Source organism: Leucobacter faecis (assembly GCF_054456635.2).
Window position 1 is genome coordinate 1 of the sequence record NZ_JBTJEP020000006.1, and the last position, 56,905, is coordinate 56,905.

51 protein-coding genes and 3 tRNA genes are annotated in these 56,905 nt (G+C 63.9%); 18 read left to right on the plus strand and 36 right to left on the minus strand.

Translation table 11 applies throughout. The features are described 5' to 3' along the window. The coding region (locus ACXR2T_RS06470; RefSeq protein ID WP_489945501.1) for a choice-of-anchor G family protein at nt 1–2,192 on the minus strand (2,192 nt) is incomplete at its 3' end. A 369-nt stretch (nt 2,193–2,561) separates the two neighbouring features. On the opposite strand from ACXR2T_RS06470, the gene ACXR2T_RS06475 reads away from it, so the two are divergent. Further along, a complete protein-coding gene (locus ACXR2T_RS06475; RefSeq protein WP_458838554.1) occupies nt 2,562–5,018 on the plus strand; it encodes a helix-turn-helix transcriptional regulator in 2,457 nt (818 codons plus the stop codon). On the opposite strand, the gene ACXR2T_RS06480 is transcribed toward ACXR2T_RS06475, so the two are convergent. From ACXR2T_RS06480 to ACXR2T_RS06510, 7 genes are all read right to left on the minus strand, one after another. Then, complete coding sequence (locus ACXR2T_RS06480) at nt 5,008–6,375, minus strand: trimethylamine monooxygenase (protein ID WP_458838555.1); 1,368 nt, start codon at nt 6,373–6,375, stop codon at nt 5,008–5,010. The two genes, ACXR2T_RS06475 and ACXR2T_RS06480, sit on opposite strands and share 11 nt — an antisense overlap. A gap of 223 nt (nt 6,376–6,598) precedes the next feature. After that, a complete protein-coding gene (locus tag ACXR2T_RS06485) occupies nt 6,599–7,069 on the minus strand; it encodes an HD domain-containing protein (RefSeq protein ID WP_458838556.1) in 471 nt (156 codons plus the stop codon). A gap of 89 nt (nt 7,070–7,158) precedes the next feature. Beyond that, complete coding sequence (locus ACXR2T_RS06490) at nt 7,159–8,232, minus strand: 2,3-butanediol dehydrogenase (RefSeq protein ID WP_458838557.1); 1,074 nt, start codon at nt 8,230–8,232, stop codon at nt 7,159–7,161. Between the two features lie 160 nt (nt 8,233–8,392). Next, the gene (locus ACXR2T_RS06495; RefSeq protein ID WP_458838558.1) at nt 8,393–9,838 is read right to left on the minus strand and encodes a sodium:solute symporter family protein; all 1,446 of its coding nucleotides are present in this window, start codon (nt 9,836–9,838) and stop codon (nt 8,393–8,395) included. Next, nucleotides 9,835–10,143, minus strand: a complete 309-nt coding sequence (locus tag ACXR2T_RS06500; RefSeq protein ID WP_458838559.1) for a hypothetical protein — start codon at nt 10,141–10,143, stop codon at nt 9,835–9,837. Before ACXR2T_RS06500 ends, ACXR2T_RS06495 begins: the two co-directional genes overlap by 4 nt. A gap of 101 nt (nt 10,144–10,244) precedes the next feature. Then, a complete protein-coding gene (locus ACXR2T_RS06505; protein WP_458838560.1) occupies nt 10,245–11,639 on the minus strand; it encodes an amidase in 1,395 nt (464 codons plus the stop codon). Nucleotides 11,640–11,728: 89 nt separating this feature from the next. Then, nucleotides 11,729–12,676 (minus strand): Lrp/AsnC family transcriptional regulator, encoded by a 948-nt coding sequence (locus ACXR2T_RS06510; protein WP_458838561.1) that lies wholly within the window; start codon nt 12,674–12,676, stop codon nt 11,729–11,731. Between the two features lie 146 nt (nt 12,677–12,822). Between ACXR2T_RS06510 and ACXR2T_RS06515 the strand changes: the two genes are divergently transcribed. Beyond that, nucleotides 12,823–13,203, plus strand: coding sequence for an ankyrin repeat domain-containing protein (locus tag ACXR2T_RS06515; protein ID WP_458838562.1), 381 nt, complete (start codon nt 12,823–12,825; stop codon nt 13,201–13,203). 8 nt (nt 13,204–13,211) lie between these two features. Here the strand turns inward: ACXR2T_RS06515 and ACXR2T_RS06520 are convergent, their stop codons facing one another. From ACXR2T_RS06520 to ACXR2T_RS06530, 3 genes are read right to left on the minus strand one after another with little or no spacing between them, the layout of a single operon-like run. Then, a complete protein-coding gene (locus tag ACXR2T_RS06520) occupies nt 13,212–13,856 on the minus strand; it encodes an SDR family oxidoreductase (protein ID WP_458838563.1) in 645 nt (214 codons plus the stop codon). A gap of 31 nt (nt 13,857–13,887) precedes the next feature. Then, nucleotides 13,888–14,793, minus strand: a complete 906-nt coding sequence (gene mmsB / locus ACXR2T_RS06525; protein WP_458838564.1) for a 3-hydroxyisobutyrate dehydrogenase — start codon at nt 14,791–14,793, stop codon at nt 13,888–13,890. A gap of 18 nt (nt 14,794–14,811) precedes the next feature. Beyond that, complete coding sequence (locus tag ACXR2T_RS06530) at nt 14,812–15,957, minus strand: acyl-CoA dehydrogenase family protein (RefSeq protein ID WP_458838565.1); 1,146 nt, start codon at nt 15,955–15,957, stop codon at nt 14,812–14,814. A 173-nt stretch (nt 15,958–16,130) separates the two neighbouring features. Here ACXR2T_RS06530 and ACXR2T_RS06535 point away from each other — a divergent pair, with 173 nt between their 5' ends. Next, the gene (locus ACXR2T_RS06535; protein ID WP_458838566.1) at nt 16,131–17,000 is read left to right on the plus strand and encodes a GNAT family N-acetyltransferase; all 870 of its coding nucleotides are present in this window, start codon (nt 16,131–16,133) and stop codon (nt 16,998–17,000) included. Between the two features lie 24 nt (nt 17,001–17,024). Here ACXR2T_RS06535 and ACXR2T_RS06540 read toward each other — a convergent pair whose 3' ends face one another. Both ACXR2T_RS06540 and ACXR2T_RS06545 read right to left on the minus strand, forming a co-directional pair. Beyond that, complete coding sequence (locus tag ACXR2T_RS06540; protein ID WP_458838567.1) at nt 17,025–17,828, minus strand: hypothetical protein; 804 nt, start codon at nt 17,826–17,828, stop codon at nt 17,025–17,027. Between the two features lie 12 nt (nt 17,829–17,840). Then, nucleotides 17,841–18,398 (minus strand): HEAT repeat domain-containing protein, encoded by a 558-nt coding sequence (locus ACXR2T_RS06545; RefSeq protein ID WP_458838568.1) that lies wholly within the window; start codon nt 18,396–18,398, stop codon nt 17,841–17,843. Between the two features lie 56 nt (nt 18,399–18,454). Here ACXR2T_RS06545 and ACXR2T_RS06550 point away from each other — a divergent pair, with 56 nt between their 5' ends. Further along, complete coding sequence (locus tag ACXR2T_RS06550; RefSeq protein WP_458838569.1) at nt 18,455–19,171, plus strand: hypothetical protein; 717 nt, start codon at nt 18,455–18,457, stop codon at nt 19,169–19,171. Nucleotides 19,172–19,209: 38 nt separating this feature from the next. Further along, entirely contained in the window at nt 19,210–20,178 is a 969-nt protein-coding gene (locus ACXR2T_RS06555; protein ID WP_458838570.1) for a DMT family protein, read from the plus strand. 259 nt (nt 20,179–20,437) lie between these two features. On the opposite strand, the gene ACXR2T_RS06560 is transcribed toward ACXR2T_RS06555, so the two are convergent. The 6 genes from ACXR2T_RS06560 to ACXR2T_RS06585 form a co-directional block, all read right to left on the minus strand. After that, nucleotides 20,438–21,535: a linear amide C-N hydrolase gene (locus ACXR2T_RS06560; RefSeq protein WP_458838571.1), complete on the minus strand. Its 1,098-nt coding sequence runs from the start codon at nt 21,533–21,535 to the stop codon at nt 20,438–20,440. Between the two features lie 49 nt (nt 21,536–21,584). Beyond that, nucleotides 21,585–22,277, minus strand: a complete 693-nt coding sequence (locus ACXR2T_RS06565; RefSeq protein WP_458838572.1) for a hypothetical protein — start codon at nt 22,275–22,277, stop codon at nt 21,585–21,587. 48 nt (nt 22,278–22,325) lie between these two features. Then, on the minus strand, nt 22,326–23,732 hold the full coding sequence (gad, locus tag ACXR2T_RS06570) for a glutamate decarboxylase (protein ID WP_458816164.1): 1,407 nt from the start codon (nt 23,730–23,732) through the stop codon (nt 22,326–22,328). A gap of 91 nt (nt 23,733–23,823) precedes the next feature. Beyond that, a complete protein-coding gene (locus ACXR2T_RS06575; protein ID WP_458838573.1) occupies nt 23,824–25,107 on the minus strand; it encodes an alpha/beta fold hydrolase in 1,284 nt (427 codons plus the stop codon). A 16-nt stretch (nt 25,108–25,123) separates the two neighbouring features. Next, nucleotides 25,124–26,161: an FUSC family protein gene (locus ACXR2T_RS06580; RefSeq protein ID WP_489945502.1), complete on the minus strand. Its 1,038-nt coding sequence runs from the start codon at nt 26,159–26,161 to the stop codon at nt 25,124–25,126. Nucleotides 26,162–26,204: 43 nt separating this feature from the next. Further along, complete coding sequence (locus ACXR2T_RS06585; RefSeq protein WP_458838575.1) at nt 26,205–27,416, minus strand: ATP-grasp domain-containing protein; 1,212 nt, start codon at nt 27,414–27,416, stop codon at nt 26,205–26,207. Between the two features lie 132 nt (nt 27,417–27,548). Here ACXR2T_RS06585 and ACXR2T_RS06590 point away from each other — a divergent pair, with 132 nt between their 5' ends. The 4 genes from ACXR2T_RS06590 to ACXR2T_RS06605 all read left to right on the plus strand — a co-directional run bounded on the left by ACXR2T_RS06590 (nt 27,549) and on the right by ACXR2T_RS06605 (nt 30,588). Continuing rightward, complete coding sequence (locus ACXR2T_RS06590; protein WP_458838576.1) at nt 27,549–28,250, plus strand: hypothetical protein; 702 nt, start codon at nt 27,549–27,551, stop codon at nt 28,248–28,250. A gap of 231 nt (nt 28,251–28,481) precedes the next feature. Next, a complete protein-coding gene (locus ACXR2T_RS06595; protein ID WP_458838577.1) occupies nt 28,482–29,387 on the plus strand; it encodes a helix-turn-helix domain-containing protein in 906 nt (301 codons plus the stop codon). Beyond that, nucleotides 29,384–30,277 carry a hypothetical protein gene (locus tag ACXR2T_RS06600; protein WP_458838578.1) on the plus strand — a complete coding sequence of 298 codons (894 nt, stop codon included), beginning with the start codon at nt 29,384–29,386 and terminating at the stop codon, nt 30,275–30,277. Before ACXR2T_RS06595 ends, ACXR2T_RS06600 begins: the two co-directional genes overlap by 4 nt. Before the next feature lie 119 nt (nt 30,278–30,396). Then, nucleotides 30,397–30,588, plus strand: coding sequence for a hypothetical protein (locus ACXR2T_RS06605; RefSeq protein ID WP_458838579.1), 192 nt, complete (start codon nt 30,397–30,399; stop codon nt 30,586–30,588). 319 nt (nt 30,589–30,907) lie between these two features. Here the strand turns inward: ACXR2T_RS06605 and ACXR2T_RS06610 are convergent. Continuing rightward, nucleotides 30,908–30,990 (minus strand) — tRNA-Leu (locus tag ACXR2T_RS06610). Nucleotides 30,991–31,118: 128 nt separating this feature from the next. Between ACXR2T_RS06610 and ACXR2T_RS06615 the strand changes: the two genes are divergently transcribed. From ACXR2T_RS06615 to pknB, 7 genes are all read left to right on the plus strand, one after another. Then, a complete protein-coding gene (locus ACXR2T_RS06615; protein ID WP_458816196.1) occupies nt 31,119–31,949 on the plus strand; it encodes an FHA domain-containing protein in 831 nt (276 codons plus the stop codon). Further along, nucleotides 31,946–32,593 (plus strand): FHA domain-containing protein FhaB/FipA, encoded by a 648-nt coding sequence (locus ACXR2T_RS06620; protein WP_458838580.1) that lies wholly within the window; start codon nt 31,946–31,948, stop codon nt 32,591–32,593. Before ACXR2T_RS06615 ends, ACXR2T_RS06620 begins: the two co-directional genes overlap by 4 nt. Nucleotides 32,594–32,595: 2 nt before the next feature. Then, entirely contained in the window at nt 32,596–33,864 is a 1,269-nt protein-coding gene (locus ACXR2T_RS06625; RefSeq protein ID WP_458838581.1) for a PP2C family protein-serine/threonine phosphatase, read from the plus strand. Continuing rightward, nucleotides 33,857–35,251: an FtsW/RodA/SpoVE family cell cycle protein gene (locus ACXR2T_RS06630; protein WP_458816202.1), complete on the plus strand. Its 1,395-nt coding sequence runs from the start codon at nt 33,857–33,859 to the stop codon at nt 35,249–35,251. Before ACXR2T_RS06625 ends, ACXR2T_RS06630 begins: the two co-directional genes overlap by 8 nt. Then, nucleotides 35,248–36,735 (plus strand): peptidoglycan D,D-transpeptidase FtsI family protein, encoded by a 1,488-nt coding sequence (locus ACXR2T_RS06635; RefSeq protein WP_458838582.1) that lies wholly within the window; start codon nt 35,248–35,250, stop codon nt 36,733–36,735. Before ACXR2T_RS06630 ends, ACXR2T_RS06635 begins: the two co-directional genes overlap by 4 nt. Continuing rightward, on the plus strand, nt 36,732–38,546 hold the full coding sequence (locus ACXR2T_RS06640; RefSeq protein WP_458838583.1) for a protein kinase domain-containing protein: 1,815 nt from the start codon (nt 36,732–36,734) through the stop codon (nt 38,544–38,546). Before ACXR2T_RS06635 ends, ACXR2T_RS06640 begins: the two co-directional genes overlap by 4 nt. A 104-nt stretch (nt 38,547–38,650) precedes the next feature. Further along, nucleotides 38,651–40,339 (plus strand): Stk1 family PASTA domain-containing Ser/Thr kinase, encoded by a 1,689-nt coding sequence (gene pknB, locus ACXR2T_RS06645; RefSeq protein WP_458838584.1) that lies wholly within the window; start codon nt 38,651–38,653, stop codon nt 40,337–40,339. An 81-nt stretch (nt 40,340–40,420) separates the two neighbouring features. Here pknB and ACXR2T_RS06650 read toward each other — a convergent pair whose 3' ends face one another. From ACXR2T_RS06650 to ACXR2T_RS06660, 3 genes are read right to left on the minus strand one after another with little or no spacing between them, the layout of a single operon-like run. Next, nucleotides 40,421–41,059, minus strand: a complete 639-nt coding sequence (locus ACXR2T_RS06650; RefSeq protein WP_458816209.1) for an anthranilate synthase component II — start codon at nt 41,057–41,059, stop codon at nt 40,421–40,423. After that, the gene (locus ACXR2T_RS06655) at nt 41,056–41,214 is read right to left on the minus strand and encodes a hypothetical protein (protein ID WP_489945503.1); all 159 of its coding nucleotides are present in this window, start codon (nt 41,212–41,214) and stop codon (nt 41,056–41,058) included. The genes ACXR2T_RS06650 and ACXR2T_RS06655 overlap by 4 nt, the downstream gene beginning before the upstream one ends. After that, nucleotides 41,214–41,984: a class E sortase gene (locus tag ACXR2T_RS06660; RefSeq protein ID WP_458816212.1), complete on the minus strand. Its 771-nt coding sequence runs from the start codon at nt 41,982–41,984 to the stop codon at nt 41,214–41,216. Before ACXR2T_RS06660 ends, ACXR2T_RS06655 begins: the two co-directional genes overlap by 1 nt. 58 nt (nt 41,985–42,042) lie before the next feature. On the opposite strand from ACXR2T_RS06660, the gene ACXR2T_RS06665 reads away from it, so the two are divergent. Then, nucleotides 42,043–42,327, plus strand: a complete 285-nt coding sequence (locus ACXR2T_RS06665; protein ID WP_458816214.1) for a cell division protein CrgA — start codon at nt 42,043–42,045, stop codon at nt 42,325–42,327. Between the two features lie 147 nt (nt 42,328–42,474). Here ACXR2T_RS06665 and ACXR2T_RS06670 read toward each other — a convergent pair whose 3' ends face one another. Together ACXR2T_RS06670 and ACXR2T_RS06675 are read right to left on the minus strand one after the other, a co-directional pair. Continuing rightward, on the minus strand, nt 42,475–43,398 hold the full coding sequence (locus ACXR2T_RS06670) for a rhomboid family intramembrane serine protease (RefSeq protein ID WP_458838585.1): 924 nt from the start codon (nt 43,396–43,398) through the stop codon (nt 42,475–42,477). A gap of 9 nt (nt 43,399–43,407) precedes the next feature. Beyond that, the gene (locus tag ACXR2T_RS06675; protein ID WP_458816218.1) at nt 43,408–43,917 is read right to left on the minus strand and encodes a peptidylprolyl isomerase; all 510 of its coding nucleotides are present in this window, start codon (nt 43,915–43,917) and stop codon (nt 43,408–43,410) included. Between the two features lie 94 nt (nt 43,918–44,011). Here ACXR2T_RS06675 and ACXR2T_RS06680 point away from each other — a divergent pair, with 94 nt between their 5' ends. Then, the gene (locus tag ACXR2T_RS06680; RefSeq protein ID WP_458816220.1) at nt 44,012–44,512 is read left to right on the plus strand and encodes a DNA/RNA helicase; all 501 of its coding nucleotides are present in this window, start codon (nt 44,012–44,014) and stop codon (nt 44,510–44,512) included. A 156-nt stretch (nt 44,513–44,668) separates the two neighbouring features. On the opposite strand, the gene ACXR2T_RS06685 is transcribed toward ACXR2T_RS06680, so the two are convergent. From ACXR2T_RS06685 to ACXR2T_RS06735, 11 genes are all read right to left on the minus strand, one after another. Beyond that, nucleotides 44,669–45,463, minus strand: coding sequence for an NUDIX hydrolase (locus tag ACXR2T_RS06685; RefSeq protein ID WP_458816222.1), 795 nt, complete (start codon nt 45,461–45,463; stop codon nt 44,669–44,671). Between the two features lie 69 nt (nt 45,464–45,532). After that, nucleotides 45,533–46,567, minus strand: a complete 1,035-nt coding sequence (locus ACXR2T_RS06690) for an alpha/beta hydrolase (RefSeq protein ID WP_458838586.1) — start codon at nt 46,565–46,567, stop codon at nt 45,533–45,535. Between the two features lie 287 nt (nt 46,568–46,854). Next, a complete protein-coding gene (locus tag ACXR2T_RS06695; RefSeq protein ID WP_458838587.1) occupies nt 46,855–47,841 on the minus strand; it encodes a DUF4097 family beta strand repeat-containing protein in 987 nt (328 codons plus the stop codon). Beyond that, complete coding sequence (locus ACXR2T_RS06700; protein ID WP_458838588.1) at nt 47,838–48,557, minus strand: response regulator; 720 nt, start codon at nt 48,555–48,557, stop codon at nt 47,838–47,840. Before ACXR2T_RS06700 ends, ACXR2T_RS06695 begins: the two co-directional genes overlap by 4 nt. Beyond that, nucleotides 48,545–49,987 (minus strand): sensor histidine kinase, encoded by a 1,443-nt coding sequence (locus tag ACXR2T_RS06705; protein WP_458838589.1) that lies wholly within the window; start codon nt 49,985–49,987, stop codon nt 48,545–48,547. Before ACXR2T_RS06705 ends, ACXR2T_RS06700 begins: the two co-directional genes overlap by 13 nt. A 134-nt stretch (nt 49,988–50,121) precedes the next feature. Further along, nucleotides 50,122–50,197 (minus strand) — tRNA-Ala (locus ACXR2T_RS06710). A 51-nt stretch (nt 50,198–50,248) separates the two neighbouring features. Beyond that, nucleotides 50,249–50,322, minus strand: a tRNA-Ile gene (locus ACXR2T_RS06715). A gap of 96 nt (nt 50,323–50,418) precedes the next feature. Continuing rightward, a complete protein-coding gene (locus tag ACXR2T_RS06720; RefSeq protein ID WP_458817100.1) occupies nt 50,419–50,826 on the minus strand; it encodes a DUF3566 domain-containing protein in 408 nt (135 codons plus the stop codon). Then, nucleotides 50,819–53,395: a DNA gyrase subunit A gene (gene gyrA / locus ACXR2T_RS06725; protein ID WP_458817098.1), complete on the minus strand. Its 2,577-nt coding sequence runs from the start codon at nt 53,393–53,395 to the stop codon at nt 50,819–50,821. The genes ACXR2T_RS06720 and gyrA overlap by 8 nt, the downstream gene beginning before the upstream one ends. A 51-nt stretch (nt 53,396–53,446) precedes the next feature. After that, nucleotides 53,447–55,441, minus strand: coding sequence for a DNA topoisomerase (ATP-hydrolyzing) subunit B (gyrB, locus tag ACXR2T_RS06730; RefSeq protein WP_458838590.1), 1,995 nt, complete (start codon nt 55,439–55,441; stop codon nt 53,447–53,449). 945 nt (nt 55,442–56,386) lie between these two features. Next, a complete protein-coding gene (locus ACXR2T_RS06735; protein ID WP_458838591.1) occupies nt 56,387–56,806 on the minus strand; it encodes a DciA family protein in 420 nt (139 codons plus the stop codon). Between the last annotated feature and the right edge of the window lie 99 nt (nt 56,807–56,905).

A 56,905-nucleotide genomic window follows, 5' to 3' on the forward strand; every position in this document is an offset into this window, starting at 1 on the left:
GCAGCCTCAGCCTTCGACGAAGCATTCGTCGACGCGTTCTGGTTCGCCGCCGCCTTCGCCGCCGCCTGAGCGTTCGCCGACGCCTTCGCAGACGCCTTCGACGACGCATCAGCCTGAGCCGCCGCCTGAGCCGCCGCCGTCGCCTGCCCATCAGCAGCAGCCGAAGCCGACGCCGACGCATTCGCGTTCGCATCAGCCTTCGCACTCGCCCCCGCGTTGCTGTTCGCACCGGCGTTTGCGCCGGTGCCCGCTGCCTCAACCTTGACGGTTGCAGTAGCGGTGCGCTTGCTGGTCACGCCGGTAGCCGTGAACTTCACGGAGCCAACAGCCTGCTTCGCGGGCACAGCCCACTCAGCGGTGAATGCGCCGCTCGCGTTGGTCTTAATGGTCTTGTCTGCGCCAAGCGCCGACTTGAGCGTTACGTTTTCAGTCGCACCGTAGCCGTCACCCTTAACAGTGACCTTGCCACCCTGCTTTACAGGGTTGGGGCTCACCGTCAGCGAGGTCACAATGTCGGCTGCCTTCACGCTCGCGTTGCCGAGTTCGAGGGTGACCGCGTTCTTACCGAGAGCGGGAAGAACCTTCACAGCGAGTGCGTTCGTCGTGTGACTGCCAGCACCCAGATCTCCCTGTGCGGGCTGATCGTTAATCGTCACCGTGGCCACCTGGGTGAGCACGGGTTCGAGGGTCTGCAGCAGCGGCGTAGTAAGGCCTGACACGAGGCCTGACACGAGGGGCTGTACCTGACCGATGACATCCTTGGTCACGGTGGTGAGCAGCGGGCCTGCAAGGTTGTTCACGAGAGCTTCGAGCAGCCCACCTACGATCGGATCGACAAGCGCGCCGAGCTTAATGCCGAGCAGATCAGCACCAATCTCAATGTTCTCGTCCTTCAGCTTCTGGCCATCGTAGCCAGCGAACTCAGCAAGCGAACCGTTGATTCCAACGTCAGCCTTCACGACATTCAGCAAGCCAAACAGCAGCGATGCCTGAACATTGATGTTGATGTTGAGCGTCACCGAGTTCCACAGGTGATCAGTGAGGATCGCGGTGAGCTTGTTCACGAGCGAGTTTGCATTGCCGTCGCCCAGGAGCGCCTCGGTAACACCGTTGGTGATCGCCGTGACGGTCTTATCGTTGAGCAGGCTCGTGTTCGCGGGCAGGTCATTGAGGTTTTCGTAACCGTTGCCCGACATGGCAAGAGCCGCGAGGTCGAGCGAGACCGTGCCGGCCTGCAGGTCGACGTTTACCGACCCATCCTTGTTGCTCAGCGGTGTGCGAATCAGCTCATCGAGCACTTTCTCCACGAATGAGTTCTTATCCTGAATAGAACCCAGTCCATTGACCTGTGCCTCAATACCAGTCGACTTGAGCTTTGCAATGCCCAGAATGTTGATGCTGTTGATGACCTTCGTCAGCGAGCCAAGCACACCGTCAACGACGCCACCCTTGCCCACAAGACCGTTCAGCGTGCCACCGAGCGCGCTCACGACACCGTCGAGCCCGTCGGTCACGCCGCCCACGAGCGGTGCGCCCACATTGGCTTCAAGCCCCGCCACCGCGTACTGCGAGGAGAGCTTCTCGTCGGTCTTCTCGACGCGCGCACTCGCGGCACCAAGCTCAAGGCTCAGCTCATCAATGATCCCGTCGGTAATACCCGAAAGACCCAGCTGGTCGAGCAGCGCCGTCAGGTCAACGCGTGCAGCGTTCAGCTCGTCATTGGGGGCACCCGCAAGGTTCAGCGCACCCTCATCGGTGATCAAACCAGACGAAGCCACTGCGCTCGTCTTCTTGCTCGCAGCCGAATAGCCGCGCAACAGGCTCGCATCACCAAGCTCAAGGAGGCCATTGCTGTTGGGGTTGTTCGGGTCCTTCAGCAGCGGCAGCGTAATCGTGCCGAGCTCAATCTCTTGCCCGAGCACTGACAGGTCAAGACCAGAAAGGCCTCCCTGCTGGCCGCCAAACTCGCTTGTCGAGCCGGCTGCGCCCAGGAGCGGCAAGCCCAGCCCGTCAAGCGCGAGCGCCTGGCCGTGTGCCGCCGAGGGTGCCTTCGAGTTATCGAGCGTCACGTCTGCGGCGTTTGCCGCGGGCGCGAGCATGAGCGATGCAATTGCTGTCGCTGCGGCCGTGCCGAGGGTGAGCCCCTTCGTCACGCCGCGGCGTAGCCGCTTCGCCTGTGTTTCGGTATGCAATCTGATTCCCCCAGATTTCTAGGACGGGTGCACGGCCGCACTCATTGAAAATGAGTTGCCGCGAGGAACGGTCTGCGTAGCGCACCGCACGGGTGCGCGCTCGCCGTGTCGAAGAGTAGGGGAATATTTACACCCACTCCACCAATCTGCGTACCAACTGACATCTGTAGCTTCTCTACGTACAGGCGAAAGGACTACCACCCCACTACGCACACGTGAACCCAAAAGTGCGCGGGTGACTACGCACAACTACCGATCAAATACGCACACATCCCAAGCCGTCTTCGAGCAAAGCCCCAGATTCAACGCACGCACTCAGCTAAGCTGACCTCCGTACAAGACACGCGTAGCTAGTCAACAGGGGGCAGCATGCCAAACAAGAGCATCAAGACGCGCGCCGCGCTCGTCGCGTATCTCGGTATTCAGCTTGAGCAGCCCGGCGGGATCCTCGCCGCGGGCCCCAGCGCTTCGGGCCGCACACACGCGCTCGAAGAAGTGGCATCGACTCTCAGCGAGGCAGGCCGCGCACACGTCACGATCTTCTGCCGCGACGACGAGCCCCTACCAACAGGCATTCCAGCTGACACTGTTTTGCTTGTCGATGATTTCGAGGCTGCGAGCGACGAGGTACTACACCTTCTTGCACAGCACTGGGAGCACGGTGGCAGCTCGCTGTGCATGATCGCCGAGCAAACCACAGGCGACACCTACGACGCTGTACTTATGCGCGCGCTGCAGGCTGCCCCCGCGCTACGCCACTCGCTCGACACGGTACGACACGTGCAGCTGCCCGCACTCAGTGACAAAGAAATCGCACGTCTGCTGCACGACTCAAGCCCGCGCAGCCTCGACACAGCGACGATCACCGCGATTCAGTCGCTTGCGTGGGGTCGCCCAGGCTGGGCGCTCGACCTCCTGCAGATCTCGCTTTCTGAACGCATCACGCTCACTCCGTCACCCTCGATCTCGAGTGTGCGCCTCAGCGACTTCGCCCTCCCCCACCTGCGGGCCGCTGAATCGCTCACGAGCCCGCTCACACTGGAGGTCGCCGCCGCCGGGTGGATCCTCTCAGAGGTTGACCCACTCACTCTCACTGGCGCACGTGACCTCGTGGGTTCCGCCGCCGTCGACACCCTGCTGCAGCACGCCGTACTGATCCAAACGAAGTGCCGCACCGGACTCTACAGCGTACCCCGCATCTACTCGGCGGCGCTGCCCCGGGTATCAGCCGACATCATTGATCCGGTGCGTGAGCGTGCGGCCCGGCACTTACTTGCGCAGGAGGAACTGGGCCTGCCGCTGTCTCCGCACGACGCGTACTTTTGCGCGCGGGCGCTCAATCACACAGAAGACATGGAGCGCGACGATACGCGCGTCGCGCACGCCGAGGTGCTGCACCGCATCGCTGGTGACCTGATCGCTTTTGGGGAGGGCGGCGAGGCCCGCGCGCTGCTGCTGCGCGCGGGCACCGGCCCCGGATCGCTCAACCCCCTGTTGAAGGCGCGCACCGCCGCTGTCTTGAGCTCGCCCCTCGCAGGCCTGAACGTGCTCGCGAAGCACCGCAAGCCCGAGGCCGTCACGAGCGCAGAACGCAACCAACTGCTCGGCGAGCTGTATCTGCAGGCGCGTCTCGCCGCCGAGGTGGGTTTGAGCACCGACAACCCGCTGTATCCGTGCGCGAGCACGCTGAGCGACCCCGCCGCGCGCGCGGCCCTCGAGGTGTTCACGATGTGGAACGATACGCAGGCTACCGAGATTGATACCGAGCGCCTGCACGAAATTTCGGTCACTCATGAGGTGCCCGAGATCGCCCTGGCGGCCGAGCTGCTGCTCGAATTCGAGCTGGTGCGCCGCGGGTTTCTGCCGCGGCGCGACCTGACACTCGCCGAGCTCACGTCACGCATCGCGAACTCGACTATGCACTCGACGGTCGAGTTGCGTGACATCGTCGCGACCGTCGTACTCGCCGAGGGACTGATCGTGTTCTTCCTCGCGCAGCACGCCCGCCTCGCCGATCAGCTGCGCGAGATTATTTCGCGTATGCCTGCACCGCACCGCCAGATCATCTGGGCCAACCACATGCTGGCGGCGGCCGAGGCCCTGGCTTGCGGTGACACCGACCGTGCACTTACCGAGTGGGCTCATTTTGAACGTCGCGTACCCCGGTTCATCCCGGCCAGGTTACAGAAGACGATCGCTCAGGTAGGCGCTCGCCTTCGCGCACCTCACGCGCCCGTCGCCGGCTCACTGTCGATACACGAGCAGGTACTCGCGTACTTCGCGGGGCGCCACGACCTCGTTGCGCCAGCACCGCAGCAGATCGCGCCGCTCGGACGCCAAAGCCCAGGTGTCGCCACTAATCTCGACGCTGACTGGATCCCCATGCTCACACTCGTGCAGCGGCACCTGAAAGCCGAGGCCGACGAGAACCCCGCCGAGCTATTGCGCGTCGCTGAGTCACTCGAAAAGCGCGAGCTCTGGGGGCCCGCGCTCGCTGCCACGGCAAGCGCGCACGACATTTACGCGCGTAGACGCGCGAGCGCCAACATCACGCGCTGCGAAGAGCTGCAGCGCCGAATTACCTCTGCTGCGAAAAAGCGTCTGGCCTGGTTTACGCCGCCAAACACCGCAACGAGCCAGCGCGCAGAGCTTACGCCACGCGAGCTCGACGCCGCTCAGCTTGCGGCCGACGGACTCAGCAATAAAGACATCGCAGATCAGATGCAGTGCAGCGTGCGCACTGCCGAGTCGCACGTTGCGCGCGCACGAGCAAAGCTCGGCGCACGCAACCGGCACGACCTCGCGAGCCTGCTCGCTACTTCGTAACCCTCGTACGCGGGCCCTGAAGGTAGCGCTCGCGTGAGTCGTCGAACTCTTCGAGCCACGGGGTGTGGTGGAGCGCGGCCATTGTGCCCGTCATAACTGACGGGTAGGTGCGGTCGCGGTAGGTGAGAATGTTGACCTGTTTGTCACCCTGCCACGACAGGAAGGTACGCACCACCTCGTCGAGATCGAACATCGGGTAGTCGGTCGCTTCGATCAGGTCGCGAATATAGTCGGCCTGAAACTTCACCGCCGCAGCGTCGGTCTTGATTGCTGTGAAGCGGTCGTGCCACGCCTTCTCATGCTGCTTACGCTCTGCCTCACTGGGCAACTGTGCGCGCCCAAGAATCAGGTCACGCACGTACCAGGCCTGCGCATCAAACATGTTGAACGTGAACCACTGATCCTGCGCGCCCAGGTAGAAGAGCTTGGGGTTCTTCTGCCAGACCACACCGCGGTAGAGGTCTTCTGGGTAGAGGTTGTTGGGCGAGTCGATGTGCATCTCGCGCGGCAGGAACGGGTAGTGGTGTAGGTAGCCGGTGCAGAGAATGACCGTGTCGAACTCGCGCGTCTGACCGTCTACGAAGGTTGCGATCTGACCGTCGAAGCCGACGATCTCGGGCACCTCTTCCATGCCCTGTGGCCATGCGAAACCCTGCGGCTGTGAGCGGTAGCTCATCGTGACCGACTTTGCGCCCATCTTGTGTGATTGCACGCCGATGTCTTCTGCCGAGTATGAGCCTCCGATGAGCAGTACCCGCTTGCCTTCGAGACGCTCAGCCCCACGAAACTCGTGCGCGTGGATCACTTCGCCGGGAAACGACTCCATGCCCTTAAAGTGGGGCACGTTAGGGAAGGCGAAGTGACCTGTCGCGACGATGACCTCGTCGAAGACCTCGCGCTTTGACTGCTTCGCGCGCAGGTTGTCGACGACGACGGTGAACTTCTCGGTCTCTTCGTTGTAGTCAACCCATCGCACGGCGTGGGCAAAACGTACGCGATCTTTCACGCCCGACTGCATGGCTCGGCCGTTGATGTAGTCCCACAGCACCTCGCGCGGAGGGTAGGACGAGATTGGCCTGCCGAAGTGGTCGTCGAAGGTGTACTCTGCGAACTCGAGCGCTTCCTTGGGCCCGTTCGACCAGAGATTGCGGTACATGCTTGAGTGGACCGGCTCACCGTAGTGGTCGGTGCCTGTGCGCCACGAGAAGTTCCACTGGCCACCCCAGTCGTCTTGCTTCTCATAGCAAATGATTTCAGGGTTCGTGTCTCCCTGGGCCTCCGCTGCCGCGAACGCACGCAGTGCCGCCATCCCACTGGGGCCTGCTCCGATAATCGCAATTCTTTTTCGCTGCTGCACATCATCCTTTCTGGCCGGTGGGATCTCCCCCGGGCACTTTGCACTCGAAAAACCCCTCTGTCGGGCGCTCACACACGCCACGCTTCATTGCGCTGGCAGAAAAGTTCACCTATTTACTCTCTCATACTCGCGAGAAATAGCAACCCCTGCGGGTTTTTTGGGAATTCTCGCGATTTTTCGCGCGAGGCACTAGGCCGCGCGCGGCGACATAGTCGACGCGAACTTAGGCGCCTCGGAGCACGGCGCGTGCGTGTGCATACTTCTTGGCGAGGCGCACGCGGGTGTGCTCGTCAAGCTGGGCCGTGCGCGCGGGGTCCGTGTTGTCGTCAATGTCGGCAAGTTTCACGTGCAACGCGACCGGGTCACGGCGAATCACGCGGTAATAGTCGTCTGCCGCCACGCCCTGGCGACGCGTCAGGAGTATCACCACGTCGACCACCACGTCGGGTATGCCAGCATCACGCAGGTCGTCGGGCAAAACGTCGCAGTCCTCAACGGTGTCGTGCAGCCACGCGGCCGCGTGCGCGAACGGTTCGGTGTACGGGTCGAAGCGCGCCGCCACCCTGCGCGGATGTTCGATGTAGTCGTCGCCGTTTTTGTCGGCCTGACCGCGGTGCAAGATCGTCGCGATCGCCTCTGCCCTGGCGGCGAGCGCCACCGCGTCATCGTGTGTGAGTTGTGCTTTGCCGGTCATGCCTTGATCATGTCACGGTGTGGCCCGGGCGGCACGGCCCCTTTCGGTACGCGACACCCGCACCGCCCTAACGAGCACCGCGCATTCGCCTACGCCCGCGGGTTCACAATAATTTTCACGTGCCTGTCGTTGTGGTTGATGAGCTGATCGAAGCCCTCACCGATGAGCCCGCCCAGCCCGATCCGGCCCGTAATAAAGGGAGCGAGCGAGAGAGCACCGCTGCGCACCAGCTCGATGGTGGCGGGGTGATCGTTCGCGTAGCCGATCGTGCCGCGCAGGTCGAGCTCCTTGAGTACGAGCCGCGGCATATCGACCTCGGGCTTGTGGCCCCAGATTGAGACGTTCACGAGCACGCCAGCGGGGCGTACCGCGTCGATGAGCATGTCGAGCACGACGGGCACCGACGAGCACTCGAAGCCGACATCGGCGCCGCGGCCGCCGGTGAGGGCACGTACCCGTTCGGCGACGTCGCCGTCACGCGGGTCAAATACATCGTCTGCGACGCCGGTGGACCGCGCCTTTTCTTTGCGCGCTTCAGACAGTTCAGAAATATAGACGGTGAGACCTTTGGCTTTGAGCACCGCCGCGGTGAGCAATCCGATGGGGCCCGCGCCGCCAACAATCGCGACCTGGCCTGCCTGCGCGCCCGAGCGCACGAATGCGTGGTGGGCCACCGAGAGCGGTTCGATCAGCGCAGCCTCGTCGAGCGGCATGTCACCGATGGGGTGCACCCAGCGCCTATCGACGACGATCTTCTCGGCGAGCCCGCCGCCGCGCCCGCCCAGGCCAATGAAGTTCATGTCTTTCGAGAGCTGGTACTCCTGCCCCGGCCCCGTGTCGACGCCGTCGGCGATGATGTAGGGCTCGACGACCACGCGGTCACCCACGGCGAGGCCGTCAGGGCCTTCGTTGAGTCCGTCACCGAGCGCGGTGACGGTGCCCGAGAACTCGTGGCCGAGGGTGATGGGTGCACTCTCCCCCGAAATGGGGTGCGGGTGGCCAGCGGGCGGCACAAAAATGGGGCCCTCGAGGTACTCGTGTAGGTCCGTGCCGCAGATTCCGCACCAGGCCACGTCAATGGCGACTGCCCCCGGCCGTAGCTCGGGCTCGGGCACATCCTCGATACGAATATCTTTTCTGTCGTAGTAGCGTGCTGCGCGCATGGTCCACTCCTCACCTCGTGACAGGCGCACGGTGGCCCCGCGGCCCTCACCTCCACTCCACTCTCATTGAGCGGATTGCGCAACCCCTTGGTATGGGCTGGATGCTTCAGGTGAGGGCCAGTGAGGGAGCGATCACGGGATCGCGATATCCGCAGCGCTGCTAGCGGGCCGCCTCAACCTTGCCGCTGCGATCGAACGTGAGCTCTTCGAGGTCGGTGCCACCGCGCGCCCGGCGCACTGCCTCGGCGACCACGAGCACGATGAGGTTAGGAGCGAGGGCGATGAGCCCCGAGTCCCAACTGCCGATGTGAATGTCGGCGAACGTGATGACTGCGACGGTGACCGAGCCTGCCACAATGCTCAAGCCCACCGGCCAGGCCCCCACACGCACCCGATCTGCCAGTGCGATAGCAATGGCGGGCGCGAACTGTGTCGTACAGCCGTAGGTGAGCAGCAGCAGTGCCCCAATGTCAGAGCGCACAAGACCGAAAGCGAGCGCAAGTCCAATTGCTGCGACGATGACGACGTAATTGAGCATCATCTGGCGCTCGGGCCGCTGCTCGCGCACGACATTGCGGGTAACGAGCGTCGAGATGCCCATGACGATACCCGAGGCGGGAACCATGGCTGCCGATGCGCCCGCGATGGCGACAACGCCGACGAGCCACTCGGGCAGCATCACCCCAGACATCGACAGCAGCACGGCGTTACCAACGGTGTCTTCAGGCAGTACCAGCACGGCGGCGAGACCTGCGGTGATCGGCAAGAAGAGTACGAGCTGGTAGATCGGCAACCACTTTGCATTGCTACGTAGCACCTCGCCGCTCTTGGCTGCGAGCACCGGCGGCCACAGGTGTGGCAGGGTGTTGAAGCTTGAGCCGATCACGGTAACGAGCGTCGCGGTTACAAAGAACAGCGGGTCATAGCCGTCGACGCGCATTGTCAACAGCACCGGGGCGTCGCGCGCGATCTGGCTGAAGATCTCAGGGATCCCTGAGAACGAGATCGCGAGGCCGCCGGCAATGACGACCATCGCGACCACCATCAGCACATCCTTCAAGATCGCGACCCGGGCGATGCCCTTGAGTCCCGACCATGCAACGAAGATCGCGACGAGCACGCTCGCGACGACCATACTGAGGCCGCGCGCGCCCGAACTGCCTGTGGCAAGCTCGACGATCATGCCGAGCCCTGTGATCTGCAGCTGCAGGTACGGGATCAGTGCGAGTGCTCCGATGAGCGAGACTACGCGGGCGAGCCCGCGGCTGCGAAAGCGGTCTTCAAAGAAGTCACCCATGGTGAGGTACCCGCGACGCTGCCCAAACTCGCGAATGCGCGGGGCCACGAAGTACAGCCCGAGCCACGAAATCGTGAGGTAGGCGACGGCAAACGTTGAGCTGACACCGCCGCCGAACGCGAGGCCCGCGAGGCCCAGAAAACTGAAGGTCGTGAGCGACTCACCGGCCTGCAAGAACCACGAGGTCCACTTGGGATTGCTGCGGTTGCCGACCGTCCAGTTGCTCATGCTCGACTGGCGGCGACGGCTCGCGAGCCCCAGCGCACCAATCGCGACGATGCCCGCCACGATCATGATGGAGAGTGTCATCGCTGCCCCTCCTGCTCTTCAAGCGCGAGTCGGTGCGCGCGAATCAGTTCGATCTGCTCGGTCGCAAAGCGCTCTGCCTCACGAGCATCGGCCTCACGGCCACCCGCACGCTGGTAGAGCAGTTCAACGATCTGTAGTGCGACGACCGAAAGCACGACCATCGCCGCGCTCCAGACGAGAACCGCCGGCAGCCCAAACCACAGGGTGGGCGTCGTCGCGAACGGCAGAAAGGGTATAACCAGAAACCCGAGGGCGGGCAGGCAAACGATGCCAAACCTCCCGGGGGTGAACAGTCGGGGTCTCATAATGCTCCTATGCATCGAGGTTGTTGAATGTTGAAGAAAATATGCGAGGTGAGCGTGAACGCAGGGTGCCCAAGAGCCACCGCGCCTACAAGCCACCGCGCCTACGCGAAGCGCGGGGCCTGCCCGGCGTAGCCCGTCAGTGATTCAAAGCTGCGCGCCATGCCAAGCAGCCGCGCGTCTTCGCCGTACGGTGCGATCATCTGCAGACCGATCGGCAGGCCATCAGACGTGAAACCCGCCGGTACTGACAGCGCGGGCACACCCAGCATCGTGACGATGGTTGCGGCGCGCATCCACCCGAGGTAACTATCTTGCGCCTCACCCGCCACATCGCGTGGGTAGTCCCACTCCCCAGGAAACGGCGCGACCATTGACGCGGGTGCAAGAATCACGTCAAACTCGTCGAAGAAGCGCGCGGCCGCACGCATCAAAAGGGTCTGGTGTTCTTGCGCGCGCATGATCTGGTGCCCCGAGAGATCTTGCCCGCGACGAATGTTCCAGGTGATGCGCTCATTGAAGTCTTCGGGGTCAGCGGCGAGCGCAGCGCCCCACTCGGCATCAAACTCGGCCGAGCGCAGGTCGACAAACGACTGCGCAGCGCCCGTAACCGCTGGAAACGCTTCGATGACCTCGGCTCCGTGTTCGGCAAACACCGCGACGGCGCGCTCGAGCACGGCGAGCACCTCGCGCTCAACGGGCACATTGCCGCCGAGTGTCGGTGCCCACGCGACCCGCAGGCCGCGCAGCGGCACGGCCTGGCCGAACGCACCTAGACGCGGTGCGGCGACCGGGCTGTGCGGGTCTGGCTGTCCGATGACCTGCAGCAGCAGCTCAACATCGTCGACCGTGCGGCCCATCGGGCCCGCGGTCGATAGCGGCGTGAGCAGGTTGCCCGTTTCGGCGTTCGGCACGACGCCCGGCGAGGGACGAAGGCCCACGATGTTGCAAAACGACGCGGGGTTGCGCAGTGAGCCTCCCATGTCGCTCCCGTCTGCGAGCGCGACCTGGCGTGCGGCAAGAGCGGCCGCCGCGCCGCCGCTGCTACCACCCGCCGATCGGCTCAGGTCGTAGGGGTTGTGGGTCGCGCCAAATACCCGGTTCACCGAGTGTGAGCCCGCCGCGTACTCTGGCACATTGGTCTTGCCGATCACGATCGCACCGGCGTCGCGCATGCGACGCACGTGCAGTGCATCACGCTCGGGCACGTGATCAGCGTGCCGGATCGAGCCGTACGTGGTGCGCATCTGCGCCGTGTCGTGCGTGTCTTTGATGCCGACGGGCAACCCAAAGAGCGGTTGCTCGAGTGTGGGGCCCTGGCGGTCAAGCTCGGCGGCACGCGCGAGCGCACCCTCGGCGTCGAGCGTCACGATCGCGTTGACCTCGGTCGTGCGCTCGAGCTGGGCGAGGTGTTCGGTGACCGCCTCAACCGCGCTTATTTCTCGGTGCGCGAGGCGCGCGCGCAGCTGCGTCGCACTGAGCTCTACCAAACTTCCCATGACATCCCATCGCCGTTGACTTATTGTTACAGTCACACAGTCAATCAGCTTTTTGGGTTATTGCCAAATAATTAACTATTCTTTTAGTTTTATGCCACGTGCGTTGAGGAAAGTCGACCTCCGCGCTTGAGTACCTTCGTCACCAGTGACGCGTGCACGGTGCGCACCCGGGCGATCCACTCCTCGGCGAGTATCGCGCGCACGTGCGGCAGGTCCCTCGCGTTAAAGTGCGCCACAATCGAATGCTCCCCGAGCACCTGGGCGGCGTATCGACACTCGGGCACTGCTGCGAGCGCGAGCCCTACCGCCTCAGCATCTTGCGGTGAACAGTACAGTTTGACGCTCACCTCAACCGGATACCCCAGGTCGACCGGGTCAGCGAGCACTCGAATTGCGAATGCACCGCGCGCCTGTAGTTCGGCCAGCCGCTTGCGCGCGGTCGGTTCGGTTACTCCCGCGACATCAGCTAGCTCGGCAACGCCCACACGCCCATCGCGTTCGAGCGCTGCCACGATCGCGCGATCCGGAGCATCGAGTGTCTCGGGCGGCGCCGTAGATTCTTCGTGTCCCAGGGCCAGATTCGGGCGTGACGCATCGTCACCCGCGACCAGCACGGGGTTCCAGTGGGCGTTCGTCTTGAAGTAGCGCAGCACGGGGGTCGCCGACACTTCGAGCACGCCGTCGAACTCGGGAATCACGGTGAGCGTCATGGTCGCCAGGTCGAACGTCTGCTCGTGCACCTCGATGAGCAGGCTCGTGGGGCTCGCCAGCACGAAGACGTAGACAACGCCGGGGTGTTCGGCGAGCTCCTGCGCGAGCGACTGCAACCGGGCGGGCCGGCACGTGATCTCGATCACGCAGGTCGGCCCGAGGTTCGCGAGTCCCACGACCCGCACGCGCCCAGACTCCAGCAGCTCCTTGCCTCGACGGGCGACCGTGCGCAACGGCTCCCCCAGCGCCTTTGCGACCGTGTTCCAAGACGCACGCCCGTCAATCTGCAGCGCACTAACGATCCGTCGGTCCATTTCAGAGAGCACGTCGGTAATTCTCCTTGCCGCCTCGATCTGCCTGATCGCTCCATCGTAACGGCGCGGCAATGTAGCGCGGGCCGATCGGGCGCGGTCGCGGGCCGATCGCGGCTCGGCTTCGCGCACGCGAGCTCCGGATCAGCAAGAATGGTGGCATGACTGAACCGACCACAGGGCTGCAGGGCGACGCCCTAGAGTTTGCACACCGCCTCTTCGACGGAGCACGCGGCGGCGATACCGTTTTTGTAGCGACCGCCATCGACCAGGGCGTGCCCGCAGACCTCACTGACGAAAAGGGCAACACGCTGCTCATGCTCGCCGCGTACCACGGCCACGTTGGCCTCGTGACCGAGCTGGTGCAGCGCGGCGCCGATGTTGACAGGCTTAACGATCGCGGCCAAACCCCTATCGCGGGGGCGATCTTTAAGCGCCACACCGAGGTCATCACGGCACTCATCGCGGCGGGGGCCGACCTCGACGCGGGCACGCCGTCGGCCCGCGCCACCGCCGAGATGTTTGGCGTCGCGCTGGGCTAAGCGCTGGGCTAGGCGTGCAGCGCCTCGGCGATTGCAGTGTCGCCGTCGTTGAACCTGATTGTGCGACCGATCGTCGTCGCATCACTCAGGGTGGCCGCGACCACGCGGGCCACTGTTTCACGGGAAACATGCCCAGCACGCTCGGCCTGCACATCGATTCCGGCACTCGCCGGCTCCTGCGTGAGCGTGCTTGGCCCCAGCACCGTCCAGTCCAGGTCAGTGGCCCGCAAATACTCGTCTGCCGCTGCCTTCGCCTCGGCATAGGTCCAAAACGAGTGAGCCGCATCGATTCCGTGGTTCTTTGACGCACCGAAGTACGAGACCATAACGTAGCGCTTTACGCCCGCCCGCGCCGCCGCGTCCATGCTACGTATCGCGGCGTCACGGTCGACCGCAAGTGTTCGCGCGGGGTTACCCCCGCCCGCCCCGGCCGACCACACGACCGCGTCATGACCCGCCATCAGCTCAGCCAGCGCGGCCGTGTCGAGCGTCTCAACGTCTGCCACGAGCGGCACGGCACCCGCCGCCCGCACGGCTGCGGCGTGATCCGGATTGCGAATGATCGCGGTCACCTCGTCGCCGCGGCCCGCGAGCAGCGGCTCAGTAAGTAGCGCGATCTTGCCGTGTCCACCAAAGAGAATCACTCGAGTCATACCGGCAGCGTAGCCTCACGGCAGCAAAAAGTCAGCCACTCGCGGCACCACCCGCGCTGCGTGCGCGCACATCGTGAATGATCGCCGAGAAGTCGAGCCCCTCGCCCGCCCCGTCTGCAAAGGCCCGGTAGAGCGTGCTCGCGAGCCGCCCGAGCTGCGCGTCGACACCCACGTGGTCGAGCGCAGCCTCGGCTAAGCCCAGATCCTTCGCCATCAGCGCGGCCGCAAATCCCGGTTCATAGTGGTGATTCGCCGGGCTCGACGGCACCGGCCCGGGCACCGGGCAGTTCGTGGTGAGCGCCCAGCACTGGCCCGAAGCGTTCGACGCCACCTCGTACAGCGCCTCGTGAGTGAGCCCCAGCTTTTCGCCCAGCACAAACGCCTCGCTCACGGCGATCATCGACGCGCCCAGAATGAGGTTGTTGCACACCTTCGCGGCCTGCCCGAGACCCGGGCCGCCGCAGTGCACGATGCGCTGCCCCATCGCCTCAAGCACCGGCAGCGCCGCTGCATAGTCCTCAGCGGAACCGCCCACCATAAAAGCGAGGGTTGCAGCCTCGGCCCCCACGACGCCGCCAGACACCGGCGCGTCAATGCTGCGGTGCCCGCCGGCGAGCGCGAGCGCGTGGGCTGCGCGGGCGTCTTCAACCGAGATGGTCGATGCCTCGATAAACAGCGTGTTGGGCGGCGCCGCGTCAAGCACGCCGCCCTCAAACAGTGCGATCACGCTGCGCCCCGTCTGCAGCATCGTGAGCACAACGTCGGCGCCGATCACCGCCTCGCGCGCCGACTGCGCCGCACGCACCCCGCGGGCGTGCGCGGCGGCGAGCGCGGCGGGCGCCAGGTCGAAGCCCGTCACCTCGTACCCCGCGGTCACGAGGTTTGCGGCCATCGGCGCCCCCATGTGCCCAAGCCCAATCACAGCAATATTCGTCATGGCGTTACTCCTCTTTGTCTATTCGTCAAGCAGGGAGCGGCCGATGATCACGCTCATGATCTCGTTGGTTCCCTCGAGGATCTGGTGCACGCGCAGGTCACGCACCACCCGTTCGATGCCGTACTCGGCGAGGTATCCGTACCCGCCGTGCAGCTGCAGCGCCGAGTTAGCCGCGGTGAACGCGGCGTCGGTGACAAAGCGTTTCGCCATGGCGCACACGGCGGCCACCTGAGGGTGCCCGGCATCGAGCGCTTCGGCCGCGCGGGCGAGCATCAAACGTGCAGCCTGTAACTCGGTCTCCATGTCTGCGAGCCTAAAAATGAGCGCTTGCTTCGTGGCGAGCGGCGCACCAAACGCTTCGCGTGCACTCAGGTACCGGATCGACTGTTCAAGCGCCCACTGTGCACCGCCGAGTGCGCAGGCGGCGATGTTGAGCCGCCCACCGTTGAGCCCCTGCATCGCCATCGAGAACCCCTGGCCCTCTTCGCCGAGGCGGTTGGTGACGGGCACGCGCACACCGTCGAAGTTGACGGCGCGGGTGGGCTGCGCGTTCCATCCCATCTTCTTTTCTAGCGCACCAAAACTCAGCCCCGGGGTGCCCTCTGGCACGAGAATCGCGCTCACGCCCTGCGCTCCCGGGCCACCGGTGCGCGCCATCACCACGTAGAGCTGGGCGGCGCCCGCGCCTGAGATGAACTGTTTTGCCCCGTTCAGAACGTAGTCGTCGCCGTCGCGGTGCGCGGTCGTGGTGAGTGCCGCCGCGTCAGAGCCGGCGCCCGGTTCGGTGAGGCAGTAGCTCGAAAGTTCGCGCATCGGTGCGAGCCGGGGAATCCACTGGGCGCGCTGTGCGTCGTCACCAAACGTGTCGATCATCCACACGACCATGTTGTGAATGGAGATGTAGGCGGCCACTGAGGGGTCCCCTCGCCCCAACTCTTCGAAGATGATCGCCGTGTCTGCGCGGGTGAGACCTGATCCGCCGTACTCTTCTCGCGTGTAGATGCCGCCGAGCCCAATCTCACCGGCCGCGGCAAACACGTCGAGCGGAAAAATCTTCTGCTGGTCACGCTCGTTCGCATACGGCGCGAGCGCTGTGTCAGAGAAGTGGCGCACCGTATCACGCAGCGCCTGCTGCTCTTCGGTGAGACGGCGAAGGTCGATCATCACGCACCCCCATCTTTGGGTGAGCGCCGCCGCATCGGCGTGAGTGCTGAGCTTCGTCGCTCTGAGTGCCTCCATCGTATCGAGGTGGTGGGAGCTTGACCAGCAGCTGGCAGCAGGCAGCACACAGACAAACACCGGGGCCGCGATCAGCGCGCGCCGGTACACTCGCTGTCATGCGTGATGCCCAGCACTCCAGCTCCCGTTCCTCTTCTGCTCCCATTCGCGTTGACCTGGGTGGCCCCGAGCTGCTGCCCGATGTGCAGCCTGTGTGGGAGGCCGTGCTCGACACGTTGCCCACCGCAGGCGCTGCGGGGCTCTCACTGCAACCGGTGCGAGAGAGCTGGCCGCTGCGGCTCGCACGCTACGAGCGCGTGTTCGAACGCCAGCCGGCGTTTGTGCTGGTGGCGCGCCAGGGCGAGCAGGTCATCGGCTACGCTCTCGCCTACGCCGACGATCCCATTGACGAGGTGAGCGATGGCCCCGTCGTCACCCTCGAGAGCCTGGCCGTTCTACCCGAGATGCGCGGGCAGGGCCTCGGCGGCTGGTTGCTCGAAGAAGCCGAGTCCGAGGGCATCGAGCAGTGGGGCGCCCAGGCGAGCGCGCTCGAGGTGCTCGCTGGCACCGAGTCAGCCGACGATTTCTATGCGCGTGCCGGATTCGTGGAGGTGGGCGAAACGTGGCTGCGCCCTGATCCGGCATCGAATGCAGCGACCGGGGCGGCATCGAACGCTCGCGAGATCGATGATGATCGCCTCGGTGATCTGCTCGACGAGGGGTCAGAGCTCTTCGCGATTGGGCTTGAAGAGGGGCCCGATGACATTTGGGTGACCTCTGAGGTGCTCGTAGGCCTGCAGCCCGAGCCCGACTATGCGGCCGACGGTGCCGCGCTCGAGGCAGCGCTCGCGCCGTTCGCGGCGGCGGGCGCGTCTTCGGTGCTCGTGGCGCTCGATGCGTCGTGTGATCCGGCGTGGCGCGAGACCCTCGCGGGCCTCGGTTTCAGGCGGGTGCTGCGGCTGCTGACGCGCTCGCTCGTGATCGAATAGGCGCAGTCGCCCTCGCCCTGCGTCTCAGTCTGAACTGAGCTTGAGCACCAGTGCGAGGGCCTGCGCCGGGTCGTACAGCGCGGCTCGCGCGCCCGGTGTGCCCAGAAAGTAGCTGACGATCTCGGCTGCGAGGTAGGCGTCCGAGCCAAAATGCTGCGGCAGCACCCGCACCTCATGGCCGCGCCTCAGATGCACCTCGAGGGAGGCAATATTGCCGTCGAGATGGGTCGTAACCCGTTCGATGTCGTGCCACGCGAGCAGGTGCGCAGTGAAGTGCCGCTGCAGCCAGAGGCCGTGCTCGTCGAGCCTCAGACCCGGGGGCTCCACGGCCTGAAACGCGGCGATGCCCGCAACCAGCAGCGCAAGCAGGGTGAGCACGATCGCGCTCGCGGGCGACCCAAACACCCCCATCACCTCGGGCACACCCGGCACCAGCAGTGGCCTCGCGACCAGCGCCGCGGCGCCCCCAAAACATGCGGCCGCGGCGAGCTGCAGGCGCCCGCCATAGCCTCGGCTCACGAGCCGAAGCGGCCCGCTGCGTGCAGCGCGTACCGCGCCTCGGCGTACGCTCCGGATCGGGGCCAACCCCCCGATTAGCGTCAGCAGCACGCCCGTCAGCGCCACAGCGAACACGACCAGCACCGGCCGCCGCGTTTCGTCGGCGGCGGCGTAGCCTGCCGCGACAGCGATCACGGCCACGAGCGGTGTGAGGGCCAACACCAGACCGCCCCAGCGTATGTTCGCTTCGTCATAGCCGCGCGGTACCCGCACCCGCGGGTCTCGCACCTTGGTGACGGTAAAGCGCGTGCTGCGCGAGAAACGAGGCACGAGCACTCTTGATTAACTGCGGGGTGAGCGTGCGCGCAACGCGTCGATGCTCTGCTGAGCGGCGCGACGCACCTCGACCTGTGAGTCCTTCAGCAGCGGCCGAACGTCTTCGACGTTGTCGAGCTTGCCCACGGCGCCGAGCGCGCGCGCCGCGGCGATGCGCACGCGCGGGGTGTCGTCACCCAGCAGCTCGGTGAGTTCGGTCGCGGCGGGAAGCTCGCGGGCGGCGATCACTCGGGCAGCCATCTCGCGCACGCGCCAGGCAGTGTTGTGCAGGGCGTTGACCACGGCGGGCGTCGCCTTGTCGTGCCACACGTAGAGCAGCGCACGCAGCCCCCACAGTTCGGGCCAGTACAGCACAGGTGCGCCATCGAGAATGCCCTGCGCATGCTCACCACCCACAAACAGCAGAAAGTCTTCGCCCTCGTTGTTGCCGTCCATCAGTGACAGTGCACGGTCGATCACTTCGGCTTCGCCGTAGTACTTCACGGCCACTTCCATACGAAGTTTGGGTGAGATGCTTACGGGAACGGCGGGATGCGATGAGTCTGCAGCTGATTGATGAGGCACCCCCTCAGCCTACGTGCTCCGACTGAATGGCGGCCACCGCTGCCTATACTGAGCCCATGGATTCCTCTGGTGTTGCACCGTATTCGCTGCCCCGCACCGCGCTGAGCGTCACGGCCACCGACGATGCGTCACCGCTCGCGCGCGCCGTACGCAGCGTTTGCTCGGCGCTCACGCTGGGCCGTAGCGGCCACCGAAGCCGCGCGCTGCGCATCGATATCGGTTACGAGCCGTTTTTCATCGACTTTGCTGAGCGCACCGGCCTTGCCCTCATTGGCGGCAACGCGCCACGGGTTGACCCCGACCATATGCCAGCGGTGTGCCCGCCGATTGGCGCGCGCGCCGTGAGCATGCTGGGAGTGGCTGGCCTGCTGCACGACACCCCCACTGGCCTCGAACTGTGGCAGACCCACACGCCCCGCGCGGTGAGCCCCACTGGGCTGCGCACCGACTTAGTGTTTCGCATTCATGCGCCCGCTTCGCTGCAGCCGCTGGTGCGCACGGTGAACTGCCCAGCAGCCGACAGCGCAGCCGACAGCGCGGCCGACAGCGCAGCCGACAGCGCAGCCGACAGCGCAGCCGACAGCGCGCCGCTTTACGCTACGCCTGGCGCCGATCCCGGTAGGACCACCCGCACCCTCACGGTCGAGACGGTCGGCCAAGACCTCTACGTTTCGACGCCCGCTCCCGCTAACATCACCGCCGCCGAACTCAACGCGTTTCTCGACGTGTGTGAGTCAGCGAGCCGCGAGGTGCTCGACGCCGTGACGCCGTAGGCTAGCGGTACACCTGTCACTGTCGAGGGGATCCAACTGTGCACGTCAACGGCCTTCACCTGCTGGGTATCGCCCTCGCCATCCTCTCGGCTGGCGTGCTCTCGTATGGAAACATTTGGCAGAGCCGCGGCGTAGCCCTCGCATCTGAGCAGCCCAAGGACCGCGGATTCTTCCTGCGGCTTGTGCGCACCCCCGTGTGGTTGCTCGGCACCGCCGCGTTTGGCGTGGCGATTTTGCTGCAAATGGGCAGCCTCGCGTTCGCCCCCATCATGCTGGTGCAGCCGATCGGCGTGCTCGCGCTCGTGTTTGCGGTGTTCTTGAACGCGCGCATCTCGGGCAAGAAGCCGTCGCGCGCGGTGATAAATGCGATCATCGTCACGCTCATCGGCGTGGTCGGCTATGTCGCGGTTGCCGCAAAGATTAGCGGCCAGAGCACCATTACCGACGGCCAGCTGGTCGCGGTGCTGTCGACGCTCGGTGGTGTGCTGCTTGTCTCGGCACTGATTCGCATCTTCGCGCACAGCGCCACCTCGCGGTTTCCGGTGCTGTACGTGGTCATTGGCGGCGTGTTCTCGGCGTTCGTCGCGACCCTCGGCAAGACCGTGCTGCTGCGCATTCAGGCGCTATTGGGTGGCCACCACTTCAAGCTCGACTACGAGGGATACCTCACGCTCGCCTGCGTAGTGGGCATTGCGGTCGCCTCGGTGCTCTCAACGTACTTCGTGCAGACCGCATACACCTGCAACTCGTCTGACGTCGTGGTCGCGGGCCTCACGGTGATCGACCCCGCCATCGCGGTGCTGCTGGGCATCGTCATTCTGCACGAGGCCGCGAACGCGCCGCTGTGGTCGCTCGGCGCGATCGCTGCGACCGGCGCAATCGCAATGTACGGTGTGCTGAGACTCTCGCGCGCCGAAGACGCACCGCCCGCTCAGCCGGCCACGACTGGTGCAGCACCAGGTCAGGGCACCGCCCAGGTCGCTCCGGATCAAAACCCCGCTCAGTAAGACGTCTCGGGGCCCGCATCTGTGCGGGCTGATTGTCTGCTGGATCCTGCGACTCCTACGTCGCGCAGGATGACGAGAAGGAACGCGCGGGGCAGGGAGGCTGGGGCCGCCGATTGGTTGGGTCTGGCAGGAGCGGCGGCGAAGCCGACGCGACCGGAGAGCGGCGGCCCCTGGCTCCCTGCCCCGCGCACGCCGACGCGTTGAGACGACAAAAGCGGCGGGGGCGCCTTCACGCTCCCCCGCCGCCTCGTCAACTCAGTTAGGCGTTTGCCTTAGCCTTGGCTTTGCCGATGCCGAGTGCGCCAAGCATCTTGCCGAGCTCCTTGAACTCGTCTTGCTTCTTCGCCACGAACTCGAGCGCCTCGACGCCCGCAGTGATGACACCCATGCCCAGGTCGTCGACCTCGTGGAACTTGTGGCTCACGTTGCCCGCAAGACCACCCTCGAGCGACAGTTTGCTCACCAGGTCGAGCTTGAGAATCTTCGACCCCTCAGCAAAGCTCATCTCGTTGAAGTCGACCCACACAATGTTGGGGCGTGTGGTCGACTCGAACGCGTAGCGCTTGTTCGTCATGTCGGCGACGACCTGCCAGATCGTCTGCGAGGCGTCGGGCTTACCGGCCTCGGGCGTACGGAACGGCTGCGCAGCGTTACGAATAATGCTGAACATCGCCGCCATCGCCTGCAGCTGAGTCTTCGGCTGCACCTGGTGCTCGACGTAGTACGAGGCACGCGCGAAACGGTCGCTCGCGAGCGTTGAGCCCGGCAGCGGCTTGTCGCCCCCCAGACCCTCAATCTCCTTGACGAGCTCGAGCTGCTTGTCGAAAGTGGGTGAGTTCGTCATCACCTTGTACTCGCGGCTGTGGTACACGGTGGGCTTGCCGCTCGTGTACTCGATGATCGCCGAGTCGCCCGTCGCGTCGTTGAGTGCGAGGTGCAGCGTGGGCACCAGGTGACCGGTCGGGTCGAACAGCTGGGTCACCTGCACCTCAGAACTGTTCGTCCATTCGACGGCCTCAGCAACGGTTGCAAAGTTATCGAGGTAATACTGCAGCCATACTGCCTGGCTCAGCTGCGCATCTGAGGCGCCGGGCTTGCCATAGTCGGACTCAGCGAGCCACAGAATGTGACCTGCGAGCCCCTCTTCGTTCATGCCGTCGGTGGCGATGAGGTCGAACGCGGTCGCGATGACGCTGCCGTACTTGGCCTTCCAGTTCAGGTTGCCGTTCGCGCCGTCCTTGCGTTCGATGCCGCGCGGCATCTTCCACAGGTTCGACAGTAGGTCCATGTGAAAGTCCATGTTGCGGCCAACAATGACGGCGCCGTTAGCGTCGGGCCAGAGAACTCGTGTGCACATGTGTGTGGGTCCTTTCGTTTACAACAGCTTGTGTGAGAACAACTTGTGTTTAGTGGGCTGAGTTGCCGGGGTGGGCACTCTCAGAGCGCCGATTCCACGGCAGGCTCGGCAGTGCGATTGCCGACGCAAGGAAGAAGCAGATCGCACCGATGAAGGTGCCCCAGTTGGCGAGGCCCGCGTCCTTGCTCGTTCCGTCGTTCATGACGAACGCGCCGACGGCCGAGACCGCGAATGCGATACAACCGATCATGTTGATGTGCGCACCCCACCAGCCAGAGTCGCGTGGCGCCCACAGCGTGTGGTGCTCACGCGAGTACGCAACGTAGACAAAGTAGGCACTGATCAAGAACGCGACTGAACCGCCGGCGTCGGGGTTCCAGACGTAGTGCTTCTCGTCGTTCACCGAGCGGGCCGTGATCGCCGCTGTCGTACTCACGTTGAACATGATGGTGCCGACGGTTTGGGTGGCGGCTGCGAGCCATTCGGCCCGAAACATCTTGCCGCCACCGTAGTTCACCTTGACCGTCGCATCGCCGCTCAGAATCGTCTGAAACAGGCCGGCGGTGGTGAAGAACCAGGCGCCAATGAAGCACAACCAGTTCGTCACGCTTGCGCCGCCGAGGTTCCAAATACCCACGGCCGTGCCGATTGCAAACAGGGCCGACCCGATCATAAAGAACGAGCACTGGCGCGTAAGCGTCGGCACGAGAATCGACCCTCGTGACATGGTCTGGGTAGTCATACAGCTTGACCTATCTGATGGAGCGGTGGCGGGCTGCGCCCTCGCGGGTTAGTGTGCGAAACCACCGCTTGCGGCCTCGCGCGGCAGCGGCGTCTTCAACGCTTCAAGGAACTCAACCTCTTCGCGAATCGCGGTGAGCAGGTAGCCCGCGAGGTCGCGGCTGAGGCCCACCCGCACAACGATGCGCTGCACGACGAGATCAGAGATGTCGTCGGGCATCGGGTAGGCCGGCACGAGCCAGCCACGCATGCGCAGCCGGTCTGCGAGGTCGTACAGATCCCAGTTGCGCTCGGCACCCTTCTTGAGCCGCCATGCGAACACGGGAATCGTGTCACCCTTGCTGATCAGGTCGAAGGGACCCATCTCGGCAATCGCGCTCGAGAGGTACTGCGCCACGTCGAGCGAGTCCTGCTGCAGGCGGCGGTAGCCGTCGAAGCCGAGGCGCAAGAACTGGTAGTACTGCAGCAGTACCTGCGAGCCGGGGCGTGAGAAGTTGAGTGCCAGTGTGGGCATGTCGCCGCCCAGGTAGCTGACGTGAAAGATGAGACTCTCGGGGCAGACTGCCTTGTTGCGCCACACAACCCAGCCGACGCCGGGGTAGACGAGACCGTACTTGTGGCCCGAGGTGCTAATCGAGTTGACGCGGTCGATCTGAAAGTCCCACTTGAGCTCGGGCTGGCAGAACGGCGCCACCATCGCGCCCGAGGCACCATCGACGTGAATCTTTACGTCAACGCCGGTGTTCTTTTCGATCTCGTCGAGCTTCTTCGCGATCTCGAGCACGGGCTCGTACATGCCGGTATAGGTCTGGCCCAGAATCGCGACGACACCGATCGTGTTCTCGTCGACATACTTCTCGAGCTCAAAACCGTCGAGCACGAGGTGGTCCTCGGTGACGGGCACGTAGCGTGCCTCAACATCCCAGTAGTTGCAGAACTTCTCCCACACGACCTGCACGCCTGCCGACAGCACGAGGTTGGGCTGGCCGCCCGTCTTACCTTCGGCCTTGCGCTTCTCTTGCCACAGGCGCTTGAGCGCCAGGCCGCCGAGCATGCACGCCTCAGACGAGCCGATCGTCGAGGTGCCGATCGTGTCGTCTGCGTTGGGCACGTGCCACAGGTCGGCGAGCATGCGCCAGCAGCGGTCTTCGAGCTCGGCGGTCGCCGGGTACTCGTCCTTGTCGATCATGTTTTTGTCGGCCGACTCGAGGTAGATCTTTTGCGCGTTGTCGTCCATCCACGTCGACACGAACGTGGCCAGGTTCATGCGCGAGTTGCCGTCGAGCATCGCCGAATCGTGCACGATTTGGTAGGCGGTGTCTGAGTCCATCATGTCGGCCGGAAACTGGTATTTCGAGATCGAGCTGGCCTCGCCCGGATGGGTGAAAACGGGGCTGATGTTCAGTTCAGCCTCTGCGTGCTTGTGGCCTTCGGGCTTCCTGAAAAGGTGAGACATCGTCGTACTTCCTTACTGTTTGGGATTGTTCTTGACGTGCAAAAATCGCGTCACGGTGACCGGCGGCGCTTCGAAACGCGCACGGAAGGCGCTAGGGAGGGTCTCGGCTCACGGGATCAACCGTTGCTTTCGCGCGCCGAGGTTCGCGCCAGACACCGCACCGCAGCAGCTGCGGCAGCCTCGCGGCAAACCCACGCAGCGGCAATCGGTCGAGGCGCCCGGCGACCGCGGGCAGCCCGCTCTGCCGCGACGCTTCAAGCCACTTCAGCGCGTTCAAGAGCGCGACCGGCTGCGTGTCAAGGGCGCTGTGCCCGGTCTTAAGCGGCACGAGCGTTGCCTGCGGCGCGCGCGCCGCGACACGCTCAGCGATCGCGGCCGGCGTGCGCAGGTCGCGCTCGCCCGCGAGCAGCACGAGCGGCCAATCGAACTCGCGCACGGCATGCGCGAGGTCGAACGGTTCGCCCGCAAACGGCTCAAATCTGTGCACGAGCGGCGCGTACGTTCGTGCCGGATCCAGCGGCAACCCGTCTGGCTCACCGCCGTAGCCGAGCTCGCGAAATCCGATCGTGCCGACCAGATCGAACTCATAAATACCGGGAATACGGGTAATGGAGGCGTCACGCGTCGCGTAGCTTTCGAGCGCGCGCCAGGTCGCACGGGCGCCGCGGCTTCCACGCAGCTTGCCGCGCAATAGCGGCAGCAGCAGATCGTCGCCGCCCAGCTCGTACGCTGCCCGCACCACATCAAGCAGCACCCGGTCATCGATGCCGCGCTCATACAACGCACGCACGGCAGTCTGCCGTTCACCGTCACCGTCCCACAGCAGCGCACGCACGCAGCTCCGTTCAAGCTCCAGATGCTCGGCTGATTGTAGCGCCGAGTCGAGCAGCATTCCGGCCACTCGGTGGGGGTAGGCGGCGCCGAAGCACGTGGCGAGATAGCTGCCGTATGAGGAGCCGACGATGCGCGCCCGCGAGACCCCCTCGCGGTCGAGTACCGCGTCAATGTCGGCGAGCACATCGGTGATGCGCATCGCGCTCGCCGGCAGGTCGCGCCCGTCAAGGTCGTGCCGCGAGAACCCAACGCCGCGGTGTTCGACCATGATCAGGTCGAGCCCCCCGCGTACGGCCAGTCTGCGCAGGGTGCGATACGGCAGCACCGAACCGAGCCCCGGCCCGCCGGGTATCACGACCGCGGGCACAGCCCCGGGGTCCCGGTCGTGCTGCGCACGGCATCGCACATAGGCAAGGTCGAACGCGGGCGACGTGGCCGTCGCCTCACGCCGCACAAACTGTACGCCGGGAATGAGACCGGCGATCCGGAGCCCTGGTGACGAACGGCCACAGGGGCCCTCGCGCGCGCTTCGATCGCTCATGCCGTTCCCCCGCGCGCTATGCGCGCGCCGCGCTTTCTTCGGCGGTGTGCAGCACGATGCCGGCCCGATGCCTGATCACGAGGTGCACGGTGAGCGCGATGAGCATCGCGAGGCAGGCGCCCACGACGGTGAAGCCGAAGCGTTCGGCGTTGAGTAGTAGGGTGCTGACCCCGCTGGAGTTCATCGCGATCACCGAGACGGTGAGAAAGAAACTGTACTGCCAGTAGGGGCGTTTGAGCACCAGAAAGAAGAGGCAGAGCCAGACCGCGGGGATCGCGAGTAGCTGCAGCAGCGGGTCTGGTAGCCCCGCGAGCGCCAACAGTCCGATGAACGCGAAGCCCGCGAACGTGCCACCGACGCGGCCCAGCATTTGTTTGGGTGTGAGCAGGTGTGTGGGGTCTGCGAGTACATAGAGCGTCAGAATGACCCACACCCAGTGCGATTTGAGTTCGGTTGTCGTGCCGAGCAGCATGACGGTCGCTGAGATCACTCCGAGCAGCGTGCCAAACATGAGCGGCACCCGCCGGTCGGGCACCTCGATCGGTTTGAGCGCACGAGCGCCTGTCGCCAGATGCAAAACGGCTATCGCCCACAGACCCGTCACGTTCATGATGACGATGAGTCCTACAAAATAGCCCGCCTCGAGCACCGGCGGATTATTGAACAGCGCCGGCGGCGACATCATGAAGTACGGGGTCAAGATGGGCAGCTGCAGCACCGCCTTGCCCACGCCCCGGCTCGCGCCGTAACCGTACGCGACACCGAGCAGCACGAGCAGCGCGGCCAGCACCCAGTGATAGTCGCGCAGCAAGATCGCCGCGGCGCCGAGCACCGAAAGCGACGCGACCACGGTGGCCCCAATCTTGGGGCCGCCGCTGATCCAGCCAAACGTGGCCGCTAGCACGCCAAAGAAGGCCACACTGAAGACCCCCGGTACGAACAAAGACGTCACGTACACGGGCGCCGCGATGACGATCATCCCGGCGAGAATCTTGAGCCCGAGCTTGCCGTGACCGCGCAAACTCGTCGAGCTCCCCTGCTGCACCAGCTGCACTTTGCCCCCTCAGCTTGTCTGGTGTTCTACGCTGTGCTTGGCGCTATACGCGCTGGGCGTGCACCTCTTCGAGTGACTCCCGGTCGACCTCACTCATGCCCGCGATCTCTTCGCCGTTCCAGACGATGTCGTCGCCCAGCGCGCCGAGCAGCTCCTTGCGCTTGCCGTGGCTGAGCTTCGCGCCGTGAATGAGCGTGGCCGGGCTCCACATCATGGCGATGCCGTCGTGCCAGCCCGCGCCAATGTCTTTCACGTTGAAGATGTCGTGCAGCGATGTTTTGAGGTGCGACAGCGGCTGCGCGAACGCGTCTGCGATAACCGCGATGGTGACCTGCTTTTCGACCCCCGGCGGCACGACGATCGGCTCGTCGATCTCGCCGAAGAACGCGCGCTCCACCTCTTCTGCTTCGAGCAGCATGACACCGTTCGTGGGGCGCGGGTTGCACTCGATCGCGTACAGATTGCCGTCGTTATTGACGAAGTCGAACGACAGTTGGCCGGTGAAGTTCGGGTCGAGCGTGCTCACGATGCGCTGCGTGTACTCGAGCGTCTCGGTGCTGTCGACGGCGAGAAACGTGATGCCCGTGCTGTGCGCCCACTGCTCGGGCACGCTGTAGGTGCAGTGCGCGGTGACCTTGCCGTTCACGATGATGCTGTAGGTGCACAGCATCGGGCCGTCCACGAAGGGCTGCACGAGCCACGGCTGCTCGGGCGTCGGGTGGCAGTCCGCGACCTCCATCTTGCCTGCGAGCGGGCCCGTGTTGGTGAGCAGCCCCACACCGCCGCGCGAGAACGCCGCGCGTGCGAAGAACTTGGGGTACGTTTCGATGGCTTCGTGCAGCTCGGCCTCGCTGCCCACCACAATCGTCTCGGGCACGGGCACGTCTGCCTCGATGACCAACCGCTTAAAGCTCGCCTTGTCGTGCAGGCGCGCAAGCTTGTCGAATCGGCCCGAGAACAGCTGCACGTTGGCGGGCAGGTCGGCCACGCGTGCTGCGAGGTAGAAGGCCTCCTCGAAGGTCGGAATAATGACCTCGATGTCGTGCTTCTCGACGTAGTCGGCGATGTCTGCGATGAACTGATCAGTCTCGAATCGCGGCGATGCGGTGGTCGTGTGCCCCTCAAGGTATCGCGAGTGGCTACCCGTCACGCCGTGATACGTATCGCTCGCAAATACGGTGTGCCCGGTGCTGCCGAGCTTACGAATGATGTCGAGGGCAAACGTGTTTCGAGAACTTGTAACCAGTACGCGCATTGAAACTGCCTTTCTCACTACTGTGTGATGTTGTGGTGAGTCTATCCAGGAAGCTAGGTCTTGTGGAAGAGTAATCGCACAAGTGTCCACCAGCTTTTCGCTAGAGGTTTGTATTCCATTCAAGGAGAGCTTGTGCAAGATGTTGTGAGCTGGTTAAGCGGCATTCCTGTGCTCATTGGTTTTGCCCTGAGCATGGGCACCCACCCCGCCACCTACGGTGCGACAACAGACATGCTGGCGCGCAAAACCCGCTGGCTCCCCCGGCTGTGTTTCATGTCGGCGGGGCTGATGGTTGGCGCCACGCTGCTGTTCACGCTGTTTCAGTTCATCAACCCCGACAGCTTCGTGCACAGGGTCGAGGGTGCGCTCGATCGCTCGATTCACAATCACTCGGTCGACGTCTTCGTGGGCGTGTCGTGCTTCGCGGCGGCAGCGGGAGTGTTGGTGTGGCGGTACGTGCAGCCGGTGCTGCCCGCCACACCTGCCAAGACGAGTGAGCCGAAGTCGCACTTGCTGAGTTATTTTGTCATCGGTTTAAGCAGCGCCATCGTTGGGTTTACGACCCTGCCCGTGATGTATCTCACCGGCCAGGTCGTCACAAAGCTCAGCCCGCACCTCGTGCCACGGGCTGTCGCCTACGGCATCTTCCTCTTCTTCTTGGTCGCCCCGTTCTTCGCGATGGCCATCATCTGGGCGCGCATGCCAGCGCTCGCGATCAAGATCAGCGCAATCTACCAGCGCCTACTGCGCTGGGACTATCGCATTCTGGTCGCTGTGATCTTGGCGCTCGCGGGCATTGCCGCCCTCGCGTTCGCGCACTTCGCTCACCGGTGACAGTGGCGTGGTGGAGCATCAGGTACCTGGTGACAAATTAGAAAAGGGCCCGGATCAATGATCCGGGCCCTAACTCGTGGGGAGTGTCACGAAATCCCGGAGCGCGACTCTTATGTCATCGACATCGACGAAATAACTCTCGAAACACAAGATCTCTCGTGCTCAGGTCCACGTGACGATTCACACTTTACGATATAGAATTGCATATGTGCAATCGGGAAGGAGATGAACATGGATGCAGCAACTATCGTGAGACGCGTGCGCGCACTGAGCGGTATTACACGCAAGGAACTCGCAGAGCTCGCCGACCTTTCGCCATCAACTGTAGGGCGTATCGAGCGGGGCGAAGTGGATCCCACGTGGGGGACGCTGTCACGCATCCTTTCAGCTACCGGACACCAGATCAGTGGCGGCACGATCGTTTCGGCTGGCGATACCTCTGCAGTCGCAGCAGCTCGACCCTGGATTAGCGCAGCATTGGAGGCGCTTGAAGCAAGCACGCATGCATTCACGCCAGCACTCTTGTCGTCTGGGCAGGAGATGGCTGCGGCCGCAGTCAGCAACAACGTCAAGAATTGGTCCGAGATCTGGGGTTCCGTACTAGAGAACTTCACGGTATCTTTGCCTGCTCTCCCGAGCGTAACGACTGACTGGTGGGAACGCTGGCAGCGTGCAGGCTGGCTGAAAGATGGGGCCGCTGCGGACGACCTGGTGACGCTTGCGATATCTGCTGGGAACGCTGCGAAGATCAGCCGACGAAGCGGTCTTCAGCGGGCGGTCGATGCGCCAGACGGATGGCAGTCGCTGGCGCGTGCTCTGAGCGAGGCGGGGGTCGACTATGCGGTGTCTGGCTTTGCCGCGACTCGGGATGATCGCGGTGTGGCCGAAGCGAACTTGCCTGTGTTCTACGTTGAAGACCCGGTAGATATCGAGTCCCGATTCTCACTTTCACCGGCAGCTCCTGGCCGAGGCGTCCTGCTTGTCGAGGGAAGTGGCGGCGAATTTGACGACGTCGAGGTTGAAGCAGGGATTCGGTTTGTGCCGCGTGCTCAGGCCATTCTTGATGCGCTCGCGGGGTCCGGTCGCGAGCCGGACAAGGCGGAGAATGAACTGCGGAAGCTGCTGGCTGCGGCATGAATAAACAGTTTCGAAAACCGTTCGACTCTGGCCGCGTGCCGCTCGAACCTGAGATCATCACCTCACGTCGCGCACTGATCGACGTCATTATCGGCCTCTCCGACCATCGTGATGCGCTGACAGTCCTCGGTGGTCACGCAGTGATCGAAATAACACAGCATGTCCCGGCGCTGCCGCCGGACGACACGACACGTGACGGTGATCTTGGAGTGATTCCGCAATTGCTCGGCGCGGATCCAGTCCTCGAGGAACGTATGAAGGAACTCGGCTATGAGACGGCGCGCGCTGAGCGTCCGGGGGTATGGTCACCAGTCTCGCAGCGAGATCGCGATATCCACGATCGAGACAGCGTGGACTTGATCGCGCCAATGAGCTTGTCTCGCGACGGAGTCACCTCGCAGCGGAAGATCCGGGCGGCACGTGTCGGTGGGCACGGGAGCAAGGTCGTGTCGGCGACCGAAGGCACTGAACTCAGCCTCATCGACCGACACGTTCGCGCCCTCCGCGCTTTTGATGCTGGACCTGAGGTTGATGTCTATGTTGCGGGTCCCACTGCACTGCTATGCGCGAAAGCCTACAAATTGCACGACCGCATGGACCCGAAGCAGTTAGGGCGCAACCCTGACCGGCTCCGCGTCAAAGATTTTGCTGACCTCTATCGCCTCCTACTCGCCGTCACACCGGAAGAAGCTGCTGCGGTCTTCGCGAAGGGGACCGAGAATGCGAAGATTCGCGATGCCGTGCAGCTGGGTGAAACATACTTGTTAGAGATCATCGACGACGCTGCGAACGTCGCGGCGATGGTTGCCGATGCGTGGGGAGATACGACACGAGAACCAGAGTTCCGCGCAGTAGTGGCCCGCTGGCACCGCCAGTACCCGAGCAGATGACCGCCCATTGCTAGGCACCAAAGCGCGAGAAGACTCAGCGAGATGCGTCTTCAGCTTCGACAGAAGGCTGTCGGAAGATGTTGCGCGGCGCGTTGGTTGGTGACGAGGTGGCATCTCTGGTGACAATCCAGATCGGTCTCGACAAAGCCAAGAGCCGCGCCGGCCGAGGGTTCGCCTACATCTACCTAATCGCTACCCTCGCCGTGGTCGCGACAAACATTCAACGCGTCATCACCGGCATCAAGAACATCGCAACCAAAGCCTCGGGCAAGAAACGACGCATGAGCAGGCGCAAGAACAGTCAGTGGTAACCCCTGAGACACCCTTTTGAGCACGACCTCGATACCGAGTCACCACCGGGCGACACCGGCTGAGAAATCAGCTAAACCCGGGACTTCACACATGACCAACACGATCCCCGAAAAGGGCTACACGTGCTTCAGCGACGCGCTGAGACCCTGCCTACGCGCAGAATGACAGGGCCTATCGGTCCAAGATGACAGGGCCAACCCTTGGTCCGACGCCCTCGCGCTCGCGCATGTCACGCACGGGTAACGGTGGCGTGGCGGGGCATCAGGTACCTGGTGACAAAGCAAAAGGGCCCGGATCAATGATCCGGGCCCTAACTCGTGCGCGAAGGGGGACTTGAACCCCCACGCCCTTGCGGGCACTGGCACCTGAAGCCAGCGCGTCTGCCATTCCGCCACTCGCGCGAGTTTGTCTTCTTCACCGTCTCCGGTTCAGGCAACTCCCCCAGCTTAGCAGAACATTACGCCTCACACCAAAGCGGGCTAAACTGCAAAGACACCACGAGATATTTCGTAGAGAGCGAGGAGGGCACGTGGGTTTTCTAGACAGCGTAGAACGCAGCCTCGAACGGGCCGTCAACGGCGCTTTTGCGCGCACCTTCCGCTCGGGCGTGCAGCCCGTAGAGATCGCCTCAGCCATCAAGCGCGAGCTCGATATTGGTGCGGTAGTTGTTGACCGCGACCGCGTGTTGGCCCCCAACAAGTTTGTTGTGCGAGTGTCAGACAAAGACGCCGCCCGCCTCCAGGCCCTCGGGTCGACCCTCGAACAAGAGCTGCGCGGCGTCGTCATGAAGCACGCGAAGCGGCAGAGCTACCAACTCCTCGGCGAAGCCGATGTCGAGGTGCGGGCCGACCACGCACTCACGCAGGGCGTGCTCGAGGTCGACGCCACCCGCGTCGAGGGGGCAGTCGACTGGGTCGCGGCGATCGACGTCGACGGTGTGCGCCACGAACTGAAACGCGGCACCACGACCGTCGGCCGCGGCAGCGACTGCGGCATTCAGATCGGTGACAGTGCGGCCTCACGCCAGCATCTGCAGCTGATCTGGGACGGCACGGCCGGCCTCGCCCGTGACCTTGGCTCAACCAACGGTTCGAAGATTAACGGCGAGCGCTTCCGCGAAGCCGCCCTCTCCCCCGGTATTGTGATCACGATCGGGCAAACGGCGCTCCAGTTTCAACTGGTGCCCGGGCGCACGAGCGGGAGCACCGCCGCACCTCGCCCAGCGAGCGCGGTCGGTGGGCAGGCAAGTGCGCCTCGCCCCACGAGCACCCCCGCACCAGAACCTCGAAGCACCAGGCCCGCTACCGGGACCGCAGGCGATAAGCCGGGCATCGACCAAGACTTTTGGAGTGGCCTGTGAGCGATCTCACCCTCTTAATACTGCGTATTGGCCTGCTGCTCGTGTTGTGGGCGTTCATCTTTGCGATCGTGTACGCACTGCGCAGCGACCTCTTTGGTGCCCCCGTGCGCAAGCTCAAGGGCGACACTGGCCCGCACGTGCAGCCGATCGTGTCGCCGAGCCCTGCCGGCCAGGCCCCCGTGGCGGCCGCACCCATCATGGCCGCAGCCGCTTCGCCGGGCGCCGCGACCGGCCTCGCGCTCACCGGCCCGCTCGGCGCCCCGACGGCTCCCGCCGCAGGCTCCCCCGGGTTCCCCGGCGGCCCCGTGGTCACGCCCAGCGGCGGTGCCCTGCCCTCTGCGGGCGGATCCGGCGCGCCCAAGAACCTCGTGATCACGACGGGCGTGGCAGCGGGCACATCGATTCCCCTCGACGAGCAGATCTTCACGATTGGCCGTTCGAGCGACTCCACCCTCGTCATTGTTGACGAGTACACCTCGACGTACCACGCGCGCCTCGCACTCACCGGCGGCGAGTGGATTCTCACCGACCTCGACTCGACCAACGGCACGCGCCTCGACGGTGCCCGCGTGACGAAGCCTGTGCCCGTGCCGCCGTTCACCCCGGTGACGATCGGCACGACGACCTTCGAGCTGAGGCCATAGGCGTGACGGTTAGTTTCGACAGCGCCATCGGCTCACACGTGGGCATGGTGCGCTCCAACAACCAGGACTCTGGCTTCGCTGGCGGGCAACTGTTTCTCGTCGCCGACGGCATGGGCGGCCACGCGGGTGGCGACGTCGCCTCGGCCATCACCACGAAGGCGATGGCGGCGCTCGACACCGAGCCGGCAGGCGCCCCGGCTGCCGCGGCCTCGCGCATGCGCCACGCGCTGCTCGAAACGAACGCGAAGCTGCGCGCGACAGTGCGCGACCGACCCGAGCTCGCCGGCATGGGCACCACCTTCGTCGGGTTTCTCACGATCGACGACAAGCTCGCGCTCGCGCACATTGGCGACTCACGGCTCTACCTGCTGCGCGACAACACGCTGCGGCAGATCACGCACGACCACACGTTTGTGCAGCGCCTCGTCGACAGCGGCAAGATCACTGAAGAAGAAGCCAAGACGCACCCGCGCCGCTCGGTGCTGATGCGCGTGCTCGGTGACGTCGACTCTTCACCGCAGATCGACACCGAGGTGCTCGACACCCGGCCCGGCGATGTCTGGCTACTGTGCTCAGACGGCCTCTGTGGCTACGTCGAAGACCCCGATATCGAAAAGATTTTGCGCCGCCGCACCTCGCTGCAAGACGGCGTCGACCGGCTCATCGACAAGAGCCTCGCGCACGGCGCCCCCGACAACGTCACCGTCGTGCTCGTCGAAACGACCGAGGCGCCCGCGTTCGACCCCAATTCGACTACCGAGCTCCCTCGCGGCGAGCAGCGCTTCGCCGGCTCTGCCGCAAGCTCGCCCGAGCCCCGCGACGGCACCATGTCGACCGCGCGCACGCGGCTCATGGGCCGCCGCTCGATTCGCCGCGCCCCCGTCGTCGAGGAGAGCCACTTCGAGCCCCGGGTCGACGAGTATCTCGCCGAGCTCATCGCCGAGACACGCCGGCGCAACCGCAACCGCAGGCTGCTGTGGGCGGTCGGCGGTCTGTGTGTGCTGCTTGCGATCGGCGGCGCGCTGCTGTTTGGCTACCAGTGGACCCAAACCCGCTATTTTGTGGGTACCGACGGCCAAAACGTCATCATCTACCGCGGCGTGCAGCAAGACCTCGGATCGTTCTCGCTGCACTCTGAAGCCGAAGACACGGGCATTCCGCTCGACCAGCTCGACGGGCTCGAGCAGCGCCAGGTCGAACGCACCCTGAGCGCGGGCTCGATCGACGAGGCGCGCGAGATTGTGCTGCGATTGGGGCCCATCAATGAGTAGCAAAGAACCACGCTCATTCGAGAAGACGCGCACGAGTGAAACAGTGCTGCACCGGATCACCGCGCTGCGCGCGCCCCGGCTGCTGCTCGGTCTCGAGCTTTCGCTGCTGATCTTCGCGATCGCGATCGGCGTGGGCGCCGTCATGATCATCGACCTCACCATCAAGGGTGAACTGTCGACCGACCTGGTGCCAGCGGGCGCCCTGTTCGTTGCGAGCCTCTTTGCGCTGCACATCGTGATCCGGCGCGTTGCGCCAGATGCCGACTCGCTCATCATGCCGATTGCGGCCTTTTTGAACATGCTGGGCATCGCGATGATCTATCGCATCGACCTCGCCCGCGGCGCGGTCGACTGGAACTCAACCTCGGTACGTCAGCTCGTGTGGTCGTCGGTCGCGGTCGTCGCCGCGATCATCGTGCTGCTGGTGATTCGCAATCACATCGTGCTGTTTCGCTACACCTATCTCACTGGCTTGGGCGCCGTGATCTTGCTGCTCATGCCGATGCTGCCCATCGTGGGGCAAGAAATCAACGGCGCACGCGTCTGGATTCACATCGGCGGGTTCTCGTTTCAGCCCGGTGAGATCGCCAAGATCTTGCTGGCGATTTTCTTCGCGGGCTACCTCGTGCAGAGTCGCGACTCGCTCGCGATGGTGGGCAAGAAGATTCTTGGGATCCGGTTTCCGCGCGCCCGCGACCTCGGCCCGCTGCTCGTGTTCTGGCTCGCCGCGATGAGCGTGCTCGTGTTTCAGCGCGACCTGGGCACCTCGCTGCTCTACTTCGGCCTGTTTCTGTCGATGCTGTACCTCGCCACGGGCCGGGTGGGCTGGGTCATCTTGGGCGTGGGGCTGTTTCTCGCGGGCGGCATCTTCGCGAGCCAGACCCTCGACTACGTCACCAACCGGTTTAACAACTGGCTCAACCCGTTTGCCGACCCGTTTGGGGGCGGCCACCAGATGGTCAACGGCCTCTTTGGGCTCGCCAATGGCGGCATGACCGGCACGGGCCTTGGCCAGGGGTACCCCGAGCTGACGACGTTCGCACAGAGCGACTACATTTTTGCGAGCCTCGGCGAAGAGCTCGGCCTGGTGGGCCTGTTCGTGGTCCTTGCAGCGTATCTGCTGCTCATTGGCCGCGGCCTGCGCATTGGTTTTGCTGGCCAGGACGACTTTGGCAAACTGCTGGCGGCTGGCCTCGCGTTCTCGCTCGCGCTGCAGGTCTTCATCGTCGTCGGTGGCATCACCCGCGTGATTCCGCTCACCGGCCTGACGGCGCCGTTTCTCGCGGCCGGTGGTTCGTCACTCGTCTCGAACTGGATCATCATCGCACTGCTGATCTTGCTCTCGGGCTCTATTCGTAACCGACCGAAGCTGGTGATCCGCGCATGAACAAGCAGTTGAAGGCGCTCACACGCACCATTTTCGCGATGTTCCTCGTGCTGTTTTTTGCGGTCACGATGATTCAGGTGGTGCAGGCAGACGATCTGCGCGCAAACGAGATCAACACCCGCACGCTCAAGAACAGTTACCTGATCGAGCGCGGCTCGATTCTGGTGGGCGGCGACCCAGTCGCGTATTCGACGCCCACCGGCGACGACTACCGCTATGTGCGGCAGTACTCGGCGGGCGACCTGTACGCGCCGATTACGGGCTATTTCTCGCACACCCAGGGCATGAGCGGGCTCGAGCAGGCGATGAACCAGGATCTGACGGGCACGAGCGGTGCGCAGTTCTTTAGTCGTCTCTTGAACACCATCAACGGTGTTGCCCCGCAGGGCAGCTCGGTGCAGACCACGATTGAGGCGAAGGTGCAAGAGGCCGCCGCCGCCGCAATGGCCGAGCTGGGTGTCGAGGGCGCGGTCGTCGCGATTAAACCCGCGACCGGCCAGATTCTCGCGATGACGTCGACGCCCAGCTTCGACCCCAACGTGCTGTCGGGCAACAACGACGCCGAGATCATCACCAACTACCGCCAGCTCGAAGAAGACCCGGCGCGGCCGCTCTCAAACCGGGCGATCGCGGGCGACATGTACCACCCCGGATCGGTGTACAAGCTGCTCGTCGCGGCCGAAGCCATCGAGTCTGGCGAGGCGACCCCGACAACGACCTTCGACAACCCGGCCGAGTTGAAGCTGCCCGGGTCGACCGCGGTCATGCAGAACGCGTCACGCACCACCTGTGGATCAGACAAGAAGGCGACCCTCGAGCAGGCGATCGTGATGTCGTGCAATATTCCCATCGCTGAGCTTGCGATGAGCATGGACCCAGACGCTGTGCCCAACATGGCGAAGGCGTTTGGTTTCGAACAAGAGGTGCAGATCCCGTTGAAGGTGACGCCGAGCGTGTCGCCCGTGCCCGAAGATAAGGCACAGACCGCGCTCGCGTCGATCGGCCAGCTCGATGTGCGCTCGACCCCCCTGCAGATCGCTCTTGTTTCTGCGGGCATCGCGAACGGTGGCACGGTGATGAAGCCCCAGCTCGTCGATAAGGTGATCACGCCCGACCTGCGCGTCGAACGCGAGTTTGCCCCCGAAGAGCTCTCGAAGCCCATCTCAAAGAAGACTGCCGAGGCCGTTGCTGGGATGATGGAGAAGGGCGTGTCTGACCCGCAGGGACTCGCACAGAAGGCGGGCATCGACGGGGTGCGGGTGGCCGGTAAGACGGGCACCGCCGAGAACGGTGTAGACGCCGACGGGAATGACCTGCCGTTTACGCTGTGGTTCACGGGCTTCGCGCCGGTGGACGACCCCGAGGTCGCGGTAGCCGTAGTCATCGAGAACGGTGGCGGCGCAAACTTTAATTTTGAGGGCGGATCATTCGATCTCCCCACAGCTGTCGGAAAACGAGTAATGGAAGCGGTGTTGAGCGAATGAGGCCATCGGCTGGGATCACATTCGGCGGGCGCTACGAGCTGAGCTCACGGGTCGCTGTAGGCGGCATGGGCGAGGTTTGGAAGGCGAGCGACAGCATTATCGGGCGCACCGTCGCCATCAAGATCCTCAAGGACGAATATATGGGGGACCCCGGGTTCCTCGAACGCTTCCGCGCCGAGGCGCGCCACGCGGCCCTCGTCAACCACGAGGGCATCGCGAACGTCTTTGACTACGGCGAAGAGCAGGGCTCGGCCTACATCGTGATGGAGCTCGTGCCCGGCGAGCCGCTGTCTGCGATCATCGAACGCGAGGGCCGGATCCCTGCCAACCGCGTACTCGGTATCGTTGCGCAGACGGCCACCTCGCTGCAGGCGGCCCACGATGCGGGTCTCGTACACCGTGACATCAAGCCCGGCAATCTGCTGATCACGCCCGAGGGCCGCGTCAAAATCACCGACTTCGGGATCGCGCGCATCGCCGACCAGGTGCCCCTCACCGCCACCGGTCAGGTCATGGGCACGGTGCAGTACCTCGCGCCCGAGCAGGCGAGCGGTCACACGGCGACGCCGGCGACCGACGTGTACTCGCTCGGTATCGTCGCGTACGAGTGTCTCGCGGGCAAGCGCCCCTTCACCGGCGAATCGCAAGTGGCGATCGCGATGGCGCAGATCAATGACACCCCGCCCGAGCTGCCCGCCGATGTGCCCGAGCACGTGCGCAACCTCGTCTACGCGTGCCTCGCGAAAGACGCGAGTGGCCGCCCTGCAACCGCCGCGAAGCTCGCGCAGGCTGCCACCGCGCTGCACCGCGGTGACGTGCAGCTCGCGGCCAGCTATGTGCCGCAGGTGATGGGGGCGCAGGATCCGGCCACGATGGTCATGCCGAGCATGCCGGGCGATGACGCGCCCACGACCGCCCTGCCACAGACGAGCGCACTGCCGGGGCAGGCTGCCGCTGGCAGCCCGCTCGGAGGCGACCTCACCGATTTGCCCGAAGACGGCGAAGAGCCCGCGAAGAAGAAGCGCAGTCCCTGGACCTGGCCGCTGATCACGCTGCTCGCGCTGCTGCTCGTCGTGGGCGGCGGCACCGTGTACGCGCTCATGTCTGGCGGCGATAAGGAGCCGGTCGATTCGTCTGAGACGACGAAACCAAAGCCGAAGCCCGAAGATAAGAAGCCCACGACGGCCGAGGTTGACGCGGCCGTGCTCGAGGGCATGAACGTTGACGAGGCTGTGGCCTACCTGACCGAGCTGGGTTTCACCGATGTGCGCACGGTAGCTGGCGAGGCTGTGCCCTCGGAGCAGGCGAACAGGGTCACAAAGGTGAACCCCACCGGCAAGAAGGTGCCGTTCTCGCAGACGATCACGCTTACGTATTCGGTGCCGTTTGGCGTGATTTCGGCCCCCGCTACGCCCTCGGGCCCGGCGACCGTCAAGGTGGGCGAGACGTTTACGGTGCAGAACATTTCGGGTTCGTGCCCGACGCCGCTGCAGGTGAACAACTACGTCATCACCACCAACGAGAATGGCCAGCGCGAAGGTGATGTTGCGGGCGGCAGCGTACAGGTGAAGGCGACGGCCGCAGGCACACTCACCCTGACCTACACGTTTGACTGCACCGACGGTTCGTTCCGTGCGACATCGCCCGTGTCTGAGACGCTCTCGATCACGGTTGAGTCGGCAGACGATTCCAAGTCGGACTCCGACGCCGACGCAGACTCGTCGGGCAGCTCGAATAATGCTTCGGACAGCGGCTCGAGCGGCACCGGTACCACCGCAGGCGGTAGCAGCGGTGCCGACAGCGATAACTAACCCGTGACACAACAGGCCGCGCGACCCGCGCGGCCTGTTGTAGGTGTCGCCCAGCGCCAGCCCACTACACTTAGAGCAGTCCAATGAGCACAGAAGAGGTGGATATGGCTGAGACGACCGACGCCGGCGGGCAGCGGATCCTCGCTGGGCGCTACGCCATCGGTGAGTTCATCGGCCAGGGTGGCATGGCCACCGTCTACCGCGGCACGGACACGAAGCTCGGTCGCCAGGTAGCGATCAAGATCATGAAGGCCGATCTGGCACATGATGAACAGTTTCGCTCACGCTTTCGCCAGGAGGCTCGCTCGGCCTCACGCATGGCCCACCCAACCGTCGTGCGCGTCTTCGACGCCGGCGCCGACCTGATTCAGACGGCCGACGGCCCCAAGCAGTTGCCCTTCATTGTGATGGAGTACGTCGAGGGCACCAACCTACGCCAGCTCGCCGCAGAGTCAGAGCTGACGCAGGCCGAGATCTGCCGCGTCGTCGACTCGGTGTTGACGGCGCTCGAATACTCACACCGTGCCGGCATCGTGCACCGCGACATCAAGCCCGCCAACATCATGATCACCACGACCGGCCAGGTCAAGGTGATGGATTTTGGTATTGCCCGCGCCGTCTCAGAGACGTCGTCGACGCTGCAGCAGACGACCGCCATTTTGGGTACCGCGGCGTACTTTTCGCCCGAGCAGGCCAAGGGCGAGTCGATCGACGCTCGCACCGACCTGTATTCCACGGCGATCTTGCTGTACGAACTGCTCGCGGGCGAAGTGCCCTTCCGCGGTGACACCGCGGTGGCCGTCGCCTACCAGCATGTCAGCGAGCGGCCCACACCACCCAGCGAGATCAACGCTAACGTGCCCCCTGAACTCGACCGGGTAGTGCTCTACGGTCTTGCAAAGGACCGCGCAAAGCGGTTTCAGACCGCCGCTGAGTTTCGTGACGCACTGCGCACCGCCGCGAGCGGCGAAATGCCTAAGCTCACCGTACCCGGTCAAGACGCGCTGCTCTTTTCAGGCGGCGAGGAGGTCTCTGAGTCAGACCTTGCGCTGCGCCAGCTGGCAGAGGGTGGCGGCACCCGCACCCAGAGCCGCCCGCCGGTCATGTGGACCTGGGCGGGGATCCTCACCGTCGGTGCCGTCATTATCGCCGTCGTGTTTTGGCTCGTAACACTCGCGCCACAGCAGTTTCTGCCAGACACCTCACGCGAGGTGCCCGTGCTCGAAGATGTGCCGCGCACGACGGCGCTCGACACGCTCAAAGCGCAAGACCTCAAACCGATTCAGGTTGAAAAGACGAACGAAGAGATCGCCGCGGGCCACGTCATTGGCACCGACCCGAAACCGGGCACGATGCTCAACGTGGGCGACACGATTCAGGTGTTCATTTCGACCGGCCCGGTGACCGCCACTGTGCCCGAGATCGACCGCATGTCAGTGACCGAGTACACGAAGGCCATCGAAGACCTGGGGCTCACTGTGGGCTTGGTGACGACGGTCGATGATCCGGTGCAAAAGAAAGACCGCGTGCTGGGTGTCGTGCCCGAGCCCGGTACGAAGCTCGAGTCGGGCTCGAGCGTCGAGATTCGCGTCTCGAGCGGGTTCATTCAGATTCCCGATGTGCAGGGCCAGCCGCTCGACTTCACGAAGTCGACGCTCGACGGCCTGGGCATCGAGGTGACCTACACCGATGAGCCGTGCCCCATGGAGCCGAGCTTTCCGATCATCTCGCAGTCAGTTGTGGGTACGCAGGAGCAGGGCACCAAGCTCGAGCTCAAGTACTGCTCGGGCTAACAGCCGCCCGCAGACTCATAAAGAAGCCTTGCACGCTACCTCGTTGATAGCGTGCAGGGCTTCTTTACGTGGGCGACCGCGCTACTGGGCGGTAATGAGCGGCGAGAGCGCCTTGGCGCGCTCCGCTGCGCCCTTCACGCCCACAATCTCAAGCCAGTTGCCAAACTGCTGGTAGCCGCCCTCGGTGAGCACCGACTCGGGGTGGTACTGCACGCCAAAAATGGGCCGCTCGCGGTGCCGCAACGCCATCACGATGCCGTTCTCGGTTTCAGCGGTAATCTCCAGCACCTCGGGCACAGTGTCGCGCACGACAGCGAGCGAGTGGTACCGGGTCGCGTCAAACCAGTCGGGCACGCCCGCAAAGAACACGTCGCCCGTGTGGTGCACGCGCGACACCTTGCCGTGCATCAGCTCTTCGGCGTGCGTCACCGTCGCACCGAGCGCCTCGGCGATCGCCTGGTGCCCCAGGCAGACCCCCAGAAGTGGCACGCCGGTGCGCAGCGCGATCTCGATCATGGGAATCGACAGACCAGCCTCAGCGGGCGTGCCCGGCCCGGGCGACACAAGCACCCCATCGAACTCGGCGAGCGAGTGCTCAAGCTCGCCCACGCTCAGGTCGTCGTTACGAATCACGTGCACGCTCGCGCCAAGCTGCTGCAGGTACCCCGCGATCGTATAGACGAAGCTGTCGTAGTTATCGATCACCAAAATGCGTGTCATGTTCCGACCGTCACTTCTTCTTCAGGGAGCTGCAGCGCAACCCACGGGTACACATATTCAATAAGGGCGTACACGACCGCCGCGAGGGCCACCAGCAGCACGATCACGCGCAGCCACGCGGGCCCGGGAAAAAATCGCCACAGCATCGAGAACATTACTCTTGGTCACCTCTCTTGGCCTGCGTCGCCTCCATGGTCGGGTTCAGCGCGACAAGCTCGGCCGGCGGGCCTTGGCTGCGCGGCTGAAAACCCTCGAACACCGAATACGCGATCGCGCGCTCATCGCTGCCCGCCATCTTGGGATGGCACGTCGTGAGGGTCAGAATCTGGTCGTCGCCCACGGCCGCCTCGAGACGCGGAAATGGGTTGAGCACATCAACCTCGTCGGGCAGCACATACTCGGTCGACCGGTAGCGGTACGTGTACCAGCCCTCGGCGGTCTCGACGAACAGGGGGTCACCCACGCGCAGGTTCATCACCTCGCGAAACGAGTTAATGAGAGGGCCGGATCGGTGCCCCGCGAGCACGAAATTGCCCGGCTCACCGGGCATCTGCGTCATCTCGTAGTGACCGATGCCCTTCTCGTCGAGGTTGAGCACCGTCCACCAGTCTGTGGTCTCGGCGACGCGGTTGGCGTAGGTCGTACCGAACGCGGGCACGTGCAGCACCGCGAACACCTCTGAGGCGGCGGGAGCGGTAGCGACGGGCACGACGCCGTCCCACTCGCTCACGGGAGCCTCGTCCCACTTCGCCGAGTCGCTGGCAGACAGTTCGGTCTGCTTCGCGGTCACGGTGACGCCCGTGTGCCATGGCTGCCACACGATGTAGCCGAAAACGGCGAGGCCCGCCACCAGCAGCAGCTCGCCGATCACCGTTAGCGGGCTTAACCTCGCACGGCGCACGCGGCCCTCACGCTTCTGTTTCACCCCTCCAGTCTAGGGCGCTGGCGCGTATCTTAAGCTCCGTTCCGGGTAGACTCAGAGCATGTCAGCTGCTGGAAAAAACGTAGACAAGCACAAGTCGGGCGACCTTGCTAAGGCGCAGGCCCGCCTCGAACGCCAGGAGGCCCGCAAAGACGCGCCCAACCCGGTGTGGTTCAAGCCGGTAATGTTCGGCTTCATGCTGCTTGGGCTTGTCTGGATCGTGCTCTACTACGTCACGAGCGCGATGCCTACTCCCCTGCCTATTCCCATGCTGGGCGAGGGCAACATCTTTGTCGGCTTCGGCCTCGTGCTCGTGGGCTTTCTCATGACCCCGTGGTGGAAGTAATCTTCACCGCTCAAGTCTTCTAAATCACACGGCTGTAATTCCTCCCCAGGTGGGGACAAACCTGTGGATAACACTGAAGGGCCCGGAGTTTCCTCCGGGCCCTTCAGTGTTTTGTGCGTGCTTGCTGCGCACCCCAGGGATCCGGCGCTAGAGCACCGGCACCACAAAGAACGCGAAGCTCGCGAGTACGAGCGCCGCAGCGATGCCGCCGAGCGCGAGGCCGCGGCTACGCGCCGAGCGGCCGCGCATGTTGAGCAGCACCCACATGGTCGCAGCGCCCGCAATCAGGCCGCCCAGGTGTGCCTGCCACGAGATGTTGGCGCCGGGAATCAGCCCGATGCCAAAGTTGATCGCAACGAGCACGAGGAGCGACGTGATGTTGACGCGCGCCGCGCGGTAGGCCACGAGCGTGGCGCCCAGCACACCGAAGATGGCGCCCGAGGCGCCCACCGTTGGCATGGATAGGGCCTGAGGGTCTGCGTACGACCACAACATCACGCCGAGCGACCCGCCGAGCCCCGCAATGAGGTAGAGCGCGGCGAACCGCGCCTTGCCCAGCATCTCCTCGAGATTGCGGCCAAACAGCCACAGCGCGTACATATTAAACAGGATGTGAAATATGAAGCCGGTCGAGTGCGTGAACGTCGAGGTCAGCATGCGCCAGGGCTCAAAGCCCAGGCCGGGCGGTAGTTCAGCCGGCGGCAGTGAGTACAGCGGCGCGTACCACAGCGCTCGCGTTACCTCGTCTGAGCCGAAGTAGTGGGTCGCGAGCTGCGCAAGGTACACGAGCACGCACAGCGCCATGATCGCGTACGTCACCGGGGTGTCGAGTGCCGCGATGCGGCGGCCCGCTACCCGTGCCTTACGCGTGGCCCGCTGCTTGCCCGAGGGCTGCATCTGGCGCGTGCACTCGGGGCACAGCACCCCCACGGCCGACACCACCTGGCAGTTCGCGCAGATGGTGCGGCCGCAGCGCTGGCACAGCGTGAAACTGTGAGCGCCGGGGTGCCGATAGCAGACGTCGTTCGGTCCGTAAGCTACGCGCTCACCATAGGTCGGTTCGCCTGCCAAGGGTGTGCCTTAGGCCTCGACGATGTCGATGCTTGAGATCACGACATCTTCGACGGGGCGGTCCATGGCGCCGGTGGGTACGGCCGAGATCGTCTCGACGACGGCCTTCGACGCCTCGTCTGCAACCTCACCGAAGATGGTGTGCTTGCCGGTGAGCCACTCGGGTGCGGTGGTCGTGATGAAGAACTGTGAACCGTTGGTGCCTGCGAGGCGGCCGGTCATGTCGGGGCGCTTACCTGCGTTCGCCATGGCGAGCTGGTACTTGCGGTCGAACACGAGCTCGGGGTGAATCTCGTCGTCGAAGTTGTAGCCGGGGCCGCCGGTGCCGGTGCCGGTGGGGTCGCCGCCCTGGATCATGAAGTCCTTGATGATGCGGTGGAAGATGACGCCGTTGTAGAAATCCTTGCCAGCGAGGTCGACAAAGTTCTTGACGGTCTTGGGGGCGTGGTCACCGAAAAGGTTGATGACGATGTCGCCGTGGTTGGTGTGAATAGTTGCAACAGAGGTGTGATTGGTCATTCCCCTAGTGTATGCGGCCCACCCTTCGGTGTAGCGTGGAGTTTACGGAGCGAACTCGCTCGTGGAACAGCCCTGCCAATCGAGGAGGACAGGTATGAAACTCTCACGGAAGCGCCGCCGCGAGCTGCGTCGACTCAAAGGAACGACTCAGGAGCTGCTCGATCAGCAGCGGGTCGTTCTGGGTCACGCTACTGATGTGCTGCAGGAGGCCGGCCGTCAGGCGAAGCACCTGAGCGATGAGCACCTCGCTCCTCGTGTCGATGAGACGCTCGAGAAGGTGCGCCCCGCGGTGAACTGCGGTGTCGCATCGGCGCGTCGCGCGGCAGATAGCGTGCGCCGCGTGTCGACCCCGATCATTGCAGACGCACTCGCGCGCACTATTCGCACGCTTGACGAGCTTGATAACCCCAAGGCCGCCAAGCAGGTACGTGGCTTTGGTGAGCGCAGCGGCTACCTGAAGCCGCAGAAGAAGAAGTCTCGCGCCGGCGGCATCATCGCGATCGGCCTGGGCGTTGCCGCTGCTGCTGGCGTGGGCTACGCGCTGTGGCAGGCGCTGCGCACCGACGACGAGCTGTGGATCGCACCCGAGAACTAGCGGAGTGAGTCGTGGGTACCCAGCCACGACGACAATAAAATATGCGCGACGAATTCCGTTTATGAGCCAGTTATAAGCGGAACTCGCCGCGCATATTTTTTGGAGCCCCTTGAAAACGGGTCAGCGTGCGAGCGCTAGCACCGCTTGAGCGCGGCGCTATTCGCCGGCGGGCCGACTGGCGCGGCGTGATCTGGGTCGCCGCGGGCGCTGCTGAGCCTGTTGTTGGGCCTGCTGGGCCTGCTGGGGTCGCTGCGACGACTGCTGGGCAGTTGTAGTTGTAGGCCCGGTGCCCGGCTGCTGCCCCTGTTTGGCGGGCGGCTTCTGCTTCGCGCCAGGTCGATCTTTAGCCCCAGGTCGATCTTTAGCCCCGGATCTATCTCTCGCTCGCTGTTTTGCGCCCGGTTTTTGACCCTGCTTACCCTCAGACTTTGCGGCCTGCTTAGCGCCCGGCTTCGCAGCGGGTTTAGCCCCCTGCTTAGCGCCTGCTGCACTAGCGCCCGGCTTTGACGCTGGCTTCGCACCCGGCCTGCGCAGGCTAATACCCGCCATGCGCAGGCTCGTCTGCACGAGCGACAGCGTGCGCAGCCCCTTGATTTCGCCAAGTGGCACCCACCGGGCCTCATCAGAGGAGCCCCCGATTTCGTTGCGCAGCGGGCCATCTTTCACGGTCGCACGGTACACAATGCGTATCGTGTGCAGCTCGGGGTCAGTGCCCTCGGGCACCTCTTCGCGCACCATCACGCGCGAGTCGACGCCCAGCAGCTTGCCAACCTTGGCCTCAAGTCCGGTCTCTTCAAATACTTCTCGCACGACGGCATCGCGCGGGTCTTCTCCCGCGTCGAGGCCACCGCCCGGCAGCGTCCATCCGTGCAGGTGGCCACGTCGCCAGTGGGTAAGCAGGATCTTGCCGCGCCGTTCTACCACCGCGTAGGCGGCCACTCGAAGATCCATGGTCTGAGCTTATCTGGTCGCGCCCGCTTAGCGGTCGGGCCGCGCGCGGGCGCTTGGCATTGATCCGGATCAATCGTGGCGAGCTGCCGCAGCAGCCTCGCGCGCCGCCCAGCCGGTGAGCCAGTGTTCGAGGGCGGCGTAGGCGGCCGCGCGAGGGGCCGCCGCAGAGAGGAACGTGTCGTGCAGTGCGCCGTCGATGCGCAGCATCGTCATTTCGGCGCCGAGCCTGAGGGACGCTTTCGCGACCTCATCGACGTCGAGCACGGTGTCGACGTGCGTGAGTTCGTCGCTCCAGCGCAGTGTGAGGTGCGACTTCGTCGACAGCAGCACAGCGATGGGTTCGGCGATGAAGAGGCCCTGGCTCACCTGCTCGTGCCCATCCAGCACCGCCCGCAACCAGCCCGCGAGCACGGGGTGGCTACGGTCGGGGCGCCACTGCGTGTTGAGGGCCGCGTACTCGTCGCCCATCATTACGGCACGCTGGGCGCGCGAGTAGAACCCCGAGTCGATCTGTGGCGCAATGTCGCGCGCGTTGACTCGGGCGCCCAGGTTCACGAGCGGCCGTAGCAGTTGCCGGCCCGCCGACGTGAGTTGAAACTCGAGCCACGGGCTGTTGAGCACGAGCGCGTCGCAGCCGCCGGGGTGCTTGCTCGCCCACAGGCTGAGCACGAGCCCGCCCGTGGAGTGACCGAGCAAGATCAGCTTGCCGTCGCGGTGCCGCTCCCCCGCGTCGGCGCGCATGATCTCGAGGGCCTGGTCGATTTCTTCGTGATAGTCGTCGAGGTCTTCGATGTAACCGGGCGTTTGGCCCTCGCGCAGGCTGCGGCCGTACTTGCGCAGGTCGAGCGCGTAGAAGCTGGCGCCGCGGCTCGTCCAGAAGGCAGCCAGCTCGCGCTGAAAGAAGTAGTCGGACCAGCCGTGCACGTAGAGTACGCGCGTGCTTTCGAGCAAACGTTTCCCGTGAAACATTTGGGTGAACCAGCCGTGTTTAGCTGGCAGAGCCCGCACGAGCGTTGCTACGAGCGGGCCCTCACTGTCGGCGCCGAGATCGAGGTCGGTGCATTCAAACCCTGCACCCAGAACATCTTCGCGCCACACCGTCATGCCGACAGCATATTGGGTGGCTGGGCGCAGGGGGAAGGCTCGAGCCCCACCCGGTCATCCTGCGCACGCCCCTCCCGGTCATCCTGCGTGCGCGGATTGCAAAGGAAAAATGCGTCAGCGTTTTTCGCAATCCGCGCTGGCGCTACAGCGCCAGACGAGTCGCAGGATCCACAGCGCATGGATTCTGCGACTCGCTACGCTCGCGCAGAATGACGGGATGTACCGGTTGCAGAATGACGAGGTGTACCGACTGCGCGACTGCGCGACTGGCGCCGTCGCGAAGTGCCCTACTTGAGTACGACGTCAGCGAGCGAGGCTTCGACGGTCACCAGGTATGTCGAGTCCTTACTCACCTTGAGACGATTGTCGACGCCACCGAGCTCGGCGTTCGTCTCGACGCGATAGGTTTCAGTCGGCAGCTGCAGGGTCACGCTGCCCATTTCTGCCTCCACCTCGGTGCTTACGGGTGCCGTCCCGGTGAGCTTCACGGTCGCTTCTCCCGTTGCGACCGTCACCGTCGCCGCTTCGACGTCGGTGACCTCTGCGCGGGCAGTGCCCACCTCGACATCGACGTCTATTGAGCGGGCGTCTCCCGTAAATGTGAGCTCCCCCGCGTTCAGCTCGAGGTCGAGTTCATCAAACGAACCGGTGCCCGTGAACGAGCCGGCTTCGACGGTCACATCGAGGCTTGCTGCACGTTCGAGCCCCAGGTCTTTCGGCAGCGTCAGCGTGACGATCTGGCTCTCACCCGGGCGGGTGCTACAGCCAAACAGACAGCCGTCTGCGCCCCAACCGCCGCCGTTGCGGGCGATGTTGAGCTCGTCGCCGTCGCGCTCCATGGTCCAGCCATTCACAACATCGGCGTCAACCTGCTGCGCGTGCTGCACTGTGAGCATGGCTTCTTCTGTATCGTCGGCGTACTTGATTCTAAAGTCACTCGCGGCGGCCTCGATGTTGATGCTGGTGACGTCGAACGCGTCTGCGTATAGTTCGGCCGAAGACCCCGCGTCTGGGTCGGCATAGGTGGTCGAATAGCTCGAGTCGATCTGCTCACCCCACGAGTCGGCGACCCGCAGCCCAAACGCGGCCGACGCTGCCGCGCCCAGTAGCGCGAAGCCACCCACCACTGCGGTCGTGACAAGAATCGCGGTGCTCGCAGTGGAGCGTTTCGCTCTGCCGGCGCCGGGCTGCCCTGCGCCGGGCTGCTGTGCCCCAGGCTGCTGTGCTGTGCCGTTGTGGGGCGTTTCACGGGGCGTGAAGTTGTGTGTAGTCATCGTGCTGATCCACTCTGTGAGGACTGTGAGGTCTGCGAAGTCGGTGAAGTCGGTGAGGGTTGCGGGTGGCCGCCCGTGTTTTCGATGTGGGCGATCGCGGCGAGCACGCGACGGTTGCCGCCGTCTGCTTCGAGCCCGAGCTTCTGAAAGATCGCGGTGATGTGTTTTTCGACGCTCGCCTCAGACAGAAACAGCAGCGCCGCGATCGACTGGTTCGAGCGCCCCTCGGCGAGCGCGGCGAGCACCGTGCGCTCACGTTCGGTGAGCTGCCGCATGCGGTCATCACGCCCACGCCGCGTGAGTAGCTGCGCGACCACCTCGGGGTCGAGCACCGTCGCACCCTGCGCGATGCGCTCGACCGACTCGATGAACTCCCCCACGTCGGCAACGCGGTCCTTGAGCAGGTACCCAAACGCGGCCCCCTGCCCTGCGATCATCTCGCTCGCATACCGCTCCTCGACGTACTGCGACAAGACGAGCACCGGCAGCGCGGGCCGTGTGCGGCGCAGCTCGTGCGCGGCCCGGATCCCCTCATCGGTGTAACTCGGCGGTAGGCGTACATCCAGGATGCAAAGATCCGGATCATGCGTCTCGACCGCGCTCATCACCTCGAGTGCGTCGGGCAGTGCGGCGACGACCTCATGGCCGCCGTGCTCGAGCAGGCGAACGAGCCCCTCACGCAGCAGAACAGAGTCTTCGCAGATCAAGATGCGCATGGCACGCTCACTTCCAGGGTTGTGGGCCCGCCTTGCGGGCTGTCGAGGCGCGACGTGCCGCCGGCGGCGAGCACGCGGTTCATGACGCCGTCGAGGCCGCCGCCGGGCACGACGCGCGAGCCGCCGATGCCGTTGTCTTCGACGCGCGCCCACAGCATGCCCTCGTCGCGCACGCGCACGACGACCCGGCACTCGCTCGCTCGCGAGTGCTTGGCGGCGTTGGTGAGCGACTCTGCGATCGCAAAGTAGATCGCGGCCTCGGCGGTGCGCGAGCAGCGCTCGTTCACGCGGACGTCAAGCTGTACGGGTATGTGGGAGCGGGCCGCGAGCGCCGAGAGCGCCGCGTCGAGCCCGCGGTCGTCGAGCACCGAGGCGTAGATGCCGCGGGCGAGCTGGCGCAGTTCGGTGATGGCGGCCTTCGTTGAGGTGTGTGCCTCGGCGACGAGCGCCTTGGCGGCCTCGGGCTCGCTGTCGATCTTCTGCTGCGCGAGCCCCAGCGTCATCGCCACCGACACGAGGCGTGGCTGTACCCCATCGTGCAGGTCGCGCTCGATGCGGGTGCGCTCGACGTCGGCGGCGCGCACGGCGCCCTCACGCTGTTGCGTGGTGACGAGCACCTGAGCCTCGAGCTGTTCTTCGGCGATCCCCGACCCAATGATCGCAACTGCGATGATGCGGTGCAGCAGGGCGACGCCGACGACCCCGACCGCGCTCAGCAACACGCCGATGATGCCGGGCTGCCACCACACGCTCGTCGTCGTGAAGATCGACGCCGTCGCGGTGATGAACCACTGCACGAGGCCGAGGAGGGCAACACCGAGCACGCTTGTGACGACGAAGTTAGCGATCGCGCGCCACATGCGGCCATCGACACTCTGCCGCAGCAGCGCCTTGAGCCAGGCTTTGAAACCGTGACCAGTGCTGCGCTGCCACTTCAATGAAGGTGCGCCGAGCTCGTAGAGTCCGCTGACGCGCTCGGTCTCGAACCAGGCGAGACCGTACAGAGCGTAGACGAGGCCCACCAAGATGACGAGCCCGAGGCCGAGCAAGAACGTGAGCCCCACGCCAGCGCTGAGCATGCCAAACAACATGCCGAGCACCGCGAATCCAACGATGCCCACGGCGGCGAGCTGCAAGATCGAGAGCACAATGCGAAACGGGGCGCCGGGGCGCTTAGTCTGCTGCGTTGGGGCCTCGAGTGGCGGCTGCTGCGATGTTGGGGTCAGGGGCGGTGCTTGCCATGTTTGCTGCGCTTGCTGCTGCGGTGGCTGTGGCTGTGGCTGTGCAGGATCGGGCCAAGCTGCGCTCGCTCCCCCGGCGGCCGCCTGCGGCAGCGGCGTTTCTGGCAGCGGCGTTTCTGGCAGCGGCGTTTCTGGCAGCGGCGTTTCTGGCAGCGGCACCGTCGCTTGGTGATCGGCTGAAGATGTCATGCTTCTAAGCTATGCCCGCGGGCGCGAGCGCGACACCGAGGCAGCCAGATCAATCGATTCGGGTTTTCCCTACCGAAGATCATCAAGCTCGACTGCAACAAAAAAGCCCCGCTCGTGAGCGGGGCTAATTTCTTTGGTGGATCCTGCGAGAATCGAACTCGCGACCTCCTGCTTGCAAAGCAGGCGCTCTACCAATTGAGCTAAGGACCCGTACTCATTTGTTACTGCAAGAAACTCAACTGAGATTTCGTTGGGTTTCGGTGGGGCTACCTGGACTTGAACCAGGGACCTCTTCATTATCAGTGAAGCGCTCTAACCGCCTGAGCTATAGCCCCTTAACCAAGAGTAAACATTACCGGAGCGAATTGAAAAATGAAAATCAAACGCGTATTCCGGGCGCGTTCACCTTGGCGCTGCCGCCGAGAGCGACCTTAGTTGCTGGTGAAACCGAGCTGGAATCCGCCCAGCACGCGCACCAGCAGATTGTAAATGAGCGATGCGATCGCACCGAGGGCGGTGCCCACGATCGTGTTGAGAATGCCCACCACGACGGCGAAGCCGGCGACCTGCGAGAAGCCGATCAGCTTCATGAGGCTGTTGTCTTCGCCCACGATGTCCATGAACACCTGGTCGACGTTCTCGAGCACGTTCGTCTGCATCAGCACCGTGTAAATCAAGATGACCGAGACGACGCTCACGATCGCCATACAGATGGAGACCAAGAACGAGAACTTCACGGCCGACCAAAAGTCGACGTACACGAGCTTCAGGCGCACCTGCTTTGAGGGTGCCTTCTTGCGTGTCTTCTTGGCCAGCTTGTCAGCGACGGTGTTACTCATTCAGGTTTTCCTCGTTCTCAGCGGTCTCGGCTGCTGGGCTTACGGGCTCTTCTTCCTCAAGCCCACGCTCCGAATTTCGCGCGATGCCAATGATACGGTCACCCTCTGGGAATCGCGCAAACACGACCCCCATAGTATTGCGACCCTTCGCCGGCACCTCTGCGACGTCAGACCGAACTACCTTACCGCTCGCGAGCACGACAAGCACCTCGTCGCCCTCGTCCACGATCAACGCGCCGACGAGATCGCCACGGTTTTCGTCGAGCTTGGCGACCTTGATGCCATAGCCGCCACGGTTCTGCACACGGTACTCTCCCACGTGCGTGCGCTTCGCATAGCCACCCTCGGTGACTACGAACACAAACTCTTCGTTGTCACCCACGCGGGCCGCAGACAGCAGCGTGTCGCCGTCCCTAAAGTTCATGCCGCGCACACCGCTCGTCGAGCGCCCCATGGGGCGAAGGGCCTGGTCAGAGGCCGTAAAGCGTACCGACATGCCCTGGTGTGATACGAGCAGCACATCGTCATCAGACTCGGCAATCAGGGCCGAAACGAGCTCATCGCCCTCGCGCAGCTTGATCGCAATGATGCCGCCGGTGCGGTTCGTGTCGTACTCCGCGAGCGCTGTCTTCTTAACGAGTCCGTCACGCGTCGCGAGCACGAGAAATCCACCGTCGTAGTCGCGCACATCGAGAATCTGTGTAACGCTCTCGTCTGGCGCGAGCGCCAGCAGGTTCGCGAGGTGTTGCCCCTTCGCGTCGCGCCCGCCCTCGGGAATCTCGTACGTCTTCGCGCGATACACCCGGCCCGTGTTCGTGAAGAACATCAGCCAGTGGTGCGTCGTCGTGACAAAGAAGTGCTCGACAATGTCGTCGGCGCGCAGCTGCGCACCCTTCACGCCTTTACCGCCGCGATGCTGCGACCGGTAGTTATCGATGCGCGTACGCTTCACGTATCCACCGCGCGTGACGGTGACGACCATTTCTTCCTCTGGAATCAGGTCTTCCATCGACATGTCGCCATCGAATCCGTGCAGGATCGTGCTGCGGCGCTCGTCACCGAACTTGTGCACGACCTCCCCCAGCTCTTCGACGACGATCCCACGCTGCTGTGCAGGCGATGCGAGAATTGCTTCGTACTCGGCGATCTGTGCTTCGAGCTTCGCTGCGAGGTCGAGGATCTTCTGCCGTTCGAGCGCCGCGAGGCGACGCAGCTGCAGGCCGAGAATCGCGTCGGCCTGAATCTGGTCAACGGCAAGCAGCGCCATCAGGCCCTCGCGAGCTTCGTCGACTGTGGGCGAGCGCCGGATCAGTGCGATGACCTCGTCGAGCGCATCGAGGGCCTTGAGGTAGCCGCGCTGAATGTGTGCCTCAGCCTCGGCCTTCCTGAGCCGGTATTCGGTGCGGCGTACGATGACCTCGATCTGGTGCTTCGCCCAGTAGGTGATGAAGCCGTCGAGGGGCAATGTGCGGGGCACACCGTCGACGATGGCGAGCATGTTTGCGCCAAAGTTCTCTTGCAGTTGGGTGTGCTTGTACAGGTTGTTCAACACGACCTTGGCGATCGCGTCACGCTTCAGCACGATGACGAGGCGTTGGCCGGTACGACCGCTCGTCTCGTCGCGAATGTCAGCGATGCCCTGTACGCGGCCTTCCTTGACGAGGTCTGCGATCTTGACTGCAAGGTTGTCTGGGTTGACCTGGTACGGCAGCTCGGTTACAACGAGGCAGGTGCGGCCTTGCAACTCTTCAATGTTGACAACAGCGCGCATCGTGATCGAGCCGCGGCCGGTTTGGTACGCGTCACGAATCCCCTTGGTGCCGAGGATCTGCCCACCGGTCGGAAAATCGGGGCCTTTGACGCGCTCCATGAGCGCTTCGAGTAGTTCTTCACGGGTCGCTTCGGGGTGCTCAAGGTGCCAGATGGCAGCTTCAGAGACCTCGCGCAGGTTGTGCGGCGGAATGTTGGTCGCCATGCCCACTGCGATACCGACGGAGCCGTTGACGAGCAGGTTCGGAAACCGGCTCGTAAGCACGGTGGGCTCCTGCGTGCGACCGTCATAGTTGTCTTGAAAGTCGACAGTGTCTTCGTCGATGTCGCGTACCATCTCCATGGCGAGCTGCGACATTTTGGTCTCGGTGTAACGATGTGCTGCCGCGCCGTCGTTACCGGGTGAGCCGAAGTTGCCCTGACCGAGCGCGAGCGGGTAACGCATCGCCCAGGGCTGCACCAGACGCACGAGAGAGTCGTACACTGCCGTGTCGCCGTGGGGGTGAAACTGGCCCATCACGTCGCCGATAACGCGCGTGCACTTTGAGAACGCCTTGTCGGGGCGGTATCCCCCGTCGTACATCGTGTAGATCACACGGCGGTGCACGGGCTTCAAGCCGTCGCGTACATCAGGGAGTGCGCGGCCCACGATCACGCTCATCGCGTAGTCGAGGTACGAGCGCTGCATCTCGGTCTTGAGTTCGACCTGGTTGATGCGGCCGTGGTTCGCTTCTTCTGCGTACTCCCCCGCTGGGTTAGCCGCGCCCTCTGGTGCGTTGGTTGTTGTGTCGTCGCTCATAGAGTTTCTGCTTTCAACTTTGCTGTCGGTTCGATGTTCTGCCGGTGCGGGCTAGATATCGAGGAACCGAACATCCTTCGCGTTCTGCTGAATAAAGGTGCGTCGAGCTTCGACGTCTTCACCCATGAGCGTTGCGAAAATCTCGTCTGCAATCGCCGCGTCGTCCATGGTGACCTGCAGCAGTGTGCGCGTCTCGGGGTTCATGGTGGTATCCCACAGCTCTTCGTGGTTCATCTCACCGAGGCCCTTGTAGCGCTGAACGCCGCTCTCCTTCATGAGGCGGCGGCCGTTGGCAGCGCCTGCTTCAAGGCGTTCATCTCGCTCTGCATCGCTGTACACGTATTCGTGCTCTGCGTTCGCCCACTTGATCCGGTACAGCGGCGGCTGAGCGAGATAGACATACCCCATGTCGATCAGGGGGCGCATGTAACGGAAGAGCAGGGTGAGAAGCAGCGTCGTGATGTGCTGTCCATCGACATCAGCGTCCGCCATCAGCACGATCTTGTGGTAGCGCGCCTTCTCAGCGTTGAAGTCTTCACCGATGCCGGCACCAAATGCAGTGATCATTGCTTGGACTTCAGCGTTGTTCAGCGAACGGTCCAGGCGCGCCTTTTCAACATTCAGAATTTTGCCTCGCAGTGGCAAAATCGCCTGGGTGTGCGGGTTGCGGCCGGTCTTAGCTGATCCACCTGCCGAGTCGCCCTCCACAATGAAGATCTCTGAGACCACAGGGTCCTTACTCGTGCAATCAGAGAGCTTACCGGGCATGCCACCAGACTCGAGCAAGCCCTTGCGTCGAGCGGTCTCGCGCGCCTTGCGTGCTGCGAGGCGGGCTGTGGCAGCCTGAATAGCCTTGCGAATCACATCTTTCGCAGGCCCGGGGTTGCGCTCAAGCCAGTCCCCCAATTCAGCGGTGACGACTTTTTGCACGAATGCTTTCGCCTCAGTGTTACCGAGCTTGGTCTTTGTCTGGCCCTCGAATTGGGGCTCGCCGAGCTTGATGGACACGACAGCAGTGAGGCCCTCGCGCACGTCATCGCCAGACAGGTTGTCGTCTTTCTCGCGAATAATGTTCTTCTCGCGAGCGTACTTATTCATGAGGGTCGTGAGCGCGGCGCGGAACCCTTCTTCGTGGGTTCCTCCCTCGTGCGTGTTGATCGTGTTGGCGTAGGTGTGCACACTCTCGGAGTATGCGGTCGTCCACTGCATCGCAATTTCAACAGCGATCTTGCGTTCGCTGTCCTCGTGCTCGAACGAAATGATGTCGTTGTTGACCAGCTCGGCGCGACGTGTCGAGTTGAGGTGGTGCACGTAGTCCTCGATGCCCCGCTCGTAGCAGAACACATCGCTAGGAGCTGCCGGTGTGACGAGGTTGCCGTCGGCGTCTTCGGTTGGCTCCTGGGCGCGCAGATCGGTGACGCTAATAGTGAGGCCCTTGTTCAAGAAGGCCATCTGCTGAAAGCGAGTGCGCAGTGTCTGGTAGTCGAACTCGATCGTTTCAAATATCTCGGCGCTTGGCCAGAACGTGATCGTCGTGCCCGTCTCCTCGCTCGGCTCCCCCTTGGCGAGCGGAGCGTTGGGCACGCTGTCGGTGAACGACATGTTCCACGTGAAACCTTCGCGCTTCACCGAAACGTCGAAGCGGCTCGACAGGGCGTTTACGACTGACGAGCCAACGCCGTGCAGGCCGCCCGAGACGGCGTAACCGCCACCGCCGAACTTGCCGCCGGCGTGAAGGACAGTGAGTACGACCTCGACCGTGGAGCGTCCCTCCGTCGGGTGCTCTGCTACAGGAATGCCGCGGCCGTTGTCGACAACGCGCACGGCCCCATCCTCGAGAATCGTGACGTCGATCGTGTCGCAGTAGCCTGCGAGTGCCTCATCAACGGAGTTGTCGACGATTTCATACACCAGGTGGTGCAAACCACGTGGTCCGGTAGATCCGATGTACATGCCCGGACGCTTGCGTACCGCTTCAAGGCCTTCAAGTACCTGGATCGCGCCAGCACCGTAACTTTCCGCGGCAGCGGCCTGTTCTGAGTTCATACGTTGAATAATCCTTTTCTGGCCGTTTCAGAGCGTTTTTCGACCCGGAACACTTCCGCACACCAGCTTATCAACTTACGGGCGAGAAACCCCGGTTAGCGCGCGCGTGAGGGCAATATTTTCGAGTCTGCGCTGGGGATATCCCGAGCGTCACACCCGGGGTTGCAGCAACCAGGCAATTCCGCACGATGCGCGGAGTGTGCCAAATGTCATAGTGCCAATGCCCTGGCGCTGCTGGCGTCCCGTTTCACGTGAAACATGAATGGCTCCATTCACCTCGATGCATGTTCTTGTGGGCTCGCGGATTACAGGGTTCGGTGCCGGTTTCACGTTGCCTGGCATGGACACCAGTGAAGCTGCGTGCCCCCTCCCCACGCACCGACTGCCACCTGTGCGGCCTGTTTCCTGCATCGACCTGTGCAACTCATTTCCCGGCTGCCCTGTACGCCTTCCCACGCGCGCCCTCCTGTGCAGCTACCTCCGTGCGTCAACCTGGACGGCCCTTTCCGCGCGTCATTCTGCGCGACGAAGTCGTTGCAGAATCCAGGATCACGATCTTGGGTCAGCAGAACCCGTCGTTTCACGTGAAACAACGCAGGAGCCATTCCCCTGGTGTCAATCATGTGGGCCGCGCGCTAGTCGGTCACTGCACCTCATGTGACATCGTGGGGACAGCAAGGTGTTTGTTTCACGTGAAACAGGGGGGGGGATCTGCTGACCTAGATCCTCTGATTCGCTTGGCGTCATGGCGCCAACGTGAATTGCGAAAAACGATGGCGCGTTTCTTCTAAGCAATGCACGCACTCAGGATGACCTCAATCGGGCAACCAGCGGAATGCCTCTAAGCGGGCCACCCGCGAGCCACGACTAAGCGAGCCGCCCGAACGGTGGCCATGAGTCGAGCTCGCACACGGTAATGTGACGAAGCACCACCAATGGCGATGATTACCCGTAAGTATCGCGGGGCCCACGGCCCTTGACAGTGCGGGGTCCATGACGCCAGGTTGGCGCACCGGGTGCCAGAAACCGGATGTCTTTAATGCCGGCGTCGGGGTATTCATTCAACATGCGAGAGACAATCTCTGCACGCAATCGGCGTAGCTCGGTCGCCCAGGTCGTTGAATCGCACTGGATCTGCAGCACGTCGTTAGTGATGCCGACTACTACGGTGTGTTCTGCGGTGGTCTCGCCCGCAAACTCCGCCCACTCCCCCAGCAGTCGTGCTCGTTCAAGCTCGATGCTCCATCCCATATCACCCGAAACGATCGACAACACGTCACCGAGCGCCCTTGGGTCACGTCCTTTGCTGAACGGAGTGCCGCCTGGTTCCTTGCCCGAGCGCTTCTTGCGAATGTACGCGGGCACCCCACGCCAAACGGACTTAGCGCGCAGGTATGATTCCGTCGCAAACCCAGCGCTCCCGGTGCCCTTACCGCGGGGCCGACCAGGCGTTCGAGCCGCCGG

What these genes read in the sequence shown, in the direction of transcription:
- ACXR2T_RS06575 (WP_458838573.1), bottom strand. Translation starts at nt 25,107, where the DNA reads ATGAGCGATCGAAGCGCGCGCGAGGGCCCCTGTGGCCGTTCGTCACCA.
- ACXR2T_RS06650 (WP_458816209.1), bottom strand. Translation starts at nt 41,059, where the DNA reads ATGACACGCATTTTGGTGATCGATAACTACGACAGCTTCGTCTATACG.
- gyrB (WP_458838590.1), bottom strand. Translation starts at nt 55,441, where the DNA reads ATGAACTCAGAACAGGCCGCTGCCGCGGAAAGTTACGGTGCTGGCGCG.
- gad (WP_458816164.1), bottom strand. Translation starts at nt 23,732, where the DNA reads ATGTCTCACCTTTTCAGGAAGCCCGAAGGCCACAAGCACGCAGAGGCT.
- ACXR2T_RS06565 (WP_458838572.1), bottom strand. Translation starts at nt 22,277, where the DNA reads ATGACTACCCAGACCATGTCACGAGGGTCGATTCTCGTGCCGACGCTT.
- ACXR2T_RS06700 (WP_458838588.1), bottom strand. Translation starts at nt 48,557, where the DNA reads ATGCGCATCTTGATCTGCGAAGACTCTGTTCTGCTGCGTGAGGGGCTC.
- gyrA (WP_458817098.1), bottom strand. Translation starts at nt 53,395, where the DNA reads ATGAGCGACGACACAACAACCAACGCACCAGAGGGCGCGGCTAACCCA.
- ACXR2T_RS06585 (WP_458838575.1), bottom strand. Translation starts at nt 27,416, where the DNA reads ATGCGCGTACTGGTTACAAGTTCTCGAAACACGTTTGCCCTCGACATC.
- ACXR2T_RS06695 (WP_458838587.1), bottom strand. Translation starts at nt 47,841, where the DNA reads ATGACTACACACAACTTCACGCCCCGTGAAACGCCCCACAACGGCACA.
- mmsB (WP_458838564.1), bottom strand. Translation starts at nt 14,793, where the DNA reads ATGACGAATATTGCTGTGATTGGGCTTGGGCACATGGGGGCGCCGATG.
- ACXR2T_RS06485 (WP_458838556.1), bottom strand. Translation starts at nt 7,069, where the DNA reads ATGACCGGCAAAGCACAACTCACACACGATGACGCGGTGGCGCTCGCC.
- ACXR2T_RS06530 (WP_458838565.1), bottom strand. Translation starts at nt 15,957, where the DNA reads ATGATCGACCTTCGCCGTCTCACCGAAGAGCAGCAGGCGCTGCGTGAT.
- ACXR2T_RS06640 (WP_458838583.1), top strand. Translation starts at nt 36,732, where the DNA reads ATGAGGCCATCGGCTGGGATCACATTCGGCGGGCGCTACGAGCTGAGC.
- ACXR2T_RS06560 (WP_458838571.1), bottom strand. Translation starts at nt 21,535, where the DNA reads ATGTGCACACGAGTTCTCTGGCCCGACGCTAACGGCGCCGTCATTGTT.
- ACXR2T_RS06630 (WP_458816202.1), top strand. Translation starts at nt 33,857, where the DNA reads ATGAGTAGCAAAGAACCACGCTCATTCGAGAAGACGCGCACGAGTGAA.
- ACXR2T_RS06490 (WP_458838557.1), bottom strand. Translation starts at nt 8,232, where the DNA reads ATGCGCGCAGCACGCTACTACGACAGAAAAGATATTCGTATCGAGGAT.
- ACXR2T_RS06685 (WP_458816222.1), bottom strand. Translation starts at nt 45,463, where the DNA reads ATGGATCTTCGAGTGGCCGCCTACGCGGTGGTAGAACGGCGCGGCAAG.
- ACXR2T_RS06665 (WP_458816214.1), top strand. Translation starts at nt 42,043, where the DNA reads ATGTCAGCTGCTGGAAAAAACGTAGACAAGCACAAGTCGGGCGACCTT.
- ACXR2T_RS06600 (WP_458838578.1), top strand. Translation starts at nt 29,384, where the DNA reads ATGAATAAACAGTTTCGAAAACCGTTCGACTCTGGCCGCGTGCCGCTC.
- ACXR2T_RS06520 (WP_458838563.1), bottom strand. Translation starts at nt 13,856, where the DNA reads ATGACTCGAGTGATTCTCTTTGGTGGACACGGCAAGATCGCGCTACTT.
- ACXR2T_RS06680 (WP_458816220.1), top strand. Translation starts at nt 44,012, where the DNA reads ATGAAACTCTCACGGAAGCGCCGCCGCGAGCTGCGTCGACTCAAAGGA.
- ACXR2T_RS06635 (WP_458838582.1), top strand. Translation starts at nt 35,248, where the DNA reads ATGAACAAGCAGTTGAAGGCGCTCACACGCACCATTTTCGCGATGTTC.
- ACXR2T_RS06550 (WP_458838569.1), top strand. Translation starts at nt 18,455, where the DNA reads ATGGATTCCTCTGGTGTTGCACCGTATTCGCTGCCCCGCACCGCGCTG.
- ACXR2T_RS06675 (WP_458816218.1), bottom strand. Translation starts at nt 43,917, where the DNA reads ATGACCAATCACACCTCTGTTGCAACTATTCACACCAACCACGGCGAC.
- ACXR2T_RS06595 (WP_458838577.1), top strand. Translation starts at nt 28,482, where the DNA reads ATGGATGCAGCAACTATCGTGAGACGCGTGCGCGCACTGAGCGGTATT.
- ACXR2T_RS06720 (WP_458817100.1), bottom strand. Translation starts at nt 50,826, where the DNA reads ATGAGTAACACCGTCGCTGACAAGCTGGCCAAGAAGACACGCAAGAAG.
- ACXR2T_RS06515 (WP_458838562.1), top strand. Translation starts at nt 12,823, where the DNA reads ATGACTGAACCGACCACAGGGCTGCAGGGCGACGCCCTAGAGTTTGCA.
- ACXR2T_RS06705 (WP_458838589.1), bottom strand. Translation starts at nt 49,987, where the DNA reads ATGACATCTTCAGCCGATCACCAAGCGACGGTGCCGCTGCCAGAAACG.
- ACXR2T_RS06535 (WP_458838566.1), top strand. Translation starts at nt 16,131, where the DNA reads ATGCGTGATGCCCAGCACTCCAGCTCCCGTTCCTCTTCTGCTCCCATT.
- ACXR2T_RS06655 (WP_489945503.1), bottom strand. Translation starts at nt 41,214, where the DNA reads ATGTTCTCGATGCTGTGGCGATTTTTTCCCGGGCCCGCGTGGCTGCGC.
- ACXR2T_RS06690 (WP_458838586.1), bottom strand. Translation starts at nt 46,567, where the DNA reads ATGACGGTGTGGCGCGAAGATGTTCTGGGTGCAGGGTTTGAATGCACC.
- ACXR2T_RS06495 (WP_458838558.1), bottom strand. Translation starts at nt 9,838, where the DNA reads ATGACACTCTCCATCATGATCGTGGCGGGCATCGTCGCGATTGGTGCG.
- pknB (WP_458838584.1), top strand. Translation starts at nt 38,651, where the DNA reads ATGGCTGAGACGACCGACGCCGGCGGGCAGCGGATCCTCGCTGGGCGC.
- ACXR2T_RS06500 (WP_458838559.1), bottom strand. Translation starts at nt 10,143, where the DNA reads ATGAGACCCCGACTGTTCACCCCCGGGAGGTTTGGCATCGTTTGCCTG.
- ACXR2T_RS06505 (WP_458838560.1), bottom strand. Translation starts at nt 11,639, where the DNA reads ATGGGAAGTTTGGTAGAGCTCAGTGCGACGCAGCTGCGCGCGCGCCTC.
- ACXR2T_RS06475 (WP_458838554.1), top strand. Translation starts at nt 2,562, where the DNA reads ATGCCAAACAAGAGCATCAAGACGCGCGCCGCGCTCGTCGCGTATCTC.